This window comes from Helicobacter pylori SA221C (assembly GCF_000476855.1).
GTDB classification, from domain to species: Bacteria; Campylobacterota; Campylobacteria; order Campylobacterales; family Helicobacteraceae; genus Helicobacter; species Helicobacter pylori_DK.
In genome coordinates this window covers 1-57,671 of record NZ_CBPT010000009.1, presented here as the reverse complement: position 1 = coordinate 57,671, position 57,671 = coordinate 1, and the positions used below count along the sequence as shown (strand labels likewise).

Sequence of the window (57,671 nt, the reverse complement as noted above, 5' to 3'; positions counted from 1 at the left end):
CACCACAATCATTGCACTCAGCACGCTAGGCGTGCAAACCACCTCTATTATCACTGTTTTAGGAACGGTGGGGATTGCTGTGGCGTTGGCTTTAAAAGATTATCTTTCAAGCATTGCTGGAGGGATAATCCTTATTATTTTACACCCTTTCAAAAAAGGAGACATCATTGAAATTTCTGGCCTAGAGGGCAAAGTAGAAGCGCTTAATTTTTTTAACACTTCTTTACGCTTGCATGACGGACGCTTGGCGGTTTTACCCAATAGAAGTGTCGCTAATTCTAATATTATCAATAGCAATAACACGGCATGCCGGCGCATTGAATGGGTTTGTGGGGTAGGGTATGGGAGTGATATTGAACTGGTGCATAAGACGATAAAAGATGTTATTGACTCAATGGAAAAAATTGATAAAAACATGCCCACTTTTATTGGGATCACGGATTTTGGATCCAGCTCATTGAATTTCACCATTAGAGTTTGGGCAAAGATTGAAGACGGGATCTTTAATGTGCGCAGCGAACTCATTGAACGCATCAAAAACGCCCTAGACGCTAACCACATTGAAATCCCTTTCAACAAGCTAGATATTGCTATTAAAAATCAAGACTCTTCTAAGTGATTGGTGTGAGATGCATTGATTGTGGTGATACTTGAATTTTAAGGAGACTCTATGTCAAGCGATTTTAAAAACCTTTTCATCGGTGCTAATAATTCTAAACGCACCAAGCTAACTTAATAGCGAAAAAAACCCTATCCATTCTAACTCGTTATCATCTCTCATTGATGCCCGCCTTTAAGGAATACAAGGAAGCTAAAAGCCAACTACCTCTCTTTAAAATCTCTGTCAATTCTAACCAACCCCTATCCGCTCAATTAAACGAGTATGATAAGAAAAAGTCAGCGTTAAGAGCCGTTTTAAACACAAGGTCAAAAAGAGACAATAACTTAGTGCATTATGATGATTTGACTATGGCTCAAAAAATGAATACCACCGCTTTATCTATGAGCCGATTATGCGATCGGATGCTAAACTGCCCAGTAGCAGTTATCTCTGGTTATAGGACTTATAACGATAAAGCCATTATTGCGGATTATGGATTAAAAGAAGCCACCAAGATTTTAGAACTGAATGCGACAACAGAGGGCGAGAAAAAAGAGGAAGTTGAAGCCCTTTTAAAACCCTTTATGCTCACTAACACTGATAACGAAAAAAGAACCAAGTGGTTGAGAAAAAAGTTAGACCTATACAAGGGCTACATAGGATACAAAATTGTTAAAGGTTATTACAGAGAAGCAGGTATGCCACAAGCTAACATAGAAACTAGCTTCATTTGTTTTGAACTCAAACCATTCCATAATAAAAATCAGTTCAAAGACATCATAGTGAATTTGGGTAGGGAGTTCAACTAAGACAGCATTATTATCAACAACCCTAAAGATAAGCGTGGGGCTGTATTCACTTTAATATGCACTACCCCTTACCCCTACTTGATGCTTGATGGGGAAAAAACAAAACTTAGAGAACCCTTTGCTGAATTAAAAGACCCTAAATTTAGGAACTCTATCGCTGATGAAGCCTTACCTAATGGTCAGTCAAACCCTGATTTTTTGATTGCTTTCACGGAGTTTATGCGTAGCGTTGCTAAACACAGCTACAGCGAAACTAAAAAAGATAAAATCAAAAGAGATGATAAATCTAAATCCGCTAGGTTTGGGTTCTATACCTATGAAAGTATAGCAAGAACTTATAAGGCAACCGAACAAAAAGACATTACCCTAACAGTGTTCTTGCTAAATTAAAAGCCAATTTGATAGAGAACGGGCAGAGAAAAATAAGAGGAACTAGGGGTGGTTGGGAAAATTGGAGCAAGTGGGTTCCTGGATACTCCTACGACTTGAACGCTTCCTTTACTATGGATAGCGTTCTAGATAACACATACAAACCCAAACCCCTTAAAGCTAATCAATTTGATACTAACGCTGGATATTGTTTCATTAACGAACAAGACCTACTTAATCAGTTCATCAATGTGAGTGCTAAACTATCCCACGACACCTTATTAGCGATAAGACAAACAGAAAACATAGACCTAGTTTATGCTTTGATTAAAGACACCACTTATATGATTTTATCTTTGAGATTGATAAAGCGGTGAAGCGTTCAATCATCTAGTCATTGAAGTTTCTCAATCAGCCCTTAAGAATGCAGAACTCAATCAAATTAAAAATGCATTGACCTCACAAATTCATAATGGGGCGTATAGTTTTAGGGGTGGTGAGTGTGAAAAATAAAGCCCTTGGTTTTTGCCAAATGAGTTTCTAGCGTTTCATTAACTAGGAGGTGCTTTGGGATATTCCCCTTTAAAGCGCTTTAAAATCCCCTAAACGCAAAAACTAACACACCCATTAAATCAAAGCTTTAAAATCAAAGCTTTTTAATTTTATTCTAAAAAAGAATGAGAGCGAACCCAACAAACCGCTTTATTATGACCCTATAAAAATAGGGGGGAAAGCGAGATCTGCAATTAATCTTGCTGGATCCTTATGGCTGTGGGTGTGGATAGTTCTTCTTCAGTAGGGATTCTTAAAAAATCGCTATTACCCACTTTTCTTGTTTGTTTCACCACAGGCTGAGAGGGCGTAGCGATAGATTCCAAACCCGCTCCACCGCTATTTCTTTCAGCACCGGTTGCAATGATAGTAACGCGCACATGATCAATGGGGATACTCTCGCTCGTGTGTTGGCCAAACTTAACATCAACATCTTGATTGGCTCGTTCTTGAATAGATATGCAAGCTTGAGAATAAGCATACATAGGATAATCAGGGTGGTGCTCAAAAAAGACAATAATGCTCTTAGCCCCATCAATAGAAGCGTCATCAAGAAGAGGCGATTGGATCGCATTTTCCACTGCTAATTTAGCGGATTCTTCGCCAGTGGCCTCACCAATACCCATTAATGCAAAGCCTTTAAAACCAAGAGCGCTTTTTAAATCAGAAAAATCAACATTAATATCACCGGGTTTAGTGATGATCGTAGAAATGCCACTCACAGCCCTAACCAAGACATCATCAACTTCTTTATAGCATTCTTTGGTGCTGGCATTTTTTTTCATGGTCAAAAGAATTTTATCATTAGGGATAACCAAAATAGAATCGCTAGATTGCTCCAACTCCTTTAACCCCTCTTCGGCTTTCTTGCTTTTTTGAGATCCTTCGTATTTGAAAGGCTTGGTAACGATAGCAATCGTGAGCGCTCCCACTTCTTTTGCGATTTTAACGATAGTAGGGGTGGCTCCAGTCCCAGTCCCTCCTCCAAGCCCTGTAGAGACAATGACTAATTTGGCGTCTTTAATCGCTTCTCTAATTTCATTAGCGCTTTCTTCAGCGGCTTTCCTACCAATATCAGGAACCCCCCCAGCGCCTAAACCTCCAGTAGACTCTTTGCCTAAAAGGATTTTAACCGGAGCGGGATTGTTTTTGAGGTGTTGGCCATCAGTGTTCGTTGCAATGGGGGTAACATCTTGATGCACGCCGTATTCAACCAAGTGTTTGATCATGTTAGACCCCCCACCTCCAACACCGATGACGACAATCTTAGCCCCTTTATAAGCTGGATCGCTTACTTCTTCAATGCTCGCTTGACCAATATTATAATTTTCCATCTCTGATTGATGAACCATAGCCACATTCCCCTTGAGATACGATTTTTGCAAATCTTAAACTTTGATAAATAGCTAAAGGATTATACCATGTTTTCTGGCTTTTGATAACTATCAAGGCGTTTTTATCGCATAAAGAAATGGCTGTATCTTAAAAGAGTTTGGAAATCTTATCAAGGAAACTTTTAAAAAAACCTTTTTGTTCGGTGGGTTTTATAGGCAAGAAATCATCGTTTTTAGCGGTGTTTAAAGGAGTGCTAGGGGCTTTTAAATCGCTCAAATTCCTTTCTGTTGGCGATGAATGGATATGGTGGGTAGAGCTTGATTGATGGGCTGTTCTTGTGTAATCATCGCTTTCATGATAGCGGATAATCCCTTTAGAATCCCTTTCATAATTGGTATGCCCCCCTGCTTTGTATAAAATCAAGCCGACCACGACTGAAAAGCGAGGATCTTTCAAATCTTCAAACATGCCCATGATATTGTATTTTTCCACAGGGGTTGCCAAACGAACAGGGTAATTAGTGAAATGGGTCCTGGCTAATTCCTTGATCCCTTTCATTAAAGCCATCCCACCGGTTAACACAACGCCCCCACCCAAATGCTCTTCTAAACCGCTATCTTGAATGCTCCTGTGGATGATTTTAAAGGTTTCTAAAGCCCTTTCCCTCATGATAGTTTGGATTTCACTAAGCGGCACAATATGGCTTTCATTGCCATCAGAGCCGGTGGTAGGGATTTGAACACTTTGAGAGGGCGTTTCTGCACCGCTTTCAAAAGAAAGATCCCCATATTTGATCTTAACTTCTTCAGCGTAAGGGAATGGGGTATTGAGCATGTGCGATAAATCCGTGGTCAAATGGTGAGAGCCTACGGGTAAGTATTTGTTATAGCGTATGGAATTGCCGCTATAAATCGTAAGGTTGCATGTCTCTCCGCCCATATCCACGCAAGCCACGCCCAATTCCCTTTCATCATTAGACAAGGTAGCAATCGAGGCTGCATAAGAATTGATCACGATGTTTTCAATCTCTACCCCAGATTGGATCATGATTTTTTCTAAATTTTCAATGTTGTTTTTTTCTGTATAGACAATGTGGATAAAGACTTCTAAGCGAGTCCCGCTCATCCCTAAGGGGTCGTTCACTTCTTGTTTGTCTAAAGTGAAGCGATAAGGGAGGGCATGCAAAATATGTTTATCATTATCTAAGCCTGCTTTAGCGCATGCGTTATTGATAGCGCGATTGATTTCATCAATGGTTACCACATTGTCTTTAGTGCTCGCTACACCGGTAACATCTCTAGTGCTTTCAGTATAAGCCCCAGAAAAAGAAACAATCGCTTTAGTTTTAGGGTAATACGATTCCCTAAAGGATGAAATGGGGTTATTCCTGTCTTCATCAGCGTTCAAACCTGCCATTTTTTTAGCGCTATTAATCACTTCTTTAATAGCGTTAGAAGCGTGAGCAAGGCTATTGATACGCCCTCTTTTAATGGCTTTTGAATTGATTTCTTTAGAGTCTTGATGGGCTGTGCCAATGATGCGCAAAATCCCTTCTTTAAATTCAGCCACTATCGCGCAAATCTTTCTAGAGCCTATATCAACCCCTATAACGATTTCTTTATGTTCCATGATTTCCCCTTGCATTTATTGGATGTATTTGACTATCTTATAGCGTTTTTTCAATTCTTCTATCAACGCTTTATCAAAAAAATCCGTTTTAGTGTTATTGACTAAACGCTGCATATACTGGCTTTCTTCTGCGCTAAATGAGTGGTTGAAATTTTGTTCTGTGATTTGATAAAGCACCACTTTATTACCAATAGTAATAAACCCTTTTTTTTCTTGGCGGTTAAAAAGGGTGTTGATAAACTTAGCGCTTTCTTCTTGGTTAAGTTCGCTAATAGTGCCTCCAAAATTAGGGCTTACATAGCCCACGCTTTTGCCTTTAAAATCCTTAAGCTTTTCTTTAGCTAAAGCTTGCAACGCCATAAGGGTTTTTTCTTGAGTTAGGCGGGTTTTAAGAGCGCTTTTAGCTTCATCAAAATTTTGCAATTCGTCTTTGGTTTGAGAGATGAGCTGCACCACAATAAAACCATCTTTAAAAGGCTCTGGTTTTAGGATTTCAAGGGGCTTGAGAGCGGTGAGTTTTTGCGTGATTTCAGCAGTATAGGGGGAGTTGTTTTCTTCAAAATCTTGCGTGGTGTAGTTTTGCGCGTTCGCTTTTTTTAGAGCGACATAACTCCTTAAGGCTTTTTCATTCGCTTTTTGCATGCTTAAATCATGCTTGACTTGCTCTTGAACGCTTTTAAAATCCTGTAATTTCCCCTCTTTGTCCAAATAAGACACCTTGTTTTTATGGTAGTATTCCTCCAACTCTTTCAAATCAGTTTTTTCTAAACTAGCGTCAAAATATAAAGAGCGTGTTTTAAAGCTTGTGGGCTTTTTAAAATCCTTTTTATGGGACTCGTAATATTTTTTCATCTCTTCTTCATTAAGAGAGATTTTAACATCATTAGGGTTTAGGATAAGAATGTCTAATTTGTCTTGCAATTTTGCCCAAAGCGATAGGCTGGATTGCTCCAAAGGGGTAGTGGTTTTGGGGAATAGAGCGCTGATTTTTTGAAGGATTAAAAGCCTTTCAACGCTTTCTTCAAAATGCTTGGGGCGGTAATGGCTTTGCTTTAAGATATTTTTATACAATTCTTCATCAAAAACGCCATCTTTTTGGAAAACGCTCGTTTTTCTGATCTCTTTGGCCACTTCTTGCTTTGTAGCGCCAAGCCCTAAATCTAAAGCGAGATTCCTCAATAAGGCTTGATTGATGAGCGAATCTAAAGCGCTTTTTTCTAAATGCATGGCTTTGATTTGATCTTCAGTGAGTTCTTTAAAATCAGGGATAGACTCAGCATAGGCGTCTTTAAGGCGGCGGTATTCTTGGGCTAATTCTTCTTGAGAAATCTTAATCTGTCCCACTTTGGCAGCGCTATCGCTATCTAAAGAAAAGCTGTATTGCCCCCAACCTATCATTCCGGCAGCAATAAAAGCGATCGTGCTTATCCATATTGTAACCACTAAATACTTTCTATGATTTTGCATCCATTCAATCATAAGAACTCTAATCCCTTTTAAAAAATCAAAAATGTGAAATTCAGGTTTAAACAACCTTATAGTAAAATCAAATAACCTTATTTTAACCAAAGATTATTAAAATTATCCTTATTATAGAGAGTTTTTAACATGAATTTTCAAGAAAATTTAGCCGCTTTGGATTTGGAATATCTTTGGCACCCTTGCTCGCAAATGCAAGAGCATCAAAATTTCCCCATTATCCCCATTAAAAAGGCTCAAGGGATTTACCTCTATGATTTTAATGATAACGCTTACATGGATTTAATCAGCTCATGGTGGGTGAATCTTTTTGGGCATAATAACGCCTACATCAGCCAGCAGCTCAAAAATCAAATTGATAGTTTGGAACATGTCCTTTTGGCTTCTTTCAGCCATAAGCCCATCATCACACTTTCTCAAAGGCTTTGCCAGCTCACCCATATGGACAAATGCTTTTATGCGGATAACGGCTCATCTTGTATTGAAATCGCTTTGAAAATGAGCTACCACGCCCATTTTTTAACGAATCAAACGCGCCACAAAAAGCTTTTTTTATCGCTCTCTAATTCCTATCATGGCGAGACTTTGGGAGCGTTAAGCGTGGGCGATGTGAAACTTTATAAAGATACTTACACCCCACTATTACTCAAAAATCTCACTACACCCGTGCCTAAAAACGATAATGAAATAGAAAATAGTTTGAACGCTTTAAAGCGTTTGTTAGATAAACATGGTGAAGAAATTTGCGCCTTCATTGCAGAGCCTCTTTTGCAATGCGCAGGGAATATGCATATTTATAGCGCGAAGTATTTAAAACAAGCCGTTTTATTGTGCAAGCAAAAAGACATCCACATTATTTTTGATGAAATCGCTACCGGGTTTGGGCGCACAGGGAGCATGTTTGCTTATGAACAATGCGGGATCGAGCCTGATTTTTTATGCTTGTCTAAAGGGATTAGCGGGGGGTATTTGCCTTTAAGCGCGCTATTAACCCATAATGAAATCTATAACCAATTTTACGCCCCCTATGAAGAAAATAAAGCGTTTTTGCATTCGCACAGCTACACAGGAAACGCCCTAGCATGCGCATGCGCGAACGCCACGCTGGATATTTTTGAAAAAGAAAATGTTATTGAAAAGAACAAGGCTTTAAGCGGGTTTATTTTTAGCGTGCTCCAAAACGCGTTAAAACCCTTGATAGAGCAACAAGTGGTGTCTAACTTAAGGCATTTGGGCATGGTCTTTGCCTTTGAAGTCTTTATTCAAACCAAAGAGCGTTTGAGTTTGGCGGTTTTTAAAAAAGCTCTAAAAAAAGGTTTGTTATTACGCCCTTTAAACAACACCATTTACCTCATGCCTCCTTATATTATCACGCATGAAGAAATCAAAAAGGCGGTTGCGGGGTTAGTGGAAATTCTTGATGAGTTAAAAAAAGGCTGAAAACAAATAGTAAAGAGCTTGAATTTCAGTCAAGCGATAGCCTCTTTTTCTCTTTGATTTTAAAAATCAAGCTTTTCACTTGATATTAAGCCTATTCAATCAAACCTATTCAATGATTTTAGGCACAACGAAATAATGATCTTGGCTGTGTTTGTTGTGGCTTAAAATCTCTTTGGCGATATGGGGTTGGTTTTTGGGTTCGTCTTCTCTTAAAGGGGTGCATAGTTCTGTATCTGCTTTTAAATCATGAGTTTCTAAAGCGAAGATGTTTTCTACAAAGCCTAAAACCTCCGCTAAATGGCCTTTAACGCTCTCTTTATGCTCATCTTTAATCTCTAACATGCTCAATTTTTCCAAGCGTTGCAATAATGCGTCATCAATTTGCATTCTTTTCCTTTAGTTTAAAATAGGGGTTCGTCCATCGTTGCTGGGGCTTTGATGCCCATGAGCTTTAACACGCTGCTAGCGATATTGTTCAACGCTCCGTTTTTTATGGATTTGACTCCATCCCCCAAAACAAAGCAATACACGCTCCCGGCGGTGTGGTTGGTTAAGGGGTTTTGGTTTTCATCTTTCATGCGTTCGCAATTCCCATGATCGCTTGTTAAAAGCATGGCGTAATCCAATTCTTTAGCCAGTGAAAGGATTTCCCCTAAACATGCATCCACTGCTTCTACTGCTTTGATGCTCGCTTCAAAATTCCCCGTATGCCCCACCATGTCGCCATTAGCAAAATTCACAATGATCAAATCCGTGCCTAGTTTCATTTGCTCTAACACCGCAAGGGTTACTTCTTTAGCACTCATTTCAGGCTTTAAGTCATAAGTGGTAACTTTTGGGCTTTGGATAAGCACTCGGTTTTCATTCTTAAAAGGCGTCTCCACTCCGCCATTGATGAAAAAGGTTACATGCGCGTATTTTTCAGTCTCAGCGATATGGCTTTGGGTCAGGTTGTGTTGAGAGACCACTTCAGCGAGCGTGTTTTGAACGCTTTCTTTAGGGAATAAAACAGGGTAGGGGAAAGTGTTATCATAAGGCGTCATGGTAGCGATATGGAGTTTTTTAAAAGCTTGGCGCTTAAAGCCGCTAAATTCCTTTTGGCCTAAAGTGCTCACGATTTCTCTAGCCCTATCGTTCCTGAAATTGATAAAAATAAAGCTTTCATCATCTTGCATGCCGCAATAATCTTTAAAACAAGCGGGCATGATAAATTCATCAGTGATATTTTTATCGTATTGGCTTTGGATATATTCGCTAGGGCTTAAAGGCGTGTGATTAAGCCCCATTAAGCTATGATATGCAAGTTCAATCCTTTCAAAGCGATTATCCCTATCCATCGCATAAAAACGGCCACCTATGGTAGCGATTTGAATGTTTTCATTGCAGATATTTTGCATTTGTTTTAAATAAGTTAAAGCGCTTTTAGGAGCGACATCGCGCCCATCGGTGATTAAATGCAGAAAGACTTTTTTATGGGATTTTTCACACTCTAAAGCCAGAGCGATAAAATGCTCAATGTGTGAATGCACGCCCCCATCGCTCATCAAACCCATAAGATGCACCACAGGGCTTTTTTGGATCGTGTTTAAAAAAGCGGGGTTGTTTTTTAACCCATCGTTTTGAAGGCTTAAAGAAATTTTGACTAAATCCTGATAGAGCACCCTACCAGCCCCAATACACATATGCCCCACTTCAGAATTCCCCATTTGCCCCTTAGGTAAACCCACGCTCAAGCCATGCGTATCAATCAGGCTATAAGGCAAAGTTTTAAACATCAAGTCATAAGTGGGTTTTTTGGCATGGAAGAAAGCGTTATGATCGCTATCTTTACGATACCCAATGCCATCAGTGATAATCAAAAGAGTTTTTTGCGCCATTTTTAGGACTTTTTAAAGCTCTTGCATGAGAGTGATGTGGTTGGCTAAAATCGCATTCCTTTGCCCTGGAGAGCAATTTTTGCACACTTCTTTACTTTTGGAAGCGGTTTTGGTGTTGTTTTTTACATTATTTTTAATGTTATTTTTAGAGGAGCGTTTTGGACTCGCTTTAGCCGGTTTTTTTGGGCTTTTTTTAGCGGGTGTGAAATCAGCGCTATTGATTTGAGCCAAATACATGGGTTTATCTTTTGCTTTTTCTGGCTTACTAGTTGTTTGCTCGCTAGTTGTCTCTTTCATTTCTCGGGGTTTTTCTGCTTGGGTTTCCTCTGTTTGAGATTTTTCTATTTGAGATTTTTGGGCGGCTAAAGTTTGGGGCATGGCGTTGCCGATAGGGTCTAAATCTAGGTTACTATTAGCGCTTTTTTGCAATTCTTGGTCATTACTAGACTGCGAATCAAAGATTTTAGATTCTTTCAAACGCCTGATCTTGTCTTGTATCTCTTCGTAATATTTTTCAGCATCAGCGTTAGACTTCTCGTTTTTTTCCCAACGACTGCCCTTGTTGTAAGATTTGATCATGTCTTTTAGATTGTCATGGTAGCGTGTTTTCCAATAGAGCAACTCTTTTAAAGCCACTTCAGAAGCAAACGCATCGTCTTTGATGAGCAATTCCCCCATCACATTACGCAAAAAAGGGCTATCATTATGCCCATAGCTTTTTAGAACGCTTGGGATATAAGAATGATACACGCCCGCGCTCGGATCTGAAAAATTGATTTTATAAACCCCTGCGCATGACTCTTTCCATGCAATGCCTGCCATTTCATAGCCTAAATTTTCTTTAGAGCCGAATTGATAGGCGGCTTTTAAAACTTCTTTTTGCTTAGCGTTAAAATCTTTAAGGTTGTCGCAATTGGTCATCATGACTTTAGTAACGGGCGATTTGGGTTTGTTTTTAACCCCCTTAGCGGGCTTAGGCTCTGTTTTAGTGGGGCTTTCTGCTGCAACTAAGCTTAAAGATGCACTTAAGGCTGCACCTAGCCATAAGGCTTTAAAAAGGGTGTGAGTGAGTGGGGTTAAATGTTTCAAAACGCCTACCTTTTGTATTTAAAAAATAAACTAAACTAAAAATAAATTCAAGTATAATTCTAACATGATTTAGTCTTAAAAGTGATTTTGTTTTTTAGGGAGAATTGAGATTTTGCATTCAGATGAATTGTTAGTAGAGATTTTAGTTGAAGAATTGCCCGCACAAGCGTTATTGAATGAATATAAAGAAATGCCTAAAAAACTCCACGCTCTTTTTCAAAAACGTGCTTTAGAAGTGGGAACTATAGAGGTTTTTTACACCCCTAGGCGCTTGTGTTTGTTTATCAAAGACTTTCCTCTTTTAACGCAAGAAACTAAAGAGGAATTTTTTGGGCCTCCGGTTAAAATCGCATGCAACAATGAAGATAAAACGCAAGGGTTGAACGCTCTAGGTTTAGGGTTTTATCAAAAATTAGGACTAAAGGATCCCAAGCATTTCCAAACAGCGTTTAAAAACAATAAAGAAGTGCTTTATCACGCTAAAATCCACGCCAAACAGCCTACAAAAGACTTAATCATGCCCATTGTGTTAGAGTTTTTAGAGGGTTTGAATTTCGGTAAGTCTATGCGTTGGGGCAATGTGGAAAAAAGCTTTATCAGACCCATTCATAATATTTGCGTGTTGTTTAATGGGGAAAATTTTAACGGTATTGAAGTCAAAGAGTATGGCTTTAAAACCAAACAAACCACGAAAGCGCACCGACAAGAGAGTTTTGATTTTATCCAGGTGGATAGCCCTAAAGCGTATTTTGAAGTTTTAGAAAAAAACCATGTCATTTTAGACCCTAAAAAGCGCGAAGCTAAAATCTTACAAGAAATTAAAGAGCTAGAAACAAAGCATGAAATCATCGTAGAAATAGATAAGGATTTATTAGATGAGGTGGTAGCGATCACGGAATACCCCAGTGCGCTTTTAGGGGAGTTTGACAAGGCGTTTTTAAAATTACCCAGTGAAATCATCACCACTTCCATGAAAGAAAACCAGCGCTATTTTGCAACCTTTTGTCAAAAAAGCCAAGAAGAAAGCCCAACATTACACAACGGCTTTGTTGTGGTGAGTAACGCTATCAATAAAGACAAGCAAAAAATCATTGCAGGCAATCAAAAGGTTTTAAAAGCCCGCTTGAGCGATGCGGTTTTCTTTTATGAAAACGATCTCAAAAAGCCTTTAGATAACGCCCCTTTAGAGAGCGTGGTTTTTGTGCAAGGTTTAGGGACTTTAAAGGATAAAATGGAGCGAGAAGCAATCATCGCTCAATACTTGACGCAAAAATACGCTCCATCTTTAAACATGCCTTTAGAAAAAGCCCTTGAATTGATTGGCCGAGCCGTTAAAATCGCTAAGGCGGATTTACTCAGTGAAGTGGTGTATGAATTTAGCGAGCTTCAAGGGATCATGGGCTATTACTACGCTTTGAAACAAAACGAAAACGAGTTAGTCGCTTTGAGTTTGAAAGAGCAGTATTTGCCCGCAAGCGAAAACGCTCCCTTGCCCTCTAGTGTTTTTAGCGCGATCGTGGCTTTGAGCTTGAAATTAGACAGCCTGTTTTCTCTTTTTAGCGCGGGTAAAATCCCTAGCGGATCTAAAGATCCTTTTGCTTTAAGGCGCTTGAGTTTTGGATTATTGAAAATCATCGCGCATTATGGGTTAGAATTTGATCTGAAAGCGGATTTGAAAAACCTCTTTGAAAAAGTGGGCGTTTATCAAAGCTTTGATTTAGAGGTTTTAGAAAAGTTTTTACTGGAGCGCTTTCATAATTTAATAGATTGTAACCCCTCTATTATAAGGAGCGTGTTAAACACCAACGAGCGAGACATTGTTAAAATCATTCAAAAAGTCAAAACCTTAAAACGCTTTTTAGACGATCCCAAAAACGCTCAAAAAAAAGAGCTGCTTTTTAGCGCTTTCAAACGCCTAGCCAATATCAATAAAGACAGAAACCCTGACGAATCAAGCGGGTTTTCTACGAATCTTTTTAAAGAATCGCAAGAGCATGCCCTTTTTGAAGCGTTCAATGCGATCAAAACAAGCACTTTTGAGAGTTTGGATAGCAAAATAGAGGCTTATTTTGGTTTGCATGCGCCTTTAGAAGAATATTTTAAAAGCGTGCTGGTCATGGATAAAGATATAGAAATCCAAAAAAATCGTAAAAATTTCTTGTGGGGCGTGTATCAAAGTTTCTTAGAAATTGGGGATATTAAAGAAATTGCGATTTAGTTCTTTCAAACGCAAAGTCCAGCGTTTTTGTTTGGGGGTAGCTTTTTTAATAAGCGGTATGGGCGTGCTTGATGCGAAAACCTTTACCCTACAAGAGTTTTTTAAAGAAGTAGAAACCAACTCTATGGAACTGATCGGCAAAAAAGCCGATTTTAAAAGCCGTCTGAACGAACAGCGTTCAATCAATGCATGGGATTTTCCCTATATTGATAATGAAACTTCTATGGTGAAAAACTTCCAAGGCATTATAGAAGCGCAACCCAGAACCCTTTTAATAGTAAGACCCAAGCTCCCGTGGGTGAGTTCGCTTTTATCCAAAAGCCTTTCTATTAAAACCATTCAATACGATAAAAGCTATCAATTAAATAAAAATCTCGCTTTTATTGGCGCTAAACGCCTTTATTTGACTTATGTGATGACTAAGGAAAAGTATCAGGTGTATGTGCAACGAGAAGCGAACTTTTATTCGCAGCTCAAAATCGCTAAAGAAAAAGTCAAAGCCGGCAGCATGAGCGAAAAGGACTATATCAACTTCAATAATTCTTATTTGGAATCCAAACTCGCTAAAACCAATGTGGAAACCAAACTCATAGATTTAGAAAAAATGCTAGACACGATGCTAGCGATTGTGGAGCCGGTCAAAGAGGGGGCGCATTTTGACACTTATTTAAACCATTTGCATGATGTCAAGGTGATCGGTTTGGATTTTGAATACGTGCGATTAGAACCTGAAGCTTTAAAGTTTAAATTGGATCGCTCGTTGTATGTGGATATTTTGGATTTGACGGCTAAAGATTATCAGGTGAATGCGAAATTGGCTAATAGAGATGTGTTTAATGCGTTTGAATTCGGGATTGGCTCTGAAAGCTATAACTCTTCAACTAATCTTTCTGTAGAAGTGCGTATCCCTTTACCGGTCACGCCTAAAAATATCTATCAAAAGCGTAAATTCTTGGATTTGCAAAGCGGGACGCTCGCGCAAAATGAAGTGATGAAACGAAACATTAGAATCAACGCCAACTCCTATTTAAACCAGCTCAAAACCAAAGAAGCATACATTGAAACCCAAAAAGAAGCCATTGCCAATAAGAAGCGTTTGATGGAAATGGGGCGCCTCGCTTATGAAGCCCAAAAAATCGGGCTTTTTGAATACTTGATTTATCAAAATTCTTACATGGACGCTCTCATCACTCTAACGGAAGCTAAGATTGAATACATTGATATTAGCGCGCTTTTAGAAGAGACTTTAGGGGAGAGCTTGACCAGATTAGGAGAATTGCGTTGAAGCGGGCGTTATGGTGGCTGATGTTAATGGGCGTTTTTTCGATGGGTGTTTCTTTAAAAGCCAAAGAGTATCCAGAAATTGTTTTGGAAGAAAAAAACTTGCAACCCATGGGGTTAAAGGTTATCAGTTTAGATAAAGAAATTTTTAGTAAAGGGCTTCCTTTTAACGCTTATATTGATTTTGATAGTAAAAGCTCTGTGGTGCAGAGCTTGAGCTTTGATGCGTCTGTGGTCGCTGTTTATAAAAGAGAGGGCGAGCAGGTGAAAGCTGGAGATGCGATCTGTGAAGTGAGCTCTATTGATTTGAGCAATTTGTATTTTGAATTGCAAAACAACCAAAATAAATTAAAAATCGCTAAAGATATTACTAAAAAAGATTTAGAGCTTTATAGGGCTGGGGTGATCCCTAAAAGGGAGTATCAAACGAGCTTTCTAACCAGTGAAGAAATGGGCTTAAAGGTGGAACAATTAGAGAGCGCGTTTAAAAGCTTTGGCGTGGATCCCAAAAACCCTAAAGGGCATTATGGTTTTAGGATTGTGGCTAGAGATAGCGGTCTTTTAGCGTTAGCGCCTAAAAATGTGGGCGAGAAGATTTTGGCTTTCACTAGTTATGTGCGTATTTCAAAAAGCGATGATCTGATCGCTCAAATCAAATTGCCTGTAGGCGTTTCTAAATCCATTAGAAGAGATTCGCCGGTCTATAATGAAGAGGGGGAAAAAATCGGGAAGATTCAAAGCGTTTCGGTGGTGTTAGACAAAGGCTCTAACACGATTTTAGCCACCGCTTTATTAGATGAGGGCAATTACCATGTGGGGGAAATGGTAGAAATGTATATTCAAGGCTCACAGCCTAAAGACTCGGTTTTAATCCCTTCAAACGCTTTAATCAGAAACGGGAAAGATTACCTGGTGTTTGTGAGAACGCCTAAAGGTTTTAGGCCTGTGGTGGTTCAAGTTTTAGAAGAACGCAGCAAGATTTTTATCGTGAGCGCTCAAAATTTACACCCTAATGACAGCGTGGCAGTGGGGTCATTGATAGGGTTAAAAGGCATGATCAACAATTTAGGGGAAGAATGATGCTCGCTTCCATTATTGAATTTTCCTTACGCCAAAGAGTGATTGTGATTGTTGGCGCGATTCTTATTTTATTTTTTGGGACTTATAGTTTTATCCACACTCCAGTGGACGCTTTCCCAGATATTTCGCCCACTCAAGTCAAAATCATTTTAAAACTCCCCGGCTCTAGCCCTGAAGAAATGGAAAACAACATCGTGCGCCCTTTAGAATTGGAGCTTTTAGGCTTAAAGGGGCAAAAATCTTTAAGAAGTATTTCAAAATATTCTATTTCAGACATCACGATAGATTTTGATGACAGCGTGGATATTTATTTAGCGAGGAATATTGTCAATGAGCGCTTGAGCAGCGTGATGAAAGATTTACCCGTGGGGGTTGAAGGAGGCATGGCGCCCATTGTTACGCCGCTATCAGATATCTTTATGTTCACCATTGATGGCAATATCACCGAAATAGAAAAACGACAGCTTTTAGATTTTGTGATCCGCCCGCAATTAAGAATGATTAGCGGCGTGGCGGATGTCAATTCCATTGGAGGCTTTAGCAGAGCGTTTGTGATTGTGCCGGATTTTAACGACATGGCAAGGCTTGGGGTGAGTATTTCTGATTTAGAAGAGGCTGTAAGAGTGAATTTAAGAAACAGCGGAGCGGGGCGCGTGGATAGAGATGGCGAAACCTTTTTAGTCAAAATCCAAACCGCTTCTTTGAGTTTAGAAGACATTGGCAAAATCACCGTTTCCACGAATTTAGGGCATTTGCACATTAAGGATTTTGCGAAAGTCATCAGCCAGTCTCGCACCCGCTTAGGGTTTGTCACTAAAGATGGCGTGGGCGAGACCACAGAGGGCTTGGTGCTTTCTTTAAAAGACGCTAACACCAAAGAAATCATCACTCAAGTGTATCAAAAACTAGAAGAATTAAAACCCTTTTTACCGAATGGCGTGTCCATTAATGTTTTTTATGATCGATCAGAATTCACGCAAAAAGCCATTGCCACCGTTTCTAAAACGCTCATTGAAGCCGTTGTTTTAATCATCATCACGCTCTTTTTATTTTTAGGGAATTTGAGGGCGAGCGTGGCTGTGGGGGTGATTTTACCCTTAAGCTTGTCCGTGGCGTTTATTTTTATCAAGTTTAGCGATCTGACTTTAAATTTGATGAGTTTAGGGGGGTTGGTTATCGCTATAGGCATGCTCATTGACTCAGCCGTGGTGGTGGTGGAAAACGCTTTTGAAAAATTGAGCGCTAACACCAAGACCACTAAACTCCATGCGATCTATCGTTCATGCAAAGAAATCGCTGTTTCAGTGGTGAGCGGGGTGGTGATCATTATTGTGTTTTTTGTGCCGATTCTAACCTTACAGGGGTTAGAGGGTAAGATGTTTAGGCCTTTAGCGCAAAGCATTGTGTATGCGCTTTTAGGCACTTTAGTTCTATCCATCACTATCATTCCTGTAGTGAGCTCTCTTGTCTTAAAAGCCACACCCCATAGCGAAACCTTTTTAACGAGGTTTTTAAACAGAATCTATGCTCCTTTATTGGAATTTTTTGTGCATAACCCTAAAAAAGTGATTTTAGGAGCGTTTGTTTTTTTAATCGCAAGCCTTTCTTTATTCCCTTTTGTGGGGAAGAATTTCATGCCCGCTTTAGATGAGGGCGATGTGGTTTTGAGTGTGGAAACCACCCCTTCTATTTCTTTAGATCAATCTAGGGATCTCATGCTAAACATTGAGAGCGCGATTAAAAAGCATGTTAAGGAAGTTAAAAGCATTGTCGCGCGCACAGGGAGCGATGAATTGGGGCTGGATTTAGGGGGCTTGAATCAAACCGATACTTTTATTTCTTTCATCCCTAAAAAAGAATGGAGCGTAAAAACCAAAGATGAATTATTAGAAAAAATCACAGATTCTTTAAAAGACTTTAAGGGGATTAACTTTTCTTTCACCCAACCCATTGAAATGAGGATTTCTGAAATGCTTACAGGGGTTAGGGGGGATTTAGCGGTTAAGATTTTTGGAGATGATATTAGCGCCTTAAACGAGTTGAGTTTTCAAATCGCGCAAGTTTTAAAAGGGATTAAAGGCTCTAGTGAAGTTTTAACCACGCTTAATGAGGGCGTGAATTATTTGTATGTAACCCCTAATAAAGAAGCGATGGCGGATGTGGGGATCACTAGCGATGAATTTTCCAAGTTTTTAAAATCCGCTTTAGAGGGCTTGGTTGTGGATGTGATCCCTACAGGGATTTCACGCACGCCGGTGATAATCCGCCAAGAGAGCGATTTTGCAAGCTCTATCACTAAAATCAAAAGTTTAGCCCTGACTTCAAAATATGGCGTTTTAGTGCCTATCACTTCTATCGCTAAAATTGAAGAAGTGGATGGCCCTGTTTCTATTGTGCGTGAAAATTCAATGCGCATGAGCGTGGTTCGCAGCAATGTGGTGGGGCGCGATTTGAACTCTTTTGTAGAAGAGGCTAAAAAAGTGATCGCTCAAAACATCAAACTCCCTTCTAGCTACTATATCACTTATGGGGGGCAGTTTGAAAACCAGCAACGGGCCAATAAAAGGCTTTCTACCGTTATCCCTTTAAGCATCTTAGCGATTTTTTTCATTCTTTTTTTCACTTTTAAAAGCATTCCTTTAGCCTTGCTCATTCTTTTGAATATCCCTTTTGCGGTTACCGGAGGCCTTATTGCGTTGTTTGCGGTAGGGGAGTATATTTCAGTGCCAGCGAGCGTGGGCTTTATCGCTCTTTTTGGGATTGCGGTTTTAAACGGCGTGGTGATGATAGGTTATTTTAAAGAGCTTTTATTGCAAGGAAAAAGCGTAGAAGAATGCGTTTTATTGGGCGCTAAAAGGCGTTTGAGGCCGGTTTTAATGACCGCTTGCATTGCCGGTTTGGGTTTGATACCTTTATTATTTTCTCATAGCGTGGGATCAGAAGTCCAAAAACCTTTAGCGATCGTGGTGCTTGGAGGCTTGGTTACCTCAAGCGCTCTAACCTTACTCTTACTACCGCCCATGTTCATGCTCATCGCTAAAAAGATTAAAATCAATTAAGGGATTTCACATGCTCGCTTTAGAAATTTATATTGATATTTGTTTGAAAGACGCTTTAATAGATTATTTATTTGAAAAAGGCTTTGATGATTTTTTTTATGTGGAATGCTATAAATACGCCGCTTCTTCGCTGCTTTTAAGCCAAAAAGAGCAGGTGAGCGGGCGCAAAGATTACGCTAAATTCAAGCTTTTTTTAAGCGATGAGATCGCTTTATCTCTAGCCAAAGCGCTCAAAGATCACTTCGCTTCTAAAGAAATGAAATTGTTTTATTCTCAAACGCATGGGTTGTAAAACGCATGCACCAATCAAGCGGAATTCTCAGTAAAATACGCTATAACACAAACCAATAAAGGAATTAAGATGTATGCTGTAACCTTTGACCTTGACACTAATTGCTTGAATGAAAACGCAATGAATCTCTCAAAAGTTTATTTGGATATTCGTAAATTCATGGAACAACATGGCTTTAAATGGCAACAAGGTAGCGTGTATTTTGGCGATGAGACCATCAACGCTGTTACTTGCGTCGCTACGGTGCAAATTTTAGCCAAGCAAATACCAAGTTTTGCGGTTTGTGTTAAAGATGTGAGGATGTTAAAAATAGAAGAAAACAACGATTTAATGCCGGCTATCAAGATTGTTTTATGAAATTGAGTATAATGAGAGCCATTAAATGGTGCTAGGAGTTTGTAATGATGATTATTCTTAAAAATCCGCTCTCTCTCTAGTCAGCCGTTTTATCTTTTCACCCCCATATAAACCCATACCCATATAAACCCTATCTATATTTTAGGGATTTTTAGGGATTTTTGCGTCTTGTTTAGATTTTAATTTTTAATTTTAAAGGATTGGTAATGATTTTACGCGCACAGACAAATTTTATGGAGTTTTTAGAACAGGTTTTAGAAGTTTTAAAAGAAGTAGAGATTGATAAAACAGAATATTATACGCTTTTAGCAAGCGTTCAAAAACAACAGCTTGTGATACCCGTTGTGGGGAATTTTAGCGCAGGCAAAAGCACGCTATTGAACCGCTTTTTAGGCAGTAGCGTTTTACCTACCGGTATCACGCCAGAGACTTCTTTAGCCACTGAGTTGCACTATAGCGCTAATGAACGCATAGAAGCTTTTTCAAACAATGATGAAAAAACAGAGAGTTTTGAACTGAATGAGCAAAGTTTTGAAGTAATTAAAGAGAATGCGGCGGAGTATTCCTACCTTAAGGTTTATTTGAATAATGAAGCTTTGAAAAACAGTGCGCCTTTAGTGTTTGTGGATATGCCAGGCTTTGATAGCCCTGTTTCAAGCCACACCCATGCCATTTTGGAATATTTGGAAAGGGGCGTGCATTTTGTCATTCTTGCAAGCGTAGAAGAGGGCAATCTCACTAAACGCATGGTTAGGGAATTGAAAAACCTTTTAGAGTTTGACAAAGGCCTTAGCTTTATTTTGAGTAAAACGAATTTAAGAACGCCTTCGCAAGTGGGAGAAATCTCTCGCTACATTCAAGAGCAAATCCAAGATCACCTTGATTTGACAACGCATCTCATTCATTCTAATAAAGACAATAACGCTCTTTTAGAGGTAGCGGATAAAATAGACGCTGAAAAGCTTTTTAGCGCTTTGTATTTGGAACGATTGAAGTTTTTGAACTCCCGGTTACAAAACAGCCTAAAAAGCGTGATTGAAAGCTTTAATTACTCCAAAGAAAAGGCTTTAGAAGAGATCAAAGCTTTGGATTTGGGCGTTAAAGACATTGAAAAAACCTATGAAAAATTAAGGGCTAATTTAGAAGAGAAATATTCTAGCGTGGCTGTGGGATCGGTGGTTAAAAAAGTGCTAGAAGATGTGAGGGATCAAAAGCCTTATTTAGCCGCTTTAATCAACAAGCCTAACGAGCTTAACAGCGAAATAGAAAGCGTCATGCAACAAAGCCTGATCAAAAACGCTAAATTAGAGATTGAAAAGATCAACCTTTCTTTTTCAAAAGATTTCCATGCGGAATTTGAAAACTTGAACAAGCTTTCTAGCGATTTGTCTGTGAATTTAGAGCATGGCCTTGAATTAGGGATCAACGCTTTAAGCTTGTTTCTATCCAAAAACCCGGTTACAAGGCCGTTCGCGCTGATTTTACAAGGGTTAAAACCTCTTTTAAAAGATTTACTGACATTGTTGCCTAATCTCATCGCTGCATTTTTTAGGAATGAAGAAAAAGAGCGGGCGAAATTAGAAAATCTGATTGAAGTCAAAGTGATACCAGAGATTCAACACAAGCTTAAAAAAGTTTTACCGGGATTGTTTAATGAGGCTTTGCAAAATTCCCTAAAATCTCTAAAAGATCGGTGCGAATTGGACATCACGCACAAGAAACAAGAAATCGCGCTCGCTCAAACAGAAAAAGAAAAACACCTAAATGATCTAGAAGCACAAAAACAAATCTTAGAAAATAAGATCAACGCTTTAAGCAATTTAGAACAACAATATTTGAAGGATTAAAATGAACGCTCAAGAACTCATTCAAAAAAGTGCTTTAATTGAAAAAACGCTAAAAGAACAAGGCTTGCAAGAAAGAGCGAGGCCTTTTATGAGCGATAACGCTGTGATTACAACCGAAGAGTTAGAGAAAACGCTAAAAGAGATGCAAGATACTGATAGGAATCTTAAAGTCGGTATCATCGGGCGCGTGAAAGCGGGTAAAAGCTCGCTCTTAAACGCTTTGATTTTTGAGGGTGTAGAGGTTTTGCCTAAAGCGGCAACGCCCATGACCGCTAGCCTTACCATTTTAAAATACGCCAAAACCTTGAGCGCTCAAGTGGAGTTTTACAGCCCAAAGGATATTGCAGAGCTTAAAAACGAACATGCAAGGTATGAAAGGGAATTTCAAAGAATCGTTGAGGAAAAAGTCAAAGAACAAAAAGAAAAACAGAGTTTGTCAAATAAGGCTAAAGAGGGAGTAAAGAATTTTTTTAGCAGAAACAAAAGCGATAAAGAAGCACCCAAAGAGAGGGTTTTAAGCGATGAAGAAATAGTAAAAAAGGCTGAAAGGATCGCTAAAAGCGAGTTAGAAAAGGATACAAAGCTCGTTTCATCATACGATCAATACGAAAAAATGAAAAAAAGCGGATTGCTCAACACGGAAAACTTGGATCCGCGCATTCAAGCCAACAGCTTAGAAGATCTGAATCAAAAATTGCTCCAATTCGTGGGCGCGGACGGGAAGTATATGCCATGCACTAAAGCGGTGCAAATTTCTTTGAATAACCCCAATCTTAAAGATTTGGAAGTGATTGACACCCCAGGCGTGAATGATCCCATCGCTTCCAGGGAAGAGCGCACCAAAGCCTTATTGAAAGATTGCGATGTGGTGTTTATTGTAAGCCCTTCTAATCAGTTTTTAACAGATAGCGATACGAGTTTGTTTGATAGGGTTTCTAATAAAGAAGGCCTTCAAGAAATTTATTTTGTGGCAAGCCAAGCCGATAGCGCCGTTCTTTCTATGAGTGAAGTGGAAAAATCTGGTCAACACCTCCCCACAGCCTTAGAAAACGCGCAAAAATCCCTTTCATCTTCTTTAGATAAAGCCATGGAAGCGTTGATTCAAAAATACCCTAACCAACGAGAGATTTTTGAAAAAGCGATCAAAAATGGCGTCATTTTGGCTTCAGGGGTTTGCTTTAGCATGTATAAAGATTTCAACAACCAAGCTTCTTGGGAAAGAAACCAAAAAACAGAAGAGTATCACAATGCATTACGGAATTTAAAAGACGCTTACCCTGACGCTTTTAGTAGCGATGATAAGTCTAAGGAAAGCTTATTGCTCTTAAGCAATATGGGCGCGATTAAAGAGCGTTTAGAAAAAGCCGCAAAAGAGAAAGAAAAAATCATGTCTCAAAAATTGCAAGATTATGCACAGAGCCAAGCGAACAACCTCCAAAATTTGATCACGCAGTTATTGCAAGATTTGGAAGAAGAAAAAAAGAGGATTAAAAACGCTGATATGGGCGCTATTGTTAAGCAAATAGAGGTTTATGAAAAGCTCTCTGGTAACATTGAAATAGGGTTTAGGGAAGCGTATGAAGAATTTATCTTGCATTTCATCAACAATATCAGAGTTGGCTTGGAAGAAACATTGAAGAAAGCTATCCAAACGGCTAAAACGCGCTCTAGAGAAGAAGAGGAAGAAGAGCATTATATTGAAAGAGTGAAGCAAGGCGGTTTGGGAGGAAGCTTTAAAAGGAATTTTTTGCGGTTCTTTGATGATGATGCGGGCTATGAGAAAGTAGAACGCACAAGAGCAACCATTAAAGCCGGAGCGGTGCTTGATTATTTAACAGAGATGCATGAAATCTGCGAAAAAGCTTTGAATGACAGCGCTGATTCTTTTAAAGTCGTTTTCAAAAAAGAACTCTACGCTAAAGTCTTTCCTGTCTTGCGTCAGATCATCAATGATGATAGTTTGATTGATGAGGTAGCTTTCAAAAAAAGCGTGCATGCCGTTACGGATGGAATCAAATTTGAAGAGTTTCATTACACTCTTCCTAGCGAGATAGGAGCAAAGACGGGCTTTTTAAAAGGCGATGAAGCCGATGCTTTTATACAAAGCGTGGGGAATTATGTGAGGGATTTTGAAGCTGAGGCTAAACAAGATGTGAAAGGCTACATCGGAGGTTTAAGAGAGAATTTAGAAAAGCAAAATTTCGCCAGCGACACGCTTCAAAAACTCCAAAAAGACATGCAAAATTTGCACAATCAAGTCCAAAACAAAGAACAATCCATCGCTCAATTAGACGCTCAAATCAAGGCTTTAATGGGGATTCAATGAGTATTAATTTTTTTAAGGGTATTTTTAATGACAATAGCAGGGCTGAAAACCACCACAATACAGAGGGTTTAAAAGAACGCTACGATCTAATCGCTCGTATTTTAAACGCTAAAACAAACAATGAAGGGCTAGAAGAATACCAGCAGATTTTAGACAACGAGTTTTTAGAGTTCGCTAGCGGCGTGGATTCGCTCAAAGAAAAGGAAATAGCGTTACTGACGCTCCAAGAAATCCAAAAAGAATTGCAATTAGTAGCGGGCTACCCTAGTTTGTTCCAAAAAACCATCGTTGCGGTGGGGGGAGGGTTTAGTGCGGGCAAATCCACCTTTTTAAACAACTTGTTGGGCTTGAAATTAAAACTCCCTGAAGACACGCTTCCCACTACAGCTATCCCTACTTATTGCTTAAAGGGTAAAAAAGAAGTTTTAATGGGGTTTTCTCAAAATGGGGGCATGGTGGAATTACCTAATCTCGCTTTTGATCATCAGTTTTTAAAATCCCTTGGCTTCAACCTTAAAGAGATCATGCCTTTGATGCTTTTAAGCACTCCTAGCGTGCCTTTTGAACACTTGTGCTTCATAGACACGCCTGGCTATAACCCTTCTAATCAAGGCTATACGGGTGAGGACAAAGAAGCCTCTAAAGAATCCCTAAAGCACGCTAAACACATTTTATGGCTCATTAGTTGCGAGCGTGGGGGTATTGAAAGCGATGATTTAGAGTATTTGCAAGAATTATACGAAGAAGGCAAGCAGGTTTTTATCGTAGTGAGTAGGGCTGATAGGCGCACAAAAAGACAATTAGAAGAAGTCGCTATCAAAATTAAAGAGACTTTAGAAGATAATGGCATTGAGTTTTTAGGGATTGGCGCTTACAGCGCTACAAGGTATCAAGAAATTAAAGAGTTCAGCGAAAAAAGCAAAGTTTTTGACTCGCTTGAGGAATTTTTAAAAAAGTTAAATAAAAGGAGCGAGAAACAAAACGAAATTTTAAGCGTTTTATACGAGGTGCATTTGGCGTATGAAAAGGCTATTGAGCAAGACGCTAACCAATTCAAACGCTACCAAAAGGCTTTGCATTCTATCAGATTGGATTTATTGCAAAAAGGCTTTGATGATTTTAGCGATGCCAGCTTTAATAAAATCGAATCGCTCAAAAAAGAATTTTCTGAGAAAGAAGAATCCAAAAGAGAGAATTTAGTGCAACTCAACCAAGTGATTGGCTTGTTTAAAGAAAGCATTGATAAGGTTTTTGATCGCACGAGCGCTTTTACTTGGGAAAAATACAAAGAAAAAAACGACGATTAAGAGGACGATGAAGAAAACCGCCGGGAGTTCGAAGAAATCAAAGAGATGGTGCTGTATTTTAGGGATTGGTGCATGTTTCGTTTAGATTGGTATAAAATGAGGCAAGAAGACATCCAAAAACATAGAGATTGGATGGATAATGATAATAGACTGCTCCTTTCGTTTAGATTGGTATAAAATGAGGCAAGAAGACATCCAAAAACATAGAGATTGGATGGATAATGATAATAGACTGCTCCAATTAGACTATTCTTTAAGAAATTTGTCAATACTTAAAAGATTTAAAGAAAGAGGAGAAAAAAATTATCAAGACCACTTAAACGACGAGGAGCTTCAAAACGATTTGCGGGAGTGGAGGCGATCAAAACGGCGGTGATTTAGATCAGAGCGTGAAAGAGATTTCTGATTTTTACTACTCTCTTTTTAATCAAAGACAGCGTTTTGATTGTAAGGGCTATTTTAAACTTATTATTGTAAAATGGTGAGTTTTACAATCAATGAGATTAGGAATTTAATGGAAATTGCAGTATTTGGTGGCGGGGCGTGGGGGAGGGCTTTAGCCTTTGCTTTTGGAGAAAAGAATGAAGTCAAAATCATTTCAAGGCGCGATTTAAACGAGCCGTTAAAAAAGCTCAATGACGCCTTGATTTCTAAAGGTTCTGCCCCCATAGAGCAAGTGGATTTACAAAGAGGCTTAAAAGCAACGCTTTATGTCATCGCTATTAGCGTGCAGCATCTAAGGGAATGGTTTCAAAACGCTTCTTTACCCAAAAACGCTAAGGTTTTAATCGCTTCTAAAGGGATAGAGGTTTTAAACAGGGCGTTTGTGAGCGAGATCGCAAAGGATTTTATCGATCCTAATTCTTTGTGTTTTTTAGCCGGCCCGAGTTTTGCGGCTGAAATCATTCAAGGCCTGCCTTGCGCTCTAGTCATTCATTCCAATAATCAGGCTTTAGCACTAGAATTTGCCAATAAAACCCCCTCTTTTATCAGAGCCTACGCCCAACAAGACATCATAGGGGGTGAAATCGCTGGCGCGTATAAAAATGTGATAGCTATTGCTGGGGGGGTTTGTGATGGCTTGAAATTAGGCAATAGCGCTAAAGCGAGTTTGTTATCTCGTGGTTTAGTGGAAATGCAACGCTTTGGGGCGTTCTTTGGGGGCAAGACAGAGACTTTTTTAGGGCTTTCTGGGGCTGGGGATTTGTTTTTAACCGCTAATTCTATTTTATCTAGGAATTATCGTGTGGGTTTGGGGCTAGCCCAAAACAAGCCTTTAGAGGTGGTTTTAGAAGAATTGGGCGAAGTGGCTGAAGGGGTGAAAACGACCAACGCCATTGTGGAAATCGCTAGAAAATACGGCATTTATACGCCCATTGCGAGCGAATTAGCCTTGCTTTTAAAGGGTAAGAGTGTGCTAGAGAGCATGAACGATTTGATCAGACGCGCTTAAAAGGAAAGAGAGCATGCAAGATTTTTCAAGTTTATTATTAAAATTACAAGAGTATTGGAAGAATCAAGGCTGTTTGGTGATCCAGCCTTATGATATTCCTGCAGGAGCGGGGACATTCCATCCGGCCACGCTTTTAAGGAGTTTGGATAAAAAGCCGTGGAATGTGGCGTATGTCGCGCCCTCTAGAAGGCCTACTGATGGGCGCTATGGGGAAAACCCTAACCGCTTGGGGAGTTATTACCAATTCCAAGTAGTCATCAAGCCAAGCCCTTCTAATATCCAAGAACTCTATTTAAAAAGCTTAGAAGTGTTAGGGATAAACCTTAATGAGCATGATATACGATTTGTAGAAGACAATTGGGAGAGTCCGACTTTAGGGGCATGGGGGCTTGGCTGGGAAGTGTGGCTTGATGGCATGGAGGTTACGCAATTCACTTATTTCCAGCAAGTGGGGGGCATTGCTTGTAGCCCTATCCCGGTGGAGATCACTTACGGCTTGGAAAGATTGGCGATGTATGTCCAAAAAGTGGAAAATATCCTAGAGATTGAATGGGCTAAAAACAATCATGACAGCGTGCGTTACGCACAAGTGCATTTAGAAAGCGAATACGAATTTAGCAAATATCATTTTGAAATAGCGAGCGTGGAAAGGCTATTAGAAATGTTTAAAAACGCTCAAGCCGAAGCCTTGCATTGTTTGGAAAACAAGCTCCCGCTGCCGGCTTATGATTTCGTGATGCTATGCTCGCATTTTTTCAATATTTTAGACGCTAGAAAGGCGATTTCGGTGGCTGAAAGGCAAAATTATATTTTACAAATCAGGGATTTAGCCAAAGGGTGCGCGCTTCTTTACAAAGAGCAAGAAGAAGAAAGAGAAGAGCGCTTAAAAAACACTTTAACAAAGGCTTAAAATGGCGTTAGTTAAGGAAGTGTTGGGAGTTTTGAATCGCCTTTCGCCTTTTGAACTCCAAGAATTGTGGGATAATAGCGGGTTGAATGTGGGGAGTGAAAACCATGAGTTTAGCCAGATTATCGCATGCTTAGAAATCACGCTTCAAATCGCTCTAAACGCCCCACAAAACGCCCTAATCATCACGCACCACCCTTTAATTTTCAAGCCCTTAAAAACGCTTAGCTATGAGGCTTATCCGGGGAATATTTTAAAAATCTTAATCCAAAAAAACATTTCAGTCATCAGCATGCACACGAATTTTGACAAAACGCATTTAAACAAGCATTTTGCTAGTGCACTTTTAGGGTTTGATGGCTTGATAGAAAAAGGCCTTATGTTAGTGAAAGAAAACGCTAATATAGAATTTGATGCGCTTGTAGAAAGGATTAAATCTTCTTTAGGGGTGGGATCAGTGGCGTGTGTCAAAAGTTCTCCAATCATTAAAGATTTAGCGTTTGTGTGCGGATCGGGTGCGTCCATGTTCTCTTCTTTAAAAGCGCAAAGCTGTTTAATTACAGGCGATGTGAAATACCATGACGCTATGATCGCTCAATCTTTAAATATCAGCTTGATTGACGCCACGCATTATTATAGCGAAAGGGGTTTTGCGCTGATTGTGGCTGAAATTTTGCATTCTTTCAATTATTTGGTTACAATAGAGAATTTTAAAAACCCCTTGCAAATCATTTAAAGGAAAGCGATGAACACCCACCTCAAACAATTGATTGAAATTTCGCATTTGGATAAAGAAATTGACTCCCTAGAGCCACTGATCAGAGAAAAACGGAAAGACTTGGATAAAGCCTTGAATGATAAAGAAGCTAAAAATAAAGCGATTTTGAATTTAGAAGAGGAAAAATTAGCCCTAAAATTACAGGTTTCTAAAAACGAGCAAACCTTACAAGACACGAACGCTAAAATCGCCAGCATCCAAAAGAAAATGAGCGAGATCAAATCCGAAAGGGAATTGCGCTCTTTAAACATTGAAGAAGATATTGCTAAAGAGCGATCCAACCAAGCCAACAGAGAAATTGAAAACTTGCAAAATGAAATCAAGCACAAAAGCGAAAAACAAGAGAATTTGAAAAAAGAAATGCTAGAGCTTGAAAAATTAGCGTTGGAATTGGAAAACTTAGTGGAAAACGAAGTCAAAAACATCAAAGAAACCCAACAGATCATCTTTAAAAAGAAAGAAGAACTCGTGGAAAAAACCGAGCCTAAAATCTATAGTTTTTATGAAAGGATCAGGAGATGGGCGAAAAACACGAGTATTGTAACGATCAAAAAACAGGCTTGTGGGGGTTGTTTTATTAGACTAAACGATAAGATTTATACCGAAGTGCTAACGAGTGGGGATATGATCACTTGCCCGTATTGCGGGCGTATTTTATACGCTGAGGGCGCGTATGAAAGTAACGCTCAACCTTCAAAAGAAAGTCAAGAAGAAAGCCAAGAATTAGTTTGATTGTTTAAGTTTTTCTACCTTTTATTGTTAACTTTGGGGCATCTTTTTGGTGTGCCTTTCATCTTGCTTTTGAGTTTTAAGGAAAAATACCGCCATTCTTTAAAGGCTCGTTTTTTTCTCAAAGACAATCTTTTAAAAAGCGAGCCGATTTTTTGGTTCCATGCATGCTCTTATGGGGAGGTCAAATCCTTAGAGCCAATCATTCAAGCTTTAAAAGAGCCGGTTTTAATCAGCGTTACCACTAATACCGGCTTTGAATTAGCCGCTCAAACTTATCAGCATTTGGAGCGTATAGAAGTGCGTTACCTGCCTTTTGAAACCCTATTATTTGCATGGGAAAAAAACTTAAAACGCTTAAAAACTTTGGTGGTTACAGAAGCGGAATTGTGGTTTAATGTGTTTGATACGGCTCAAAAATTAGGGGCAAAAACCATGCTCATTAACGCTAGAATCAGCGTTCGTTCTTACCCCAAGTACCAGCGTTTTTCTTTTTTTTATGCGCTTTTATTCAAACGCATTGATTTGATTTTAGCGCAAAGCAAAGCCGATAAAAAGCGCTTGTTGAATCTAGGGGCTAAAAAAGTGGTGGATTTTTTGAATATCAAGCGTTTTTCAAAGCCTGTGATCGCTTCGTTTTACCCTAAAAACCCAAGCGCTTTAAACATTGTTTTAGCCAGCACGCATGAGGGCGAAGAGGAATTAGGGTTAAAAGCGTTTTTGGAGTTCAAAAAGACGCATAAAAACGCAAGACTGATTGTTGTGCCGCGCCACCCTGAGCGTTTTAAAAGCGTGCAGAATTTATTGCAAGACGCTTTAAAAACGACTCGTTTTAGTTTAGAGTGTTTTTCTTCAAAAGGTTTTGTGGAATGCGATATTTTGTTAGTGGATAGCTTGGGGGAATTGAATAATTTCTACAAAATCGCAGATATTGTCATTTTGGGGGGTTCGTTTGTCAAAATGGGGGGGCATAACCCTTTAGAGCCGGCGTTTTTTAATACGCGCCTAATCACAGGGGAGTATATTTTCAACCAAGTAGCGTTGTTTGAATTAGTCAAGCCTTATAAAATCGTTCAAAAAGAGGATCTGTTAGACGCTCTTTTAGATTACAAAAATTTAGGCGTGGTGCGTTTTTTAGAAAATGGGCATGATTTAAACGAATTGCTCGCTTTCATTAAACATTAAAAAGGATAAAGGATAAAGATGGAAAAAGCTTATAAAATATTGAGCGTTCAAGAAAACATTTCGCATAAAAAAGCTAAGGCTTTGATTGATTTGGGGTTAGTGAGTGTAGGGGGGAAGAAATTGATGGTTGCCAGAAAGGAATTGCCCAAAAATACGCGCTTTAGCGTCCAAAAGGTTGAAAAACCCAGCGTGATTTTTGAAGATGAAAACATTCTAGCCCTTTTTAAACCCCCCTTTATAGAGAGCTATGATTTAGCCTCTTTTTTCAAAGGTTGGGCGCTGTTGCACCGCTTGGATAAAGAAACAAGCGGGGTGGTTTTATTGGTGAAAGAAAATTCAGAATTCCACTTAAAAGCTAAAAAGGCTTTTAAAGACAGGGCGGTTAAAAAGGAGTATTTAGCACTCGCTCAAGGCATTATAGAAGAAGAGCGAGAAATTAACGCTCCCATTCTTACGATTAAAACCACTAAAGCTTTCAGCAAGATCTCTAAAAAAGGGCAAGAAGCGGTTACGATCATCACGCCCTTAAAAATTATCAACAAAAAAACCCTTTTAAAAGTGGGGATCAAAACCGGAAGAACCCACCAAATCAGAGTCCATTTAAAGCATATCAACCACCCCATTATAGGCGATACGCTTTATAATAACGAGCCAGGTTCAGCCAAACGCTTGATGCTCCATGCACATAAAATCGCGCTACTAGGGTATGAATTTGAAGCGATCCCCCCTAAAGAATTTGAAATTTAAGGATTGAGCATGAACGCTTGGAATACGATTTATGATCAATTTAACCCTATCGCTTTTAGCCTTGGCAGTATTGAAGTGCATTGGTATGGTTTGGCGTATGCGTGCGCGATTGTTACCGCTTTTTATATGGCGTTAAGAATGATCCAAAAAGACCCCAAGCGATTCCCCATTGAAAGGAAGGAATTTGAGAGTTATTTTCTATGGGCGGAGCTTGGCATTGTGCTAGGGGCAAGGATAGGATACATTCTTATTTATGAGCCTAATTCCAGCTATTATTTGACGCATTTTTGGCAAATCTTTAACCCTTTTGATAGCCATGGGAATTTTATAGGCATTCGTGGGATGAGCTATCATGGGGGGTTGGTGGGGTTTTTGATCGCTTCGTATCTTTATAGCCGTAAGGATTTGAAAAAGCTTTTGATTTATTTGGATTTGATTGCGATCAGCCTGCCTTTAGGGTATGTTTTTGGGAGGATTGGGAATTTTTTAAACCAGGAGCTTGTGGGGAGGGTTGTCCCCAAAGACAGCCATTTAGGGCAAATCATAGGCATTATGGTGGATAATCAATTGCGTTATCCCAGCCAATTGATTGAAGCGTTTTTAGAGGGGGTTATCGTGTTTTTAATGGTAATGTGGGCTAAAAAACACACCAAAACGCATGGGTTGCTGATTGTGGTTTATGGCTTGGGGTATTCCTTGATGCGCTTTATTGCGGAATTTTACAGAGAGCCGGATAGCCAAATGGGGGTTTATTTTTTAAATTTGAGCATGGGGCAGATTTTAAGCTTATTTATGGTAATTGTTTCGTTAGGGATTTTATTGTATGCTACGAAAAATTCTAAAAAAATAAAGGAAAATCAATGAAATTTTTGGATCACGAAAAAAGAAGACAATTACTGAACGAACGCCATTCTTGCAAGATGTTTGATAGCCATTATGAGTTTTCTAGCACAGAATTAGAAGAAATCGCTGAAATCGCCAGACTATCGCCAAGCTCTTACAACACGCAGCCATGGCATTTTGTGATGGTTACTAATAAGGATGTAAAAAAACAAATTGCAGCACACAGCTATTTTAATGAAGAGATGATTAAAAGCGCTTCAGCGTTAATGGTGGTATGCTCTTTAAGACCTAGCGAGTTGTTACACACGGCCATTACATGCAAAATCTCTATCCGGAGTCTTATAAGGTTAGAGTGATTCCCTCTTTTACTCAAATGCTTGGCGTGCGATTCAACCACAGCATGCAAAAATTAGAAAGCTATATTTTAGAGCAATGCTATATCGCTGTGGGGCAAATTTGCATGGGCGTGAGCTTAATGGGATTGGATAGTTGCATTATTGGAGGCTTTGATCCTTTAAAAGTGGGCGAAGTTTTAGAAGAGCGTATCAATAAGCCTAAAATCGCATGTTTGATCGCATTGGGTAAGAGGGTGGCAGAAGCGAGCCAAAAATCAAGAAAATCAAAAGTTGATACGATTACTTGGTTGTGATTAAACGAAATCAAAAACTTTTTAACTATAATCAAACCTAAATTAGGTTTAAGGAGTGGTATTTTGTTTAAAAGAATGGTTTTAATCGCTCTTTTAGGGGTGTTTTCAAGCGTTTCATTAAGCGCTAAGAGTCTTTTAAGAGATGATGGGATTTTAGTCTCTGATTTAAAGGGCATGAAATCAGAATTGTCTGATGCTCCTGCTTGGGTTTTTGAAGACCCTAAAGTCCCCTACGAAGAAATGGGCGTGGCGTATATCCCTGTTAATAACAAATATTTAGGGATTGAGCAAGCGACTTTAAACGCTAAATTGAGCCTGATCGTGGTTTTTCATGAAATCATGTTGAAGTATAAAAAACGCTTCATGGAGCAATTCCATGAGTCTGAGCAAACGGCTACGAATATCAGCTACGCTATCTATAATTACCTAGCGACTAAGATCCAAGTAGCCTACACTTACACGAATTTAAAATCGGAGGTGGCTGTGGTGAAAATCAAGCTAGTGGGTTGCCAGATTGAGCAAATCAAAAGGTATTTAAAAGCGAGCGTTGAAAACCTTAACGATAACGAAATCGCCTACATCGCTAAGGTCGCTCAAAAAGAATTTGGTAGCGTTTGCGCGTTAAGGTAGTTTTATAGCATTCTAGCGAGCATGTTTAGGGCATGCTCTACGCTTTTACTTTGAATGCTTTCTCTGTCCCCTTTAAAAAAACAACGATCAATGAAAGCTTGAGATCCTAATCTTTGCACACCAATATAAATCGTGCCTACAGGATTAGCCTTACTCCCCCCATTAGGGCCAGCCACCCCGCTAATCGCTAGCGCTAAATCCGCTTTAAAATTTAAAAACACGCCTGATAGCATTTCTTTTACGCATTCTTCGCTATAAACCCCAAAGACTTTTAAAGTCGTGGCATTGACTTTCAATAATTCGCGCTTAACCTCTTCACTATAACACACAACACCCCCCATAAAAACCGCTGAAGCCCCGCTAATGGAAGTGAATGCATGCGATAACAACCCCCCAGAGCAGCTTTCAGCCACCGCCATTTTTAAACCTAAAGATTTCAAGCGCTCTATTACAGCGTTTGCGCTTTTTTGATTATCGTCTAATTCCACGATATTAGAGTTAAAAAGCGTTTGAAGATAAATTCTCGCTTGTTCTACATTCTCGCCTTTTAATTCAATGCCATCTTCTTTGACTTGAGCGGTGATTTTCAATCGTTCCAATTCCTTTTCAATCAAAATAAAACCGCTCTCATTATCCATATTCAAAAATTTAAATTTCATTTTTAACCTTTCAAAACCCTAAATTCAGCGTGCGCCATAATTCTTCCACTTCTTCTAATTCTAAATCAATCGTGCTTTGAGTGCGAAAAAAAGCTTGGATTTTTTCTAAATCCAGGCTTTTAGTTTTCAAACAAGAGGGGTGCGCTAAAATAAACCCTTGCGCCAAAGCGACAGAACGCTCTAATTTTGCATCGCATAAAAAACAAGAATTGTAACTTTGCAAGCGCCCTTCAAAATTCAAAAGGACTGCATACATTTCTAAAATCACTCTTAAGGGGTGCTGTTTGGAGAGTTTGCTAGCCCCATCATCTAAAGTGTCAAAATAGATGCTATCCAAAGAATGCACGCCTTCTAAATGTTTGAACAAAAGAGCGCAAAAGCGTTGCCAAAAAAACAAGCGCTCCACTTCTCTTTCCCAAATATAGCCTAAATGCAAAATATTCCTTAACTTGGGTAAAAATTTATCATCGTTTTCTTCTTCAAAATCAATTTTACGCCCCACATTCAGCACGCTGTGGCGTTTGCCATAGAAACGATAGAGGGTTTTGAGTTGGTTTTTGGTTAAAACGCGCACGATCAAATCTTCATCTCTTATGCTTTGTGTTTGTAAAAGAAACCCTTGCATCACTACTCTTAAGCTGATTTTGTTTATTATAAGCAAAACTTGGATACAATCCTAACAAAACTGCAAAATTAAGGAAAAACATGGGATTTGCAGATTTCTTTAAAAATTTTAAGATCAATAAATTGCGGACAGCACCAAGTAAGGAAGAACAGCCAAGCCATTGGGTGAAATGCCCTAAATGTTATGCGTTAATGTATCATAAAGAAGTGTTTAGTAAATACAGCGTGTGTTTGAAATGCCATTACCATTTCCGCATGAACGCAACTGAAAGGATTGAATTTTTATGCGATGTGGGGAGTTTTGAAGAGTTTGACAAGCATTTACGGCCTAATGATCCTTTAAATTTCGTGGATAAAGAGAGCTATAAACAACGCATTAAAAAATACGAAAAAAGGACTAACCGCCCAAGCTCCGTGATCAGCGGTGAGGCCAAAATCAACCGCATGCCTTTGCAGATCGTGGTGTTTGATTTTAGCTTTATGGGGGGGAGTTTAGGCTCTGTGGAGGGGGAAAAGATTGTAAGAGCGATCAATCGTGCGGTCGCTAAAAGAGAAGCGTTATTGATTGTTTCAGCGAGTGGGGGGGCTAGGATGCAAGAATCCACTTATTCGCTCATGCAAATGGCTAAAACGAGCGCGGCTTTGAACCGATTGAGTGAGGCTAAACTCCCTTTCATTTCGCTCTTAAGCGATCCCACTTATGGGGGCGTTAGCGCGTCTTTTGCTTTTTTAGGGGATCTCATTATCGCAGAGCCTGGGGCGATGATAGGTTTTGCAGGGCCTAGGGTGATCAAGCAAACTATAGGGGCGGATTTGCCTGAGGGCTTCCAAACAGCGGAATTTTTATTAGAGCATGGCTTGATTGATATGATTGTGCACAGGAAGGATTTGAAAAAAACTTTGAGCGATTTGATCGCTATGATGATGCATAAGACTTCAAAGATTTTTTAAAGTTTTAACATTGATGCGTTGCGTGGTGTATTCTATCGCTAAAAGCTCGCCTTTAGAGTTAGTGAAAATCTATCAAAAGCAATGCAGGCAATTTGATTGCGAGCTGGAATTAGTGGATTTATTCCCTAAAAATACCGCCAACGCTCAAAAAGTTTCTAAAGAATTCGCTCAAAAAAGCTACTCTCTAGCCTTTGAGCCGTATTTCAACCCTAAGGCAAAAAATATTGCCTTACACCCTAAAGCTCAAAGGGGCGATAGCTTTGCGTTTAGTAAAATGTTAGAAAATCATCTTAATATTAATTTTTTTATCGCTGGAGCGTATGGGTTTGAAGAAAATTTTTTAAAGGATTGTCAAGTTTGGAGTTTGAGCGAGATGACTTTTAGCCATGAAGTGGCTAAAATTGTCTTGTGCGAGCAAATCTATAGGGCTTTAAGCATTATTTTTAAGCATCCATACCATAAATAGGAGGTGCGCATGCGTTTTTACATTATCTTTACATTTTTGTTCATTGTGGGTTTTGGCGTGTTTGTTTATAGTATCGATCCGCAAGCGTATGCCTTCAATTTAGGGAGCTACAGCTTTAATTTTCCCATTGCCGTATGGCTTATGGGCGTTTTAGGCATGTTCGCTTTTTTTTCATGGGTTTTTTTATTCAAGCACAATCTCAGCCATAAAATCCGCTTATACCATGAAAAAAGGGATTTTGACAAATTGCTCAAACAAATCCTGTCCCAAGACACCCAAAAGACTTTTTTAAAAACGAAATTTAAAAGCGATCTCGCTAAAAACCTCTCTCAAATCTTAGCCCGCTATGATTTAAAGGCTGATTTAAACACGCCAAGTAGCGGGTGCGAAAAAGTGGATAACCTTTTTAAGCATTACCACAATATAGAAAATAACACCCTTGAGCCTAAAGATCACGCTAAGCACTCTCTGGCTTATGATCATGCTTATTTTTCTAAACGCTTGAAAGCTTTCATTCATAACGATTTGAAAAACGCCTTTGAAGTTCTAACAAACGCGCAAATCCCTTTGGAATTACGCCGCTACGCTTTTATAGAAATCGCCCAAAAAGGCAACAAAAAAGAGGTTTTAAAGGCTTTGAACGCGATGCAAGATAACTTGGATAAAGAGTGCGTGAAGTCTTTTTTAAAAGCCTTTTTTGAAAAATCTTTAAACACAGACACTTTAAAAATTTCAGAGCTTTGCAAAAGGGTGGGTTATGACAAGAATGATTACTTAAAGCTCGCGCAAAAAGCACAAAAATTTCTTGTCCCCGATCAATGGTTCCAGTTTTTTGAGATTTTAAGCCAAGAAGACGATAAGGCGCAAAAAGCCTTTTTATTCGTGTTGTTAGAATTAGAAATGAACGATCTCGCTAAGGAGCATCTAGCGGTTTTATCTTTTGAAGAATACATGCTTTTAAACGCTTACATGGATTTGAAACAAGAGCATAAAAAAGCCTATAAGTTAGAAGCGTTTTTGTAGGGGGCTTGTTTTACAAAAAATTCAAGAAATGGGCTAATTGGATCGCTTTTAACGCCAAATGATAAGAGAAAAGACGCTAATGCTTTAAACCTTGATGGAACTGATCCTAAAAGAAACAACCAAAGCCAAAAATATGCTAACCCACCATAAAAAGTTTTAGTAACCCGTATTTGATGAAAACAAAGCTTTTTTATTTTTTAAATTTTTTATGAATTTTATCCGTATTTTAAAAATACTTCATTCATTACTACAACAAAAGAGTTTTAAGAATATTAAAAAAGGGCTAAAAATAAATTTGTGCTTTTAAAAGATGATATTTTAAAAGATGATAAGGGTATTAAAAGAATACCCCAAATAACGCTTTAAAAACGCACCACCATAGTGGCCATGTATGAACCTGATTTGAAGTTGCTAGGAGCGCCTTCAGGCAATTTGATATGGAAATACTTTTGACAACCATTAACCGCTTTTTCATAATTTTTAGTGAAAGAATGGTGATGGCGGTTTTCCAAAGGCCCTTTCATGTGTTTGCTCGTCAACGCAGAATGCTTTAATTTGACAAACAAAAGCAAGTTTTCACCGAACAACGATTTCATCGTGAAAGCGAACGCTCGTTTATAAAATGTCCGTTTGTCAATATCAACCCCAATAATCCCACTTCCAGCCGAATAGACTAAAGGTTTTGAATACAATCTCAGATCATCGCCATTCAAAACGCTTAACAAAATCCCTAAACTTATTAGTGTCCTAACCCCATTTTCTTTCCTTAAGATATAACATTATCCGCATGTTTAACAGATAAGGAAATTTAACTTAAAACACCTTAATGGTTGATTAAAAAATTAAAAAAATGTATTTTTTAAAAAAGCGTTACGATTTAGAGGTTTGTGAAGATTTTTATAATTGATGGTTATTTTTGAATAATTTTTTTAAATTGATTGATAATGAGATAAGACTCTTTTTTAATCCAATAGGGATCGTTAAAACCTTATTTTAATTTTAAAAAATGGGATTTTTAAATTTTTAGGTCAATGCCCAATTCAAGTTTTTAGTTTTCACCATACAACCTTTTTAAAAGATAAAATACCCCTACAAGCAAAATGATACCAATTAAAAGCGCGAGCAAGCGAGAATGCATAAAGCTTGCAACCCCCAAACTCACCGCGCTGCAAAGCATCGCAATAGTCGCATAAGGGAGTTGTGTGATAAAATGGCTTTGCACCGAACACCCCGCCCCAGTAGCCGATAGTATAGTCGTATCAGAAATGGGGCTTGTGTGATCCCCATAAACCGCCCCAGAAAGAATGGCTGAAACGATTAAAATAATATCGCTTCCATTAGCCATGCCCGCTCCAATGGGCAGCATGATTGCAAACGCTCCCCAGCTTGTGCCGGTAGAAAAAGCGATAAAACCAGAGATTAAAAAAAAGATTAAGGGCATATACACCCCCCCTCCACTATTTAAAAATTCCTTGCTTACTTGAGCCAAGTAAAGCCCCGTTTGAGCGTCATCTCTAATCACAGGCCCAATAGCCCAAGCGAGCGTTAAGACTAGTATCGCTGGCCCCACACTCTTAAAGCCATCCAACATGAGTTTTAAAAAACCCCCTTTTTCTAAAAACTTATAGGCTAAAAGATAGGTGATAATGAGTGAAAACAGCCCCCCATAAAAGAGCGAAAAGCTCGCATCGGTGTTTTTTAAAATCACTCCTGTATAAAAAATCAACGAGGAAATGGACACAATCAACAAAAAAATAGAAAGAGGTAACAAGCTTAAGGGGGCTAGTTTTGAAAGATCCTCTTCTTGCTCGCTATAAAAATCTTTCACGCCTATGTTTTGATACTTTTTCATGCTAGGGAGGTTGATTTGCCACAAAATAGTGAGAAACACCGCAATGAGCGCAAAAATCGCATAATAATTACTGCTTAAACTTTGCACAAGCACCGAAAAACTATCTTTCAATAAAGGCGAGTTATCGTTATTCATGATCCCCATAATATAAGCCCCCCAGCTAGAAATAGGGACTAACAAACACACCGGCGCTGAAGTGGAGTCTATAATATAAGCTAGGCGTTCTCGTGTGGAGTTATGAGCGTCGTTTAAAGATTTTGAGATTTGCCCCACGGTCAGAGCGTTAAAATAATCATCTACAAAAATAATAATGCCTGAAAAAAAAGCGATAAATTCGGGGGTTTTGGCGTTTTTAGAGTATTTTTTAGCTTTTTTGACAAAGTTCTGCACGCTACCGGATTTTAAAATCACCTGGCTTAAGACGCCTAAAAAGATTAAAAACCCAAAAACATAAAGGTTGGAAAGATTGAAATGAAGCCCTTTTTCTGGCTCGTAAGTGTAAAAAACGGAAGTGATTTTATGATAAATATATTCTACAAGTTGAGAAAGGTGTAACGAATGCATTAAAACAGCGCTCACTAAAATGCCTACAAACAACGAGAGCGCGACTCTTTTAGTGAAAAACACCATTAAAATAACGCTAAGAGGAACAATAAGGCTTAACGCTGACAATCCCACCGAATAAAATCCTTTAAACTAATCTTTAAATTTCAATTAAAAGAGACAATCAATATTCACAAAATTCTTTGTTAAAAGAAGACATGAATTTGCCAAAACAAATCGCTTAAAAGATTTTAATCAAGTGGCCGGGAGAGAGGGATTCGAACCCCCGGAGGTATGACCCTCAACGGTTTTCAAGACCGCCGCTTTCAACCACTCAGCCATCTCCCGCTATTTTCATAAAAGTCCCTCACAAAAGTCCCTAAATGACTACAATAAATGGAGGCGACACCCGGATTCGAACCGGGGGATCAAGGTTTTGCAGACCCATGCCTTACCACTTGGCTATGTCGCCTTAAATTTAACAATAATGCGTCCATTAAGATAACAAAATTAAACCATGTTTAATTTAATTCGGTTTAATTTGCAACGATGGTGCCCAAAGCCGGACTTGAACCGGCACGGTATTGCTACCGAGGGATTTTAAGTCCCTTGTGTCTACCAATTCCACCACCTGGGCAAACTAAATAGAAACCATGCTCTAGAAGTTAAATCAAAATATGGAGCGGGAAACGGGGATCGAACCCGCGGCCCCGACCTTGGCAAGGTCGTGCTCTACCACTGAGCTATTCCCGCGCTCTTTATTCAAAAAGACGATTGTTATTGTATCTAAACTCAATAATAAAAGTCAAGGTTTTGTTCAAATTTCCAATTCTCTTTTAAAAACAGATTGTGGCTTTGCCCTCTTTTAGTGGCAATGAGTGTCTGTAAAAATGCTCAAAGGCATTTTTTAATAAGCCATAATAAAAGGGCTTGCAAGCGAGTGGTAGCTTTTAAAATTGATGATAACAAAGCCTAAAATTCAAACAAAACCCGTTTAAGAATTTCTAAATGTGGGTAAAAAATATACAATACCTTAATAATAAGATGAAAATTCATGGCGTTTTGTGCTCGTTTTTTATTTCTTTTTAATTTGATTGCATAATAATAGCTGACATAACACATCATCATAGGAGTTCCAATCATGAAAGAAGTCATTCATTCAACGCTAGCCCCAAAAGCGATAGGCCCTTACTCTCAAGCTATCGCTACTAACGATCTTGTTTTTGTCTCTGGGCAATTAGGCATTGATGCGAGCACCGGCGAATTTAAAGGTGCGGACATTCATTCTCAAACCACGCAATCCATGGAAAATATCAAAGCGATTCTAAAAGAAGCAGGGTTAGGGATGGATAGCGTGGTTAAAACGACTATTTTATTGAAAAGTTTAGACGATTTTTCGGTGGTGAATGAAATCTATGGGAGTTATTTTAAAGAGCCTTATCCGGCTAGAGCAACCTTTCAAGTGGCTAAACTACCTAAAGACGCTTTAGTAGAAATTGAAGCGATAGCCATTAAGTAATCTATTAAAGGGACTATCAGCATGAAAAAAGAAGTCGTGGTAATAGGCGGTGGGATTGTAGGGCTTTCTTGTGCGTATTCTATGCATAAATTAGGGCATAAGGTTTGCGTGATTGAAAAAAGCGATGGCACAAACGGCACTTCTTTTGGGAATGCCGGGCTCATTTCTGCGTTTAAAAAAGCCCCGCTCTCATGCCCTGGTGTGGTGTTAGACACCCTAAAACTCATGCTCAAAAACCAAGCCCCTTTAAAATTCCATTTTGGGCTTAATTTAAAGCTCTATCAATGGATTTTAAAGTTTATGAAAAGCGCGAACGCCAAATCCACGCACCGCACCATGGCGTTGTTTGAACGCTACGGGTGGCTGAGTATTGATATGTATCATCAAATGCTAAAAGACGGCATGGACTTTTGGTATAAAGAAGACGGGCTTTTAATGATCTACACCTTAAAAGAAAATTTTGAAAAAAAGCTTAAAACTTGCGATAACAGCGGCGCTTATAAGATTTTGAGTGTGAAAGAAACCAAAGAATACATGCCTATTGTTAATGACAATATCTGCGGGAGCGTGCTTTTAACCGAAAACGCGCATGTGGATCCGGGCGAAGTGATGCGCTCTTTGCAAGAATATTTGCAAAATGTTGGCGTGGAGTTTCTTTATAATGAAGAAGTGATTGATTTTGAGTTTAAAAACAACCTTATTGATGGCGTTATCACGCATAAGGAAAAAATCCAAGCAGAAACAATCATTCTAGCCACTGGGGCTAACCCCACTCTCATTAAAAAAACTAAAAACGATTTTTTAATGATGGGGGCTAAAGGTTATAGCATCACCTTTAAAATGCCTGAAGAATTAAAACCCAAGACCTCTTCTTTATTTGCGGATATTTTCATGGCAATGACCCCACGAAGAGACACCGTTAGAATCACTTCTAAACTAGAATTAAACACCAACAACGCTCTCATTGATAAAGAGCAAATCGCTAACATGAAAAAGAATTTAGCCGCTTTCACGCAACCTTTTGAAATGAAAGACGCCATAGAGTGGTGCGGTTTCAGACCCTTAACCCCTAATGATATTCCTTATTTAGGATTTGACAAACGCTATAAAAACTTAATCCATGCGACAGGGCTTGGGTGGCTTGGTATCACTTTTGGCCCGGCCATTGGTAAAATCATCGCCAATTTAAGCCAAGACGGAGCGAATGAAAAAAATGCCGATATTATGCTTTTTTCTGCATTTTTTAGGGATTAAGGAATTTCTTTTTTAAACCCTAGTTTGTTAAGGAGCTTTTATGGAAACGATTGATTCGGTGGTGCGTTTATTATCTAATTTTGTGTGGGGGATTCCCATGCAAATTTTATTAGTAGGCACCGGCTTGTTTTTAACCTTTTATCTTAGGGGTTTGCAATTCAGTAAGATCTTTTATGCGATCAAAATCCTTTTTGACAAAGAGTCCCAATCTAAGGGCGACATTTCGCAATTTTCCGCTCTCATGCTTTCTTTGGGGGCGACTGTAGGCATTGGGAGTATCGTAGGCGTAGCAACCGCTATCAGCATCGCAGGGTCAGGAGCGGTGTTTTGGATGTGGGTTACTGGGCTTGTTGGCATGGCGACTAAGTATTCTGAGGGGATTTTAGCGGTGAAATACCGGGAAAAAGGGGCGTTTGGATACAACGGAGGGCCCATGTATTACATCAAAAACGGCCTTAACATGCCCAAACTCGCCATGGCGTTTGCGATTTTTACGATTATTGCAAGCATTGGCACCGGTAACATGACGCAATCTAACGCGGTTTCTTCCATTTTAAGCGAACAAGCGAACTTGCCTAATTGGGTTTCAGGCTTATTGCTCACGATTTTAACCGCTTTCATTGTCATTGGGGGGATTAAATCCATTGGTAAATTCACTTCTTATTTAGCTCCAGTGATGGTGCTTTTATATTTGATCGCTATTATTTATATTATTGTTAGCCATTTTGATTTAGCCATTCAAGCGATCAAACTCATTTTTGAAGAAGCCTTTAACCCCAAACCCGTTGTAGGCGGAGCGAGCGGTGCGTTGGTAGCGACGATGATAAAAACGGGCGTGGCTAGGGGGTTGTATTCTAATGAAGCGGGGTTAGGGAGCTCAGCCATTATTGCCGCAAGCGCTCAAACGCGCCACCCGGTGCGTCAAGCCTTAGTGTCCATGCTCCAAACTTTTATTGTAACCTTAATAGTGTGTTCGGCAACAGCGAGCGTGATTTTAATGGCGCCAGAATACAACACCTTGCTCCCTAATGGGGAAAAATTAAGCGCTAATTTGCTCACTTTAAAAAGCACGGAGTATTTTCTAGGCTCATTAGGGACGGTGGTGATTTTTTTGACCATGATCTTTTTTGCCTACTCTACGATTATTGGTTGGGCTTATTATGGGGAAAAATGCACTGAATACGCCTTTGGTGAAAAAAAAGTGAAATATTACCGCTTGATCTTTTTAGCGAGCGTGATGGTGGGGGCTATGGCTAAAATTGATTTTGTGTGGAATTTAGCGGATCTTTCTAACGGGCTTATGGCTATCCCTAATTTAATCGCTTTGATTTTATTGCATAAAGTGGTGTATTCTGAAACTCGTTGGTATTTTAGCAAACATTCTAACAAGTAAGATGGCATGTTAAAAAGGGCGAGTTTTGTAGAAGTGAATACTTCTTCTTTAAGGCATAATTTTCATGCAGTCAAAAGCATTGTCCCTAAAGACGCTTGTGTCATGGCGGTTGTCAAGGCGAACGCTTATGGGGCAGGAGCGATTAAAGCGAGCGAAATTTTCTTACAAGAAGGGGCTAATTATTTAGGGGTAGCGGCCTTAGATGAAGCTTTAGAGTTGCGCTCTCATTTTTCTAAAACCCCCATTTTGATTTTAGGTTATAGCCCTAATTCTAACGCTCCCATGCTGATTGATAACGATTTGAGCGCTATGATTTTTAGCCTTGAACAAGCGGAGGTTTTTTCTCAAATGGCTTTAAAATCTCAAAAACGCTTAAAAGTGCATCTCAAAATTGATACCGGCATGCACCGCTTGGGTTTAGAGCCTAATTTTAAAAGCATAGAAATCATTAAAAAAATCCGCGCTTTAAAAGGCTTGGAAATAGAGGGGATATTCACGCATTTAAGCAACGCTGATGCTAAGATTAAAACCCATGCTAAAAACCAGATGAAAGCCTTTAACGCTTTTTTAGAGCAGCTTTTGGATCAAAAAATAGAGTTCCAATACCGCCATGCCTACAATTCTGCCGGCATCCTTTCTTTGTGTAACGGGAATGAAAATCGTTTGTTAAACCTCTATCGCCCAGGCATCATGCTCTATGGTTTTTACCCCTCTAATGAAATGAAAGAATCATGCCCAACCATCTTAAAAAATGTTATCAGTTTAAAAGCCCAAATCGTTCAAATCAGAAGCGTTAAAAAAGGCGAATTTATTGGCTATGGCGAGCATTTTTATACCAATGAAGAGACTTTAGTGGGTGTTTTAGCTCTAGGGTATGCGGACGGGTTAGCGCGCACTTTAGGCAATCGCATTCAAGTAGCGATCAATAACCAATTAGCCCCCCTGATTGGCAAGGTGTGCATGGATCAGTGCTTTGTCAAACTCAATAATATTGAAGCCAAAGAGGGCGATGAGGTCATCTTATTTGGGGATAAAAGCACCAAGGCTAATGACGCAAGCGAGATCGCTGTGCTTTTAAACACCATTCCTTATGAAACCATCAGCACTTTGTCCAAACGCTTGGAGCGCGTCTATATTTAAAATCAAACCATGCAAAATTTTTATTTTGCGCTAGAATGCGCGAAAAATAAAAATCAGGATTGACTAAAAAATGAAAAAAGTTTTATTTTTATTGGTAATAAGCTTTTTTGGGGGTTTTTTGAACGCTTCTAGCCTGTATGAAAAACTGATTAATAAAGAAACGATCAGCGTTGGCACAGAAGGCATTTATCCCCCTTTCACTTACCATGATAAAGAGGGCAAGCTCACCGGCTATGATGTGGAGGTGGCTAGGGAGTTGGCCAAAGAGCTTGGCGTGAAAATCAAATTCCACGAAACTTCATGGGATATTATGCTTACAGGCCTGAAATCGGGGCGTTTTGATATGGTCGCTAACCAGGTGAGTTTGACGACTAAAAAACGCCAAGCGGCTTTTGATAAAAGCTTGCCTTATAGCTATTCAGGCACGATCATGTTAGTTAGAAAAGATGAAAACCGCATTAAAGATATTAAAGACATTAAGGGCTTAAAGGCGGCTAACACTTTAAGCTCCACTTATGGGGAAATCGCTTTTAAATACGACGCTCAAATCGTTTCGGTGGATTCTATGGCGCAAGCCTTGTTGTTAGTGGCGCAAAAACGAGCCGATTTGACCTTAAATAGTTCTTTAGCGATCTTAAACTACCTAAACACCCACAAAGATAACCCCTTTAAAATCGCATGGGAGTCCCAAGAAAAAGACGGGGGCGCTTCCTTTGTTATTAACAAGCACCAAGAAAAAGCTTTAGAGCTTATCAACCAGGCGATGCAAAGATTGATCAATAAAGGGGTTTTAAAACGCTTAGGCGAACAATTTTTTGGAAAAGATGTCAGCCAGCCCTAATCTGTCTTTGTTTTTTGAATCTTTAGATTTAAGCAAGGAGCGTTTGGAATTATTGTTAGAGGCTTTCTACCCCATGTTAAAAGCCGCTTTTTCTATTTCTTTGCCTTTAGCGGTTACCTCTTTTATTTTGGGCTTATTCATTGCGGTTATGGTGGCCCTCATTAAAATCGCGCCCCCTAAACATTTCATTCATAAGGCTTTATTAGTGGGCGTGAATTTTTATGTCTCGCTCATTAGAGGCACGCCTTTATTGGTCCAAATTGTGGTGGTGTTTTATGGTTTGCCCGCCCTTGGGGTTTATATGGATCCAATCCCAGCAGGCATTATTGCGTTTTCTTTTAATGTGGGGGCATACGCTTCAGAGACTTTGAGGGCGAGCTTTCTTTCTGTCCCTAAAGATCAATGGGATTCAAGCTTGAGTTTGGGCTTGAATTACTTGCAAACCTTTTGGCATGTCATCTTTTTTCAAGCGCTCAAAGTCGCCACGCCAAGCTTGAGTAACACCTTCATCAGCCTTTTTAAAGAAACTTCTTTAGCTTCTGTGGTAACTATCGCAGAGGTTTTTAGAATCGCGCAGCAAAAAGCGAACGCTAGCTATGACTTTCTCCCTATTTATTTGGAAGCCGCTTTGATTTACTGGCTTTTTTGCTTGGTTTTAGAAGTGATCCAAAAGCGCGTGGAAAAAATCTTAAATTAAAGTTGGCTCTCTAATCTCTTTAATATTTGATTATAATACAGCCTAAATAATACAAAATAAGGAGATTCTCATGGGTGTGTTTTTAGATAAGAGCATTAAAGATGTGGTAGATGAATTGAATGCTCGTTATTTTTTGCCTGACATTCAGCGCGAGTATGTGTGGCTCAAAAAAGCCGATGAAAAAAAGATAGAGCAACTTTTTGACTCCATTCTTAGGGGTTATCCTATCGGCTCTTTTTTATTTTGGAAATTACAAAAGGAGGATATAGCCAAGAGCGATGAACAAGATAGCGATAAACTCAATTTCCAACTTTATCAATTCATCACAAATTACGATGAGCGAAAGCCCCACAATGAAAAAATCCATGTTGAACAAATTAGGCGTGATGATTTGTATATCGTCCTAGATGGCCAACAGCGTTTAACCTCGCTTTATATCGGGCTTAAAGGCACTAGAACGCTTAAGAAAAAGAACGCTAAAATCAACAACCCTAACGCTTATGAAGAGAAGCGTTTGTATTTGAACTTGAAGCACCAGCCAAACATGGACAACCCAGAAGACAATTACCAGTTTGAATTTCATGCAAAAACGCCTGAAAACGATAAAGAGCATTTTTGGTTTAAGGTGGGGGATATTTTAGAGTTGGAAAGTGGTGTTTTGAATTATGTGAACGAACATAGATTAGAAAAGAACGAATTGGACTTACTAGAAAAACTAAAAGACGCTTTTCACAACAAACAGCTCATTTCATTTTTTGAAGAAACAGAAAAAAATCTTAATAAAGTTTTAAATATCTTTATCCGTGTCAATAGCGGCGGGGTCAAGTTAAGCTATTCTGATTTATTGATGTCTATTTTGACAGCAAGCTTTTCAAGCGATATTAGAGAAAAAATGAATGAGCTAGTAGATGCTTTAAAAGATAAAGGTTTTCCAAATGTGGGGCAAGACCAGGTGCTAAAAACCTGCTTGCTTCTCATTGGTAAAGACACTACTTTTGAATTAAAAAATTTTAATAAAAAGAATATCAAAGAGATTGAAGAAAATTGGGAAAAAATCACAGATAGCATTTATAATGCTGCAAAACTATTAGAAACTTTTGGTTATGTGGGCTATTTAGGTTCAGCTTATATTTTATCCAGTTTAGCTTATTTTTATTTTTTAAATTCAAAAATGAATGAGAACGATAAAGAACAAGCCCTAAAATTTGTCCGTAACGCTCAAATCACGAGTTATTTTACTCCTTCAACGGATACAAAATTAAACAACATAGCCAATAGCATGAAGGATGTGAAAACCTTTGAAGCATTCAACCACAATTTAGCCAAACACCAAGCATGGCCTTTAAAAATCACTAACGATGCTATAGAAGACATGATATATTCTAGTAGCGATGCTAGAGTCTTTCCTGTTTTACAAATCTTATACCTCTTATACCCAAATCTGAATTATAAAGCCACCACTTTTCATATAGATAGACCATATTTATCCAAAGTCCAAGTTTAATGAGAAGAATAAAAAATTAAATAAAGATTTCTATAAGTGGAAGGATTATTTATTCAATCTCCAGCTTTTAGAAGGTGCAGAAAACAGCACCAAAAAGGATAAAGACCCTGAAGTGTGGCTCAAAGAAGAATATAAAAATGAGCAAGCCATAGAAGAGTATAAAAAAAGAAATTATATTGACCCTACCCTAAAATTAGAATGGGAAAATATAAAGGAATTTCGTGAAAAAAGAGAAAAAGCCATCATTAAAAAATTAAAAGAAGTGTTATTGCCTAAGTCTTCATAGGAGTGTTTTCGTGGCTGATATAATTAAGTAGGCGTTTTGACAAAACGGGTAAAACAAAATTTAGACTCGTTTAAGTCATGCTTAATGATAAAAAAGATAAAATGACTCACTTTGAGTGCTAATCAATTTCATTTACTGCTTGTTATCTAGAAATGCCGTTAAGGTGTGAGGTAGTTATATAAAATCAATTTTATCAATCTTAGTTTCAAAATGACAAATTTAAAACAGGGCGATAGCCTTAGTGAAAGGATAGTCAATAAAACATTTAGGCAAAAAAGAGGTAAGAACCTTAGGGTTATCTTCGCTTGGGGGGACTTTAGAATTTTACGATTTTATCATCTTTGTATTTTTTACGAGCATCATTGCCAAACACTTTTTCCCAAGCACGCTCAGCCCTATTTGGTCTGAAATCAACACTTATGGTATCTTTGCTGCAGGTTATCTGGCGCGCCCGCTTGGCGGCATAGTGATGGCTCATTTTGGGGATAGATTCGGTCGTAAAAACATGTTCATGCTCTCTATTTTATTGATGGTGATCCCAACCTTTGCGCTCGCTTTGATGCCAACTTTTAATCATTTTGTGGGTTTTGGCGTTGATAACATGGGGCTTAGCCTAAAAAACGCTCATTATCTTGGTTACATAGCGCCTGTTTTTTTGGTGTTTGTTAGGATCTGTCAAGGCGTTGCTGTGGGTGGTGAATTGCCTGGCGCTTGGGTTTTTGTCCATGAACATGCCCCGCAAGGCCAAAAAAACACTTATATCGGTTTTTTAACCGCTTCTGTAGTTTCTGGGATTTTGCTTGGGAGTTTGGTTTATATAGGGATTTATATGGTTTTTGACAAGCCTGTTGTTGAAGATTGGGCTTGGAGGGTTGCTTTTGGGCTTGGAGGGATTTTTGGTATCATTTCTGTGTATTTGAGGCGCTTTTTAGAAGAAACTCCTGTTTTTCAGCAAATGAAGCAAGACGATGCCTTAGTCAAATTCCCGCTTAAAGAGGTGTTTAAAAACTCTCTCTTTGGTATATCAATCTCCATGCTTATCACTTGGGTTTTAACCGCTTGTATTTTGATTTTTATCCTTTTTGTTCCCAATTTTACCCTTACGCATCCTAATTTTAATTTCACTCCGTTTGAAAAAACCTATTTTCAAATTTTAGGGCTTGTTGGCATTGTAAGTTCTATTATTTTAACCGGGTTTTTGGCCGATAAAATCAAACCACACAAAGTTTGTATGGCTTTTAGTGTGGCCTTTGCCTTTTTTGGCTTTTTATTCTTTAAAGAATTTTATTCTAACGCGCCAAGTTTGGTCAATACCATAGTTTTATACTTTTTAGCGTGCTTTTGCGCGGGTATTATGAATTTTTGCCCCATTTTTATGAGCGATGTGTTTAGCGCCAAAATCCGTTTTAGCGGGATTTCCTTTGCTTATAACATAGCCTATGCTATAACCGCTGGCTTTACCCCTCAACTTTCAAGCTGGTTAAACGCAAAAGCTATAGCAGCGCCTGAAAGCTTGCAAAGTTATGGTTTAAGCTTTTATATTTTTGTGGTTGCTTTAATCGCTTTTATCGTATCGCTTTTAATGGCGCCAATTTACAACAAATCTAATACCCAACACGAATCGCCCACAGCATGAAAGAAGCACAAACCTTTGAGTGATTCAATCAAAACTTAGCCGATAGCGTTGGTGGGTTTTGGTGATGATAAAATTTTTTCGTTTTGGATCTCATTTTGTTGTAAAACTCTTAAGGGGGTGGGGGGATATTATATTCCTCTCTGCAATCTCATTAAAATCCCCTAACCCCTATTTTTATTGGAGTAAGTGGTGATGAAATCCAATAACAAATCTATCCCACCGCCATAGCTCAATTGCTGGACTTTCTCACTGCTCGCTTTAGCGTAGTTGTATTTGATGATGCCATAATAAGCTAATCCTATGAAATCATTAAAGTAGTTTTGATAGCCTATTTTAGCGTTAACCCCTAAAATAGGGATTCTAAAACTTTGCGATGCGCTTGAAAAACAAAATTTTAAAAACAAGCGTTTGTTTTAGGGTTTATTTATCATTAATTAGGCTATGTTAATAAAAGTTTGATGGTTAGAAGGCGTGTGTCAAATGGATGCGCCAATCAAGACAAAATCTTTTCCATAAAAAGAGTAGGGAAAATCAAAGTCTCTTCGCCCAACTCCACCACGCAATCCTCTTCTTTGATGCACACAAAACCAAGCTTTTGATAGAGGTTGCATGCCTTGATTTGACTCTTGCTCACATGCAGAGAGATTTTAGTATAGCCTTTAATAAAAGCGTATTGCTCCACGCTCTCATAGAGTTTTTGGCCCAACCCTTGGGATTGATAAGCGGTATTTATGTGGAATTTACACAGCTCTGCTTCTGTTTGATTGATAGGATTAAGCCCACAAATCCCAATGAGCTTTTTATCCTCTCTCATTTCAAAAAATTCCCCGCCATGCTCGCGCAATTTTTGAACGAACCCGCTAATACTGGGCAAAAGATCCAAGCGTTGGACAAACCCTAAAGGGTTGTCAGCGATGCGCTTGGCATAAAATTCTTCTAATTCAGTGGGGTATTTGGGCGAAAAAACTTTGATGATCATGATTTCCTAACTTCCAAAGATAAAATGATCCCTTAATGAGCGTAATGATAACAATTTTTAGCTTAAAATAATAACGCTTTGTATGATATGATGGATTTAAAACCCTTTTTGATTATCCCACAAGCGGATATGAAGCCTATCGCTCAGCCTGAAACCATGCTTTATGGCTAGGGGGGCTAGGGTTTTTAGGTTTTTGTCTAGCTCGTTGTTATTTGTGCCTAAGGGCATTAAAAAGATTTCATTATTTTTTAAGGAGAGTTGTTTCAAAAGGCTTTGAATTTCTACAATAGATTGAGCGGCGTTTTGGCTATCTAATACGAATTTAAAATGCGCGCTTTTAGCGTTATTTAAGATATTTTGTAAGGCTTTGAGGTTGATCCGCTTGCCTTCTTCCTCCAAAGAAAAAGAGAGTTTGACGCTTAGGGTGAAATGCAATTCTTTTAAAATAGGGCTAAATTCAAAAAAAATAGAGCCATTGCTCTCTACACATAAAGGGATTTTTTTGCGGTAAAAATGCTCTAAAACGCTCAATAAAATAGGGTTATTGAAATACAAACTTGGCTCCCCGCCTGTGAGAATGAAATCAAAATCCTTATAACTAGGGGCTAAATTAACTAAGCGCTCAATCAAGGGCTTAGGCTCATTATAATAATCCCAAGATGTTTTGAATTTGGGATGCACCGCATACAAACTATCGCAACCTGTTAGGATTTCATCATGCAATATGGTTTTACAATTAAAGCCCTTGCATGAAAGGTTACACCCTCCTAAGCGTAAAAAAAGACTGGGTTTGCCTATGTTTTTTCCTTCACCTTGTAAGGAAAAAAAACTCTCAACGACCGGGAGTTTCATTTTTAAGGGATCTGGTGTAAGGGTTTAGCGTGGAAAAAGCATTGTTTTTCATCGCTGATGATTTTATTGAAAAAATCCTTATCATGCCACAAATTTTGAATGCCTTGCGAGAAAGAGACGCAATTTGGATGCACTAAAGATTTAAAATGAGGGTTTTCTAAATCTTTTAAAAAGCTTTCAGCGTAGCCGTTTTTAGTCTCATGCACGCGCACGCTAGAAACCTTTAACTCCCCTTCATTATTAGAAAAAACGCTTTTTTGTAAAATCCTTGAAAGGTAGTATAAAAACATGAGGGCGTAACTCTCCGCACTCAAATTAAACGAGCATTTCACGTAACGAACGCAGTTGGTTTCTATAAAACGCTGGAACTCAAGGCTTTCTTTGTCCCAAAAATGATGGGCATGATCAAACGACTCAATGAAAACTTGCATCTCTTGTTGCATCAGTCCAAAATCTAACGCCATGTTTGCGCTGTCTAAGCGGTTGGTTTCAATAAAAACCTCCACTTCATAATTATGCCCATGGATATTTTGAGCGCATTTTAAAGAAGAGCAATTGCGCACCACATGGCTAGCACAAAATTGATACAATCGCCTGATAACCATCACTCATTGCCTATAACATGGCTGATAAAGGGGCAGTCTTAAATTGTAGTAGTAGCGTTCAGGGCGGTTAAAGTCAATGCGCTTGATCGTGCTTTTAATCAAATCCCTATAGAGCATTTGATAGCCGCAAGTCCTCCCGCTCACGCTCCCATCCACATATAAAACCCGTTTTTGCAGCACCACATCATACCAATCCAAAATAAAATGCGAATTAGCGCTCATTAAAATTTGCTCGCTAAAGCCATTGATAGCGTAGTAATCGGTAGGGGTTTGAGAGCAATAAAACTGCCCCCCAAGAAAATAACAAGGTTTATTGACTTGATCGATCAGTTGGTAATTGTATTGGTAGAACGGCACAGCTGAGATGTTACGGACAATGCGCACATAGATCACATTTTTGGCTTTATCTAGTGGGAATTCCGCTTGCGTGAAGACATTGTAAAAGCCTAATTTTTGCAATTCATAAACAATCACGTTGATATAATAAGAAGTCATCGCATCGCTTCTGTCATAAGCCACCACGATAGTGGAATTATAGTTGAACAAATAATCCCCCGTAACTTCTGAATAATACCCCATGTGCAAGCGGTGTTGGCATGCGCTAAAGAAGAATAGAACCCCAACAATTAGCCCTAAAAAAGCCAAGCGGTGATTTTTACTCACTTTAACATTCCCTCATGCCAAGATTCCAAGCTTTTCAAATCATCATAACTGGTTAAGTCTAAATTTAAAGGCGTGATAGAAACATGGTTTGAAGCAATAGCGTCAAAATCAGAGAGTCTGTCTTCATTTTCGCGCTTTTGCCATTCTAAAGGGTGCAGCCCTAGCCAAAAATAGCTTTCATTCTTGGGGTCTGTGCGTTTATGCACTTCTTTTTTATACAACCGATAGCCCTTAGGGGTGATGCGTTCGCCCTTATATTCTTGTAAGGAGCAATTAGGGACATTCACATTCAGGAGTTTGCGCCCCTTTAAAGGGTAGCCTTTGGTGAAAACGTTTTGGACTAAATCCTGGATGATCTTTTGAGCTAGATCAAAACTTAAGGGAGTGTTTTTGTTTTTGTTAGAAAGGATTTGAGAAATCGCAATGGAAGGCACGCCCTGGATCGTGCCTTCAATCGCTCCGGCCACCGTTCCCGAATAAATCGTGTCTTCGCCCATGTTGGAGCCAAGATTGATCCCTGAAATCACTAAATCAAAACAAACATGTTTAAAAAGCTCATTGATTGCCAGATACACGCAATCGCTTGGCGTGCCATCATCAATCCTGTAATGCCGGCCTTCTTTGCCCTTAATTTTCTCCGCTCTTAAAGGCGCAGTGATCGTGATGCATTGCGAGCATGCGCTTTTTTCATGCTTGGGGGCGACCACATAAATTTCTGCCATTCCTTCTAAAGCTTGTTCTAAAGCTTTAATGCCTTTTGCATGGTAGCCATCATCGTTGGTGAGTAGAATTTTTTTCATGTTTTGCCTTTAAATAGAGTGTTCAATAATGCGTTTAAATTTTCTTGCAATAAAGGATAAGCGGGTTTTAGTAGGTTTAAATCGTTTAAAACCTCTGTTTTTAAAGTTTGAGCGTAATCATTCGCCTTCTCTAGCCCCAATAAATTCACAAAGCTGTTTTTAGCGCTGTCTAAATGAGTGGTTTTACCGCTTTCTTCTTCATCTTGTGTAACATCTATAATATCATCTAACACTTGAAAACAAAGACCCGTTTTTAACCCAAAAGCCTGAAGCCATTTAAAAAGCTCTTCATCTTTAATACCGCTCGCAACAAGCCCCATCATCAAGCTCGCGCTAATCAATTTAGCGGTTTTATGCTCGTGTAAGAAAGTGAGTTGTTCTAAATTTAAGGGCGTGTTCTCAAAATAGCAATCCAAAGCCTGCCCTAAAACCATGCCTTTGATCCCCCCATTAGCGCTTAAGATTTTGATTAATTCCACAATGATGTGGCTTTCTAGTAAAGCGTTTGAAAGCAATTCAAAAGAATAAGTGTTGAGCGCATCGCCGATTAAAACGGCTGTGGTTTCATCGTATTTAGCGTGTAAAGTGGGATGGTTTCTCCTTAAAGCGGCGTTATCCATGCATGGCAAATCGTCATGGATGAGCGAATAAGTGTGCAAGCATTCAATGCTTAAAGCGATTTTAAAATATTCTGTTTGTTGGTTAGAATAATCTTTTTGACCCACTAAAGAGCAAAGCACGGCTAAAAAAAGCTTAGGGCGGAACCTTTTACCTCCATTAAGCACCATTTCAAAAAAGGCTTTTTCCAAATAAGGGTGGAAGCTTTCAAGGTGTAAATGATGGTTTTTTAAAAAGCTTTCAAAACGCTCGCACTCATTATAGTAAAAGGATAAATTAGGGTTACTCATGCATAGAATTATAACCTAAGATTTTAAGAGTTGCATAAATTCAGCTCTGGTTTTAGGGTCTTTTTTAAAGAGGCCTCTTAACACACTTGTTTTAATGATCGCATTTTGCTTTTGCACCCCTTGCATGCTCATGCACAAATGTTTGGCTTTACAAACCACAATCACGCCCCTTGGCTCTATGATTTCATCAAAAGTTTCTGCAATTTGAGTGGTCAGCCTTTCTTGGATTTGCAAGCGTTTGCTATAAATTTCAATGAGTTTAGCGATCGCGCTAATGCCTACAATCTTTTCCTTAGGGATATATCCCACGCTAATATTCCCAAAAAAAGGGAGCAAATGGTGCTCGCAAGTGGAGTAAAATTCAATGTTTTGAGCCACTATCATTTCATCGCAAACGCCTTGAAAATACGCGCTTTTTAAAGCCACTCTAGGGTCTTCTTTATAGCCTTTATACAAGAATTTCCATAATTCTTGAACCCTTTTAGGCGTCTCTTTCAAACCTTCTCGATTCTTGTCTTCGCCGATATTTTCAAAAAACTGGTTGAAAAAATTTTCCATTTAAATCACACGCTTTCTTAAGGATTGGATACGATTTTTAATACTAGGGTGGGTGCTAAACATTTCAGCGTTAAAAAGATAAGCCGCTGATCGGGTGCTATTTTTATCTATTTCTTTATAATCGTTGTTGGTGTAATCGTTAGAAATCTTTTGCAAAGCCCTAATCATGGGCTTATTGTCATGCATTAAAAACGCCGCCCCGCTATCGGCCATGTATTCTCGTGTGCGGCTCAAATACATTTGTAAAATAAGCGTTAAAAAAGGCAAAATGATCTGTAAGGCCCATAAAATCATTCGGGCTAAATTCGCCCCACTATTCTTGCGATTCCCCATGAAAAAATACACGCTAAAATTAGCCACTAACAGCATGATATTGCTTAAAATCCCCACGCACATGGTCAAGCGGATGTCGTTGTGCCGTATGTGGCTGAGCTCATGAGCGATCACGGCTTTTAATTCATCTTTATCCAACCTTTCTATTAAAGCGCTTGTAAGAGCGATAAGAGAATTGGATTCATTCCACCCGCTCGCAAAAGCGTTCATGTAAGGAGCGTTAATGATATAAAGCTTAGGCTCAAAATGAAGCTTAGCCTCTTCTAAAAGCTCTAACAAAAGGCGATGGATTTGATTTTCTTTAGAGCTTAAAACCTTGCTTGTGTCAATAAGCTTGTATTCATCACCGCTTAACATGATAGAGCTAAAATTTTGGATACAAATAACAATAATAACAAAAGCCGCTAAAAACATAATCATGGTGATTGCAGGAAAAATTTGAAAAGTCATGAGTTTAAAAAGGGCTGTGCCTAAATCATTAGCGTTGATTCTAATAACATCCACCAACAACCCGATAAAAGCAAAAATCACGCAATAAGTGGCTAAAACCGCATTCGTTTTGAGCCTGTTTTGCGCGATAATCTTTTCAAAATTCGTCATTATTTTCTCCTTTCTCATGCTTGATTTCTTTGAGCAACGTGCTCGCATAACTCCCTTTAGGCAAGTAAAATCCCAATTCAAATTGCGCTTTTTCTTTGATATATTGAGAAGTTACATTTTCCACAAACACCCAAAAAAACCGCCTGGATCCTAGCGTTTTAGCATGGCTATTTAAAAGGTTATGCTGGAATTTTTTTTCAATTTCTAAACTCAAATTTTTTGCATAAAGAGCTTTTTTGCCATCTAGTAACCCCGTAGGCACAGCTTCTTTTTTCAAAAACCTTTCGCCCTCTTTTTCTAATTCTAAAGCATCAAAAAACTTCCCATAAGGGTAATGGCACATCACATCGCCTTCTAAGATTTTAAAGGGGTGGGCTTGGTTTTTAAGGGCTTTTAGGGTGCTTGAATTGACGCTTAAATTTTTTTGTTTAAAAAATTCTAAATTTTCTTTTAGGCTAAAAGCGCTAATGATTTTGCTGATTTCTAATCGTTTGCTTAAAAGCGAATTAAACAAATAACTTTGATAGCTTGAAATTAAAAAAGCGTTTAATTTTTGATGGGCGAATTTCGTTTTATTTTGTAAGATTTTTAACCCTTCTTTATGGTTGTCATTGAACTTCCCAAAGCGTTGTGAGCCAAAATAATTAGGCATGCCAAATTGCGTGATTTGTTCTAAAACCTGCTTTGTTTTTTGAGCGTTTAGGGGGGTCATTTTTTTAAAGCGCATAAAAAAGCGATTCCCCTTTAAATGCCCTAATTTGATTTTATTATGATGGTAATTCAAAGACAGGATTTTAAGGTTTCTTTCTTGAAAGTTACTCGTATTTTTTTCTAATAAAGGGGTGTATTTTTTAGGGAGTGAGATGAATTGAGTCGTCAGCGCGTTTTTATCTTTCAAGCCCGCATAACCCAATTCAGCGATTTTTACCCCTAAAATTTGAGAAAAAATTTGAAGCATTTCTAAAGTGCTTAAACCGCTTTTTCTCACTTGAATAACGGCATGTTCGCCCGTGTTACTAAATTCATACAAAGGCACTTCATGCACGCAAAAATCCCTAGCGCTAGAATTGAAATGAAAATCAATGCTCGCATGGTTATAAGCATGCAATAGGGGCATAAAGTTTAAATTCATGCTTTGATCCTTGAATTGAACGCCCTTGAGAGCGAAACGGAGTCAATGTTTTCAAAATTCACTCCAGTAGGCACGCCTTGAGCGATTTTAGTGAAAGTGAGCTGGAAATGCTGTAATTTATCTTCAATATAAAGCATTAAAGAATCATTAGCCAAAGTGGGAGGGAAAGCAAAAATGATTTCTTTAATGTTTTCTTCAATCAGGCGTTTTTCTAGAGCGTTAAAATCCACTTCTTCTATAGAATTTAACACATAATAGCGCCCTAAAAAATCCTTTAAATCTTCTAAAATAAACACATCTCTTGGGTGTAAAACCATGCAAAGCTGAGAATTTTGCCTACTCTCATCAGAGCAAATCTCACAAACCTCGCTCTCGCTGATCGCGTTACAAGATGCACACATTTTAAGGTTTTCTAGGGCGTTTTCTAAAGCGTGCGTGATTTTGAGCGCCAGATAGGGGTTTTCCAAACCCAAATGATACGCCATTTTAAAGGCGGACTTTTTACCCACATTGGGGATCTTTTCTAAACAATCCACTAAATTTAAAAAGTGATTCAAGCTGTTTTTATAAGTATTCATTTTGTTAGTATATCAAACTTAACTTGACTTGAAAGCCACTAAAAGGGCTTTTATTGTTTTTTAAAAGAGGGTTGAATATGAAAGGCGCTAATCAAGCGTTTAAATAAAAACGCTATCATGCGTTATCTCAATTTTAAGGAATAACATGCCGTTTATCAATATCAAACTTGTGCCAGAAAATGGAGGGCCAACAAACGAGCAAAAACAGCAATTGATTGAAGGGGTTTCAGATTTGATGGTTAAGGTGTTAAACAAAAATAAGGCTTCTATTGTGGTCATTATAGATGAGGTCGATTCTAATAATTATGGTCTTGGGGGCGAGAGCGTCCATCATTTGAGGCAAAAAAACTAAAGAGTTTTTGAAATTCAAAGGTTGCGATAACATTTAAGGGGTGTTTATTTCCCTA

52 protein-coding genes, 4 tRNA genes and 3 pseudogenes (1 of these 59 running past the window's edge) are annotated in these 57,671 nt (G+C 38.8%); 34 read left to right on the top strand and 25 right to left on the bottom strand.

Annotated features, from left to right (window positions below):
- The 3 genes from mscS to QU01_RS08385 form a co-directional block, all read left to right on the top strand.
- Positions 1 to 619, top strand: the 3' portion of a protein-coding gene (gene mscS / locus QU01_RS05440; protein WP_033762899.1) for a small-conductance mechanosensitive channel MscS. 206 nt of this gene lie to the left of the window's left edge; only the last 619 of its 825 coding nucleotides appear in the window; its start codon lies beyond the left edge, outside the window; the stop codon is at positions 617 to 619.
- Between the two features lie 164 nt (positions 620 to 783).
- Entirely contained in the window at positions 784 to 1,410 is a 627-nt protein-coding gene (locus QU01_RS05435; RefSeq protein WP_229260240.1) for a hypothetical protein, read from the top strand.
- Positions 1,411 to 1,491: 81 nt separating this feature from the next.
- Positions 1,492 to 1,800: a hypothetical protein gene (locus tag QU01_RS08385; protein WP_229260239.1), complete on the top strand. Its 309-nt coding sequence runs from the start codon at positions 1,492 to 1,494 to the stop codon at positions 1,798 to 1,800.
- Positions 1,801 to 2,525: 725 nt separating this feature from the next.
- Here QU01_RS08385 and ftsZ read toward each other — a convergent pair.
- The 3 genes from ftsZ to QU01_RS05410 form a co-directional block, all read right to left on the bottom strand.
- Complete coding sequence (gene ftsZ / locus QU01_RS05420; protein ID WP_000233623.1) at positions 2,526 to 3,683, bottom strand: cell division protein FtsZ; 1,158 nt, start codon at positions 3,681 to 3,683, stop codon at positions 2,526 to 2,528.
- A 130-nt stretch (positions 3,684 to 3,813) separates the two neighbouring features.
- Complete coding sequence (gene ftsA, locus QU01_RS05415) at positions 3,814 to 5,295, bottom strand: cell division protein FtsA (protein ID WP_033762896.1); 1,482 nt, start codon at positions 5,293 to 5,295, stop codon at positions 3,814 to 3,816.
- A 15-nt stretch (positions 5,296 to 5,310) separates the two neighbouring features.
- Positions 5,311 to 6,774 (bottom strand): peptidylprolyl isomerase, encoded by a 1,464-nt coding sequence (locus tag QU01_RS05410; protein WP_033762905.1) that lies wholly within the window; start codon positions 6,772 to 6,774, stop codon positions 5,311 to 5,313.
- A 129-nt stretch (positions 6,775 to 6,903) separates the two neighbouring features.
- Between QU01_RS05410 and QU01_RS05405 the strand changes: the two genes are divergently transcribed.
- On the top strand, positions 6,904 to 8,214 hold the full coding sequence (locus tag QU01_RS05405; RefSeq protein ID WP_033762894.1) for an adenosylmethionine--8-amino-7-oxononanoate transaminase: 1,311 nt from the start codon (positions 6,904 to 6,906) through the stop codon (positions 8,212 to 8,214).
- A gap of 105 nt (positions 8,215 to 8,319) precedes the next feature.
- Here QU01_RS05405 and gatC read toward each other — a convergent pair whose 3' ends face one another.
- The 3 genes from gatC to QU01_RS05390 are packed head-to-tail and all read right to left on the bottom strand — an operon-like array spanning position 8,320 to position 11,180.
- Entirely contained in the window at positions 8,320 to 8,601 is a 282-nt protein-coding gene (gene gatC / locus QU01_RS05400) for an Asp-tRNA(Asn)/Glu-tRNA(Gln) amidotransferase subunit GatC (protein ID WP_033762893.1), read from the bottom strand.
- Positions 8,602 to 8,615: 14 nt separating this feature from the next.
- Positions 8,616 to 10,091 (bottom strand): 2,3-bisphosphoglycerate-independent phosphoglycerate mutase, encoded by a 1,476-nt coding sequence (gpmI, locus tag QU01_RS05395; protein ID WP_033762891.1) that lies wholly within the window; start codon positions 10,089 to 10,091, stop codon positions 8,616 to 8,618.
- A gap of 12 nt (positions 10,092 to 10,103) precedes the next feature.
- Positions 10,104 to 11,180 (bottom strand): hypothetical protein, encoded by a 1,077-nt coding sequence (locus QU01_RS05390; protein ID WP_033762890.1) that lies wholly within the window; start codon positions 11,178 to 11,180, stop codon positions 10,104 to 10,106.
- Between the two features lie 112 nt (positions 11,181 to 11,292).
- Between QU01_RS05390 and glyS the strand changes: the two genes are divergently transcribed.
- The 18 genes and pseudogenes from glyS (at position 11,293) to QU01_RS05295 (ending at position 32,868) form a co-directional block, all read left to right on the top strand.
- Complete coding sequence (glyS, locus tag QU01_RS05385) at positions 11,293 to 13,398, top strand: glycine--tRNA ligase subunit beta (RefSeq protein ID WP_033762889.1); 2,106 nt, start codon at positions 11,293 to 11,295, stop codon at positions 13,396 to 13,398.
- Entirely contained in the window at positions 13,388 to 14,683 is a 1,296-nt protein-coding gene (locus QU01_RS05380; protein ID WP_033762903.1) for a TolC family protein, read from the top strand. The genes glyS and QU01_RS05380 overlap by 11 nt, the downstream gene beginning before the upstream one ends.
- Positions 14,680 to 15,759 carry an efflux RND transporter periplasmic adaptor subunit gene (locus tag QU01_RS05375; RefSeq protein WP_033762888.1) on the top strand — a complete coding sequence of 360 codons (1,080 nt, stop codon included), beginning with the start codon at positions 14,680 to 14,682 and terminating at the stop codon, positions 15,757 to 15,759. Before QU01_RS05380 ends, QU01_RS05375 begins: the two co-directional genes overlap by 4 nt.
- Complete coding sequence (locus tag QU01_RS05370) at positions 15,759 to 18,818, top strand: CusA/CzcA family heavy metal efflux RND transporter (protein ID WP_033762902.1); 3,060 nt, start codon at positions 15,759 to 15,761, stop codon at positions 18,816 to 18,818. Before QU01_RS05375 ends, QU01_RS05370 begins: the two co-directional genes overlap by 1 nt.
- Positions 18,819 to 18,828: 10 nt before the next feature.
- Positions 18,829 to 19,110, top strand: a complete 282-nt coding sequence (locus QU01_RS05365) for a DUF3240 family protein (RefSeq protein ID WP_000880302.1) — start codon at positions 18,829 to 18,831, stop codon at positions 19,108 to 19,110.
- A 69-nt stretch (positions 19,111 to 19,179) separates the two neighbouring features.
- A complete protein-coding gene (locus QU01_RS05360; RefSeq protein ID WP_033762887.1) occupies positions 19,180 to 19,467 on the top strand; it encodes a virulence factor in 288 nt (95 codons plus the stop codon).
- A gap of 206 nt (positions 19,468 to 19,673) precedes the next feature.
- Positions 19,674 to 21,314, top strand: coding sequence for a dynamin family protein (locus tag QU01_RS05355; RefSeq protein ID WP_033762886.1), 1,641 nt, complete (start codon positions 19,674 to 19,676; stop codon positions 21,312 to 21,314).
- Between the two features lies 1 nt (position 21,315).
- On the top strand, positions 21,316 to 23,640 hold the full coding sequence (locus QU01_RS08300) for a dynamin family protein (RefSeq protein ID WP_033762885.1): 2,325 nt from the start codon (positions 21,316 to 21,318) through the stop codon (positions 23,638 to 23,640).
- Positions 23,637 to 25,323 (top strand): annotated as a pseudogene (locus QU01_RS05345) (dynamin family protein). The gene QU01_RS08300 and the pseudogene QU01_RS05345 overlap by 4 nt, the downstream one beginning before the upstream one ends.
- Before the next feature lie 138 nt (positions 25,324 to 25,461).
- Positions 25,462 to 26,400: an NAD(P)H-dependent glycerol-3-phosphate dehydrogenase gene (locus tag QU01_RS05335; RefSeq protein ID WP_000401715.1), complete on the top strand. Its 939-nt coding sequence runs from the start codon at positions 25,462 to 25,464 to the stop codon at positions 26,398 to 26,400.
- A gap of 13 nt (positions 26,401 to 26,413) precedes the next feature.
- Positions 26,414 to 27,310, top strand: coding sequence for a glycine--tRNA ligase subunit alpha (gene glyQ, locus QU01_RS05330; protein ID WP_033762879.1), 897 nt, complete (start codon positions 26,414 to 26,416; stop codon positions 27,308 to 27,310).
- A gap of 1 nt (position 27,311) precedes the next feature.
- Complete coding sequence (locus tag QU01_RS05325; protein WP_033762877.1) at positions 27,312 to 28,043, top strand: GTP cyclohydrolase I; 732 nt, start codon at positions 27,312 to 27,314, stop codon at positions 28,041 to 28,043.
- A 9-nt stretch (positions 28,044 to 28,052) separates the two neighbouring features.
- Positions 28,053 to 28,817, top strand: a complete 765-nt coding sequence (locus QU01_RS05320) for a zinc ribbon domain-containing protein (protein ID WP_033762875.1) — start codon at positions 28,053 to 28,055, stop codon at positions 28,815 to 28,817.
- Complete coding sequence (gene waaA, locus QU01_RS05315) at positions 28,818 to 29,999, top strand: lipid IV(A) 3-deoxy-D-manno-octulosonic acid transferase (protein WP_033762874.1); 1,182 nt, start codon at positions 28,818 to 28,820, stop codon at positions 29,997 to 29,999. It begins immediately after the preceding gene.
- A gap of 18 nt (positions 30,000 to 30,017) precedes the next feature.
- Complete coding sequence (locus tag QU01_RS05310; RefSeq protein ID WP_033762873.1) at positions 30,018 to 30,746, top strand: RluA family pseudouridine synthase; 729 nt, start codon at positions 30,018 to 30,020, stop codon at positions 30,744 to 30,746.
- 9 nt (positions 30,747 to 30,755) lie between these two features.
- Entirely contained in the window at positions 30,756 to 31,610 is an 855-nt protein-coding gene (gene lgt, locus QU01_RS05305) for a prolipoprotein diacylglyceryl transferase (RefSeq protein ID WP_033762872.1), read from the top strand.
- A pseudogene (rdxA, locus tag QU01_RS05300) lies at positions 31,607 to 32,238 on the top strand (oxygen-insensitive NAD(P)H-dependent oxidoreductase RdxA). Before lgt ends, rdxA begins: the two are co-directional and overlap by 4 nt.
- 63 nt (positions 32,239 to 32,301) lie before the next feature.
- Positions 32,302 to 32,868, top strand: coding sequence for a hypothetical protein (locus tag QU01_RS05295; RefSeq protein WP_000476715.1), 567 nt, complete (start codon positions 32,302 to 32,304; stop codon positions 32,866 to 32,868).
- A 2-nt stretch (positions 32,869 to 32,870) separates the two neighbouring features.
- Here QU01_RS05295 and QU01_RS05290 read toward each other — a convergent pair whose 3' ends face one another.
- Positions 32,871 to 33,527, bottom strand: a complete 657-nt coding sequence (locus QU01_RS05290) for a CinA family protein (RefSeq protein WP_033762870.1) — start codon at positions 33,525 to 33,527, stop codon at positions 32,871 to 32,873.
- Between the two features lie 10 nt (positions 33,528 to 33,537).
- Positions 33,538 to 34,152: a recombination protein RecO gene (gene recO / locus QU01_RS05285; RefSeq protein ID WP_033762868.1), complete on the bottom strand. Its 615-nt coding sequence runs from the start codon at positions 34,150 to 34,152 to the stop codon at positions 33,538 to 33,540.
- Positions 34,153 to 34,232: 80 nt separating this feature from the next.
- On the opposite strand from recO, the gene accD reads away from it, so the two are divergent.
- The 3 genes from accD to QU01_RS05270 are packed head-to-tail and all read left to right on the top strand — an operon-like array spanning position 34,233 to position 36,591.
- The gene (gene accD / locus QU01_RS05280) at positions 34,233 to 35,102 is read left to right on the top strand and encodes an acetyl-CoA carboxylase, carboxyltransferase subunit beta (protein ID WP_000505062.1); all 870 of its coding nucleotides are present in this window, start codon (positions 34,233 to 34,235) and stop codon (positions 35,100 to 35,102) included.
- Positions 35,103 to 35,115: 13 nt separating this feature from the next.
- Positions 35,116 to 35,568, top strand: a complete 453-nt coding sequence (gene rlmH, locus QU01_RS05275; RefSeq protein ID WP_033762867.1) for a 23S rRNA (pseudouridine(1915)-N(3))-methyltransferase RlmH — start codon at positions 35,116 to 35,118, stop codon at positions 35,566 to 35,568.
- A 9-nt stretch (positions 35,569 to 35,577) separates the two neighbouring features.
- Positions 35,578 to 36,591, top strand: a complete 1,014-nt coding sequence (locus tag QU01_RS05270) for a LapA family protein (protein WP_015428033.1) — start codon at positions 35,578 to 35,580, stop codon at positions 36,589 to 36,591.
- 362 nt (positions 36,592 to 36,953) lie between these two features.
- Here the strand turns inward: QU01_RS05270 and QU01_RS05265 are convergent, their stop codons facing one another.
- From QU01_RS05265 to QU01_RS05240, 6 genes are all read right to left on the bottom strand, one after another.
- Positions 36,954 to 37,316: a hypothetical protein gene (locus QU01_RS05265; RefSeq protein WP_033762866.1), complete on the bottom strand. Its 363-nt coding sequence runs from the start codon at positions 37,314 to 37,316 to the stop codon at positions 36,954 to 36,956.
- A gap of 323 nt (positions 37,317 to 37,639) precedes the next feature.
- Positions 37,640 to 39,121 carry a Na+/H+ antiporter NhaC family protein gene (locus QU01_RS05260; protein ID WP_033762865.1) on the bottom strand — a complete coding sequence of 494 codons (1,482 nt, stop codon included), beginning with the start codon at positions 39,119 to 39,121 and terminating at the stop codon, positions 37,640 to 37,642.
- 125 nt (positions 39,122 to 39,246) lie between these two features.
- Positions 39,247 to 39,334 (bottom strand) — tRNA-Ser (locus tag QU01_RS05255).
- 49 nt (positions 39,335 to 39,383) lie between these two features.
- A tRNA-Cys gene (locus QU01_RS05250) sits at positions 39,384 to 39,458 on the bottom strand.
- Positions 39,459 to 39,536: 78 nt separating this feature from the next.
- Positions 39,537 to 39,623: transfer RNA gene (locus QU01_RS05245), tRNA-Leu, on the bottom strand.
- Between the two features lie 41 nt (positions 39,624 to 39,664).
- A tRNA-Gly gene (locus QU01_RS05240) sits at positions 39,665 to 39,739 on the bottom strand.
- Between the two features lie 388 nt (positions 39,740 to 40,127).
- Here QU01_RS05240 and QU01_RS05235 point away from each other — a divergent pair.
- From QU01_RS05235 to QU01_RS05200, 8 genes and pseudogenes are all read left to right on the top strand, one after another.
- On the top strand, positions 40,128 to 40,505 hold the full coding sequence (locus QU01_RS05235) for a RidA family protein (protein ID WP_000665793.1): 378 nt from the start codon (positions 40,128 to 40,130) through the stop codon (positions 40,503 to 40,505).
- Positions 40,506 to 40,526: 21 nt separating this feature from the next.
- Positions 40,527 to 41,759: an NAD(P)/FAD-dependent oxidoreductase gene (locus QU01_RS05230; protein ID WP_033762864.1), complete on the top strand. Its 1,233-nt coding sequence runs from the start codon at positions 40,527 to 40,529 to the stop codon at positions 41,757 to 41,759.
- Positions 41,760 to 41,799: 40 nt separating this feature from the next.
- Positions 41,800 to 43,152, top strand: a complete 1,353-nt coding sequence (locus tag QU01_RS05225; protein WP_033762863.1) for an alanine/glycine:cation symporter family protein — start codon at positions 41,800 to 41,802, stop codon at positions 43,150 to 43,152.
- Positions 43,153 to 43,158: 6 nt separating this feature from the next.
- Positions 43,159 to 44,292: an alanine racemase gene (gene alr / locus QU01_RS05220; RefSeq protein WP_033762862.1), complete on the top strand. Its 1,134-nt coding sequence runs from the start codon at positions 43,159 to 43,161 to the stop codon at positions 44,290 to 44,292.
- A 70-nt stretch (positions 44,293 to 44,362) separates the two neighbouring features.
- On the top strand, positions 44,363 to 45,133 hold the full coding sequence (locus tag QU01_RS05215; protein ID WP_033762861.1) for an amino acid ABC transporter substrate-binding protein: 771 nt from the start codon (positions 44,363 to 44,365) through the stop codon (positions 45,131 to 45,133).
- Positions 45,117 to 45,830 (top strand): amino acid ABC transporter permease, encoded by a 714-nt coding sequence (locus QU01_RS05210; RefSeq protein WP_033762901.1) that lies wholly within the window; start codon positions 45,117 to 45,119, stop codon positions 45,828 to 45,830. The genes QU01_RS05215 and QU01_RS05210 overlap by 17 nt, the downstream gene beginning before the upstream one ends.
- Positions 45,831 to 45,900: 70 nt before the next feature.
- Positions 45,901 to 47,620: pseudogene (locus tag QU01_RS05205) on the top strand (DUF262 domain-containing protein).
- Between the two features lie 256 nt (positions 47,621 to 47,876).
- Positions 47,877 to 49,256: an MFS transporter gene (locus tag QU01_RS05200; RefSeq protein WP_033763357.1), complete on the top strand. Its 1,380-nt coding sequence runs from the start codon at positions 47,877 to 47,879 to the stop codon at positions 49,254 to 49,256.
- Positions 49,257 to 49,417: 161 nt separating this feature from the next.
- Here QU01_RS05200 and QU01_RS05195 read toward each other — a convergent pair whose 3' ends face one another.
- The 11 genes from QU01_RS05195 to recR all read right to left on the bottom strand — a co-directional run bounded on the left by QU01_RS05195 (position 49,418) and on the right by recR (position 57,264).
- A complete protein-coding gene (locus QU01_RS05195) occupies positions 49,418 to 49,660 on the bottom strand; it encodes an outer membrane beta-barrel protein (RefSeq protein WP_033763356.1) in 243 nt (80 codons plus the stop codon).
- Positions 49,661 to 49,749: 89 nt separating this feature from the next.
- Positions 49,750 to 50,235, bottom strand: a complete 486-nt coding sequence (locus tag QU01_RS05190) for a GNAT family N-acetyltransferase (RefSeq protein WP_033763355.1) — start codon at positions 50,233 to 50,235, stop codon at positions 49,750 to 49,752.
- 96 nt (positions 50,236 to 50,331) lie between these two features.
- Positions 50,332 to 51,087 carry a 7-carboxy-7-deazaguanine synthase QueE gene (locus tag QU01_RS05185; RefSeq protein WP_033763354.1) on the bottom strand — a complete coding sequence of 252 codons (756 nt, stop codon included), beginning with the start codon at positions 51,085 to 51,087 and terminating at the stop codon, positions 50,332 to 50,334.
- 2 nt (positions 51,088 to 51,089) lie between these two features.
- Positions 51,090 to 51,692 carry a 6-pyruvoyl trahydropterin synthase family protein gene (locus tag QU01_RS05180; protein WP_033763360.1) on the bottom strand — a complete coding sequence of 201 codons (603 nt, stop codon included), beginning with the start codon at positions 51,690 to 51,692 and terminating at the stop codon, positions 51,090 to 51,092.
- 3 nt (positions 51,693 to 51,695) lie between these two features.
- Positions 51,696 to 52,355, bottom strand: a complete 660-nt coding sequence (locus QU01_RS05175; protein WP_025454488.1) for a hypothetical protein — start codon at positions 52,353 to 52,355, stop codon at positions 51,696 to 51,698.
- Positions 52,352 to 53,155 carry a 5'/3'-nucleotidase SurE gene (gene surE, locus QU01_RS05170; RefSeq protein ID WP_033763353.1) on the bottom strand — a complete coding sequence of 268 codons (804 nt, stop codon included), beginning with the start codon at positions 53,153 to 53,155 and terminating at the stop codon, positions 52,352 to 52,354. Before surE ends, QU01_RS05175 begins: the two co-directional genes overlap by 4 nt.
- Positions 53,152 to 54,063 (bottom strand): polyprenyl synthetase family protein, encoded by a 912-nt coding sequence (locus QU01_RS05165; RefSeq protein WP_033763352.1) that lies wholly within the window; start codon positions 54,061 to 54,063, stop codon positions 53,152 to 53,154. The genes surE and QU01_RS05165 overlap by 4 nt, the downstream gene beginning before the upstream one ends.
- Positions 54,064 to 54,078: 15 nt before the next feature.
- Positions 54,079 to 54,621: a GTP cyclohydrolase I FolE gene (gene folE / locus QU01_RS05160; protein ID WP_033763350.1), complete on the bottom strand. Its 543-nt coding sequence runs from the start codon at positions 54,619 to 54,621 to the stop codon at positions 54,079 to 54,081.
- The gene (gene htpX, locus QU01_RS05155; protein ID WP_033763348.1) at positions 54,622 to 55,554 is read right to left on the bottom strand and encodes a zinc metalloprotease HtpX; all 933 of its coding nucleotides are present in this window, start codon (positions 55,552 to 55,554) and stop codon (positions 54,622 to 54,624) included.
- Positions 55,541 to 56,686, bottom strand: coding sequence for a tRNA pseudouridine(13) synthase TruD (truD, locus tag QU01_RS05150; RefSeq protein WP_033763347.1), 1,146 nt, complete (start codon positions 56,684 to 56,686; stop codon positions 55,541 to 55,543). The genes htpX and truD overlap by 14 nt, the downstream gene beginning before the upstream one ends.
- Positions 56,683 to 57,264, bottom strand: a complete 582-nt coding sequence (recR, locus tag QU01_RS05145; RefSeq protein WP_033763346.1) for a recombination mediator RecR — start codon at positions 57,262 to 57,264, stop codon at positions 56,683 to 56,685. The genes truD and recR overlap by 4 nt, the downstream gene beginning before the upstream one ends.
- A gap of 145 nt (positions 57,265 to 57,409) precedes the next feature.
- Here recR and QU01_RS05140 point away from each other — a divergent pair, with 145 nt between their 5' ends.
- Positions 57,410 to 57,616 (top strand): 2-hydroxymuconate tautomerase family protein, encoded by a 207-nt coding sequence (locus QU01_RS05140; RefSeq protein WP_001115881.1) that lies wholly within the window; start codon positions 57,410 to 57,412, stop codon positions 57,614 to 57,616.
- Positions 57,617 to 57,671: the final 55 nt, after the last annotated feature.

What these genes read in the sequence shown, in the direction of transcription:
- QU01_RS05230 (WP_033762864.1), top strand. Translation starts at nt 40,527, where the DNA reads ATGAAAAAAGAAGTCGTGGTAATAGGCGGTGGGATTGTAGGGCTTTCT.
- QU01_RS05325 (WP_033762877.1), top strand. Translation starts at nt 27,312, where the DNA reads ATGGCGTTAGTTAAGGAAGTGTTGGGAGTTTTGAATCGCCTTTCGCCT.
- QU01_RS05435 (WP_229260240.1), top strand. Translation starts at nt 784, where the DNA reads ATGCCCGCCTTTAAGGAATACAAGGAAGCTAAAAGCCAACTACCTCTC.
- QU01_RS05405 (WP_033762894.1), top strand. Translation starts at nt 6,904, where the DNA reads ATGAATTTTCAAGAAAATTTAGCCGCTTTGGATTTGGAATATCTTTGG.
- QU01_RS08385 (WP_229260239.1), top strand. Translation starts at nt 1,492, where the DNA reads ATGCTTGATGGGGAAAAAACAAAACTTAGAGAACCCTTTGCTGAATTA.
- QU01_RS05215 (WP_033762861.1), top strand. Translation starts at nt 44,363, where the DNA reads ATGAAAAAAGTTTTATTTTTATTGGTAATAAGCTTTTTTGGGGGTTTT.
- ftsA (WP_033762896.1), bottom strand. Translation starts at nt 5,295, where the DNA reads ATGGAACATAAAGAAATCGTTATAGGGGTTGATATAGGCTCTAGAAAG.
- gatC (WP_033762893.1), bottom strand. Translation starts at nt 8,601, where the DNA reads ATGCAAATTGATGACGCATTATTGCAACGCTTGGAAAAATTGAGCATG.
- QU01_RS05310 (WP_033762873.1), top strand. Translation starts at nt 30,018, where the DNA reads ATGGAAAAAGCTTATAAAATATTGAGCGTTCAAGAAAACATTTCGCAT.
- QU01_RS05165 (WP_033763352.1), bottom strand. Translation starts at nt 54,063, where the DNA reads ATGAGTAACCCTAATTTATCCTTTTACTATAATGAGTGCGAGCGTTTT.
- folE (WP_033763350.1), bottom strand. Translation starts at nt 54,621, where the DNA reads ATGGAAAATTTTTTCAACCAGTTTTTTGAAAATATCGGCGAAGACAAG.
- QU01_RS05225 (WP_033762863.1), top strand. Translation starts at nt 41,800, where the DNA reads ATGGAAACGATTGATTCGGTGGTGCGTTTATTATCTAATTTTGTGTGG.
- QU01_RS05360 (WP_033762887.1), top strand. Translation starts at nt 19,180, where the DNA reads ATGTATGCTGTAACCTTTGACCTTGACACTAATTGCTTGAATGAAAAC.
- QU01_RS05270 (WP_015428033.1), top strand. Translation starts at nt 35,578, where the DNA reads ATGCGTTTTTACATTATCTTTACATTTTTGTTCATTGTGGGTTTTGGC.
- QU01_RS05370 (WP_033762902.1), top strand. Translation starts at nt 15,759, where the DNA reads ATGCTCGCTTCCATTATTGAATTTTCCTTACGCCAAAGAGTGATTGTG.
- htpX (WP_033763348.1), bottom strand. Translation starts at nt 55,554, where the DNA reads ATGACGAATTTTGAAAAGATTATCGCGCAAAACAGGCTCAAAACGAAT.
- ftsZ (WP_000233623.1), bottom strand. Translation starts at nt 3,683, where the DNA reads ATGGTTCATCAATCAGAGATGGAAAATTATAATATTGGTCAAGCGAGC.
- gpmI (WP_033762891.1), bottom strand. Translation starts at nt 10,091, where the DNA reads ATGGCGCAAAAAACTCTTTTGATTATCACTGATGGCATTGGGTATCGT.
- QU01_RS05355 (WP_033762886.1), top strand. Translation starts at nt 19,674, where the DNA reads ATGATTTTACGCGCACAGACAAATTTTATGGAGTTTTTAGAACAGGTT.
- surE (WP_033763353.1), bottom strand. Translation starts at nt 53,155, where the DNA reads ATGAAAAAAATTCTACTCACCAACGATGATGGCTACCATGCAAAAGGC.
- recR (WP_033763346.1), bottom strand. Translation starts at nt 57,264, where the DNA reads ATGAATACTTATAAAAACAGCTTGAATCACTTTTTAAATTTAGTGGAT.
- lgt (WP_033762872.1), top strand. Translation starts at nt 30,756, where the DNA reads ATGAACGCTTGGAATACGATTTATGATCAATTTAACCCTATCGCTTTT.
- QU01_RS05235 (WP_000665793.1), top strand. Translation starts at nt 40,128, where the DNA reads ATGAAAGAAGTCATTCATTCAACGCTAGCCCCAAAAGCGATAGGCCCT.
- QU01_RS05210 (WP_033762901.1), top strand. Translation starts at nt 45,117, where the DNA reads ATGTCAGCCAGCCCTAATCTGTCTTTGTTTTTTGAATCTTTAGATTTA.
- glyQ (WP_033762879.1), top strand. Translation starts at nt 26,414, where the DNA reads ATGCAAGATTTTTCAAGTTTATTATTAAAATTACAAGAGTATTGGAAG.
- alr (WP_033762862.1), top strand. Translation starts at nt 43,159, where the DNA reads ATGTTAAAAAGGGCGAGTTTTGTAGAAGTGAATACTTCTTCTTTAAGG.
- QU01_RS05290 (WP_033762870.1), bottom strand. Translation starts at nt 33,527, where the DNA reads ATGAAATTTAAATTTTTGAATATGGATAATGAGAGCGGTTTTATTTTG.
- QU01_RS05190 (WP_033763355.1), bottom strand. Translation starts at nt 50,235, where the DNA reads ATGATCATCAAAGTTTTTTCGCCCAAATACCCCACTGAATTAGAAGAA.
- QU01_RS05180 (WP_033763360.1), bottom strand. Translation starts at nt 51,692, where the DNA reads ATGGTTATCAGGCGATTGTATCAATTTTGTGCTAGCCATGTGGTGCGC.
- QU01_RS05320 (WP_033762875.1), top strand. Translation starts at nt 28,053, where the DNA reads ATGAACACCCACCTCAAACAATTGATTGAAATTTCGCATTTGGATAAA.
- QU01_RS05335 (WP_000401715.1), top strand. Translation starts at nt 25,462, where the DNA reads ATGGAAATTGCAGTATTTGGTGGCGGGGCGTGGGGGAGGGCTTTAGCC.
- accD (WP_000505062.1), top strand. Translation starts at nt 34,233, where the DNA reads ATGGGATTTGCAGATTTCTTTAAAAATTTTAAGATCAATAAATTGCGG.
- QU01_RS05410 (WP_033762905.1), bottom strand. Translation starts at nt 6,774, where the DNA reads ATGATTGAATGGATGCAAAATCATAGAAAGTATTTAGTGGTTACAATA.
- QU01_RS05365 (WP_000880302.1), top strand. Translation starts at nt 18,829, where the DNA reads ATGCTCGCTTTAGAAATTTATATTGATATTTGTTTGAAAGACGCTTTA.
- truD (WP_033763347.1), bottom strand. Translation starts at nt 56,686, where the DNA reads ATGAATTTAAACTTTATGCCCCTATTGCATGCTTATAACCATGCGAGC.
- QU01_RS05185 (WP_033763354.1), bottom strand. Translation starts at nt 51,087, where the DNA reads ATGAAACTCCCGGTCGTTGAGAGTTTTTTTTCCTTACAAGGTGAAGGA.
- recO (WP_033762868.1), bottom strand. Translation starts at nt 34,152, where the DNA reads ATGCAAGGGTTTCTTTTACAAACACAAAGCATAAGAGATGAAGATTTG.
- QU01_RS08300 (WP_033762885.1), top strand. Translation starts at nt 21,316, where the DNA reads ATGAACGCTCAAGAACTCATTCAAAAAAGTGCTTTAATTGAAAAAACG.
- QU01_RS05140 (WP_001115881.1), top strand. Translation starts at nt 57,410, where the DNA reads ATGCCGTTTATCAATATCAAACTTGTGCCAGAAAATGGAGGGCCAACA.
- rlmH (WP_033762867.1), top strand. Translation starts at nt 35,116, where the DNA reads ATGCGTTGCGTGGTGTATTCTATCGCTAAAAGCTCGCCTTTAGAGTTA.